Annotated in this window: 52 protein-coding genes and 3 pseudogenes (1 of these 55 only partly in view); 21 read left to right on the top strand and 34 right to left on the bottom strand. The window is 60.1% G+C overall.

Translation table 11 applies throughout. The annotated features are described in order from the left end of the window. The 4 genes and pseudogenes from ACCC96_RS23850 to ACCC96_RS23835 all read right to left on the bottom strand — a co-directional run. Nucleotides 1-806 carry the 5' portion of a methyl-accepting chemotaxis protein gene (locus ACCC96_RS23850; protein ID WP_413697073.1) on the bottom strand. The gene continues 58 nt to the left of window position 1, outside the view, so the window shows 806 of its 864 coding nt (coding positions 1-806); the start codon lies at nt 804-806; its stop codon lies beyond the left edge, outside the window. After that, nucleotides 804-1,868, bottom strand: a pseudogene (locus tag ACCC96_RS23845) (HAMP domain-containing protein); the annotation flags it as partial. The gene ACCC96_RS23850 and the pseudogene ACCC96_RS23845, both read right to left, overlap by 3 nt. A gap of 147 nt (nt 1,869-2,015) precedes the next feature. Next, nucleotides 2,016-3,404, bottom strand: a complete 1,389-nt coding sequence (locus tag ACCC96_RS23840; RefSeq protein WP_413697071.1) for a PLP-dependent aminotransferase family protein — start codon at nt 3,402-3,404, stop codon at nt 2,016-2,018. A gap of 300 nt (nt 3,405-3,704) precedes the next feature. Continuing rightward, nucleotides 3,705-4,466, bottom strand: a complete 762-nt coding sequence (locus tag ACCC96_RS23835; RefSeq protein WP_413697070.1) for an SDR family oxidoreductase — start codon at nt 4,464-4,466, stop codon at nt 3,705-3,707. A 235-nt stretch (nt 4,467-4,701) separates the two neighbouring features. On the opposite strand from ACCC96_RS23835, the gene ACCC96_RS23830 reads away from it, so the two are divergent. Beyond that, nucleotides 4,702-5,706, top strand: a complete 1,005-nt coding sequence (locus ACCC96_RS23830; protein ID WP_413697069.1) for an NADP-dependent oxidoreductase — start codon at nt 4,702-4,704, stop codon at nt 5,704-5,706. A 69-nt stretch (nt 5,707-5,775) separates the two neighbouring features. On the opposite strand, the gene pyrF is transcribed toward ACCC96_RS23830, so the two are convergent. After that, nucleotides 5,776-6,474 carry an orotidine-5'-phosphate decarboxylase gene (pyrF, locus tag ACCC96_RS23825; RefSeq protein WP_167331181.1) on the bottom strand — a complete coding sequence of 233 codons (699 nt, stop codon included), beginning with the start codon at nt 6,472-6,474 and terminating at the stop codon, nt 5,776-5,778. Nucleotides 6,475-6,766: 292 nt separating this feature from the next. Here pyrF and ACCC96_RS23820 point away from each other — a divergent pair, with 292 nt between their 5' ends. The 3 genes from ACCC96_RS23820 (at nt 6,767) to xopAW (ending at nt 9,479) form a co-directional block, all read left to right on the top strand. After that, nucleotides 6,767-7,525, top strand: a complete 759-nt coding sequence (locus ACCC96_RS23820) for a response regulator (RefSeq protein ID WP_253416302.1) — start codon at nt 6,767-6,769, stop codon at nt 7,523-7,525. Continuing rightward, complete coding sequence (locus ACCC96_RS23815) at nt 7,525-8,466, top strand: sensor histidine kinase (protein ID WP_413697068.1); 942 nt, start codon at nt 7,525-7,527, stop codon at nt 8,464-8,466. Before ACCC96_RS23820 ends, ACCC96_RS23815 begins: the two co-directional genes overlap by 1 nt. A 143-nt stretch (nt 8,467-8,609) precedes the next feature. After that, nucleotides 8,610-9,479 (top strand): XopAW family type III secretion system calcium-binding effector, encoded by an 870-nt coding sequence (gene xopAW / locus ACCC96_RS23810; protein WP_413697067.1) that lies wholly within the window; start codon nt 8,610-8,612, stop codon nt 9,477-9,479. 38 nt (nt 9,480-9,517) lie between these two features. On the opposite strand, the gene ACCC96_RS23805 is transcribed toward xopAW, so the two are convergent. The 10 genes from ACCC96_RS23805 to ACCC96_RS23760 all read right to left on the bottom strand — a co-directional run bounded on the left by ACCC96_RS23805 (nt 9,518) and on the right by ACCC96_RS23760 (nt 18,168). After that, entirely contained in the window at nt 9,518-10,573 is a 1,056-nt protein-coding gene (locus tag ACCC96_RS23805; protein WP_018926272.1) for an AI-2E family transporter, read from the bottom strand. Nucleotides 10,574-10,642: 69 nt separating this feature from the next. Then, on the bottom strand, nt 10,643-11,449 hold the full coding sequence (locus ACCC96_RS23800; RefSeq protein ID WP_413697066.1) for a DUF4892 domain-containing protein: 807 nt from the start codon (nt 11,447-11,449) through the stop codon (nt 10,643-10,645). An 8-nt stretch (nt 11,450-11,457) separates the two neighbouring features. Then, nucleotides 11,458-12,117 carry a glutathione S-transferase family protein gene (locus tag ACCC96_RS23795; protein ID WP_413697065.1) on the bottom strand — a complete coding sequence of 220 codons (660 nt, stop codon included), beginning with the start codon at nt 12,115-12,117 and terminating at the stop codon, nt 11,458-11,460. A gap of 50 nt (nt 12,118-12,167) precedes the next feature. After that, nucleotides 12,168-13,022 (bottom strand): alpha/beta hydrolase, encoded by an 855-nt coding sequence (locus ACCC96_RS23790; RefSeq protein WP_096480906.1) that lies wholly within the window; start codon nt 13,020-13,022, stop codon nt 12,168-12,170. After that, nucleotides 13,019-13,825: an alpha/beta fold hydrolase gene (locus ACCC96_RS23785; protein WP_258672757.1), complete on the bottom strand. Its 807-nt coding sequence runs from the start codon at nt 13,823-13,825 to the stop codon at nt 13,019-13,021. The genes ACCC96_RS23790 and ACCC96_RS23785 overlap by 4 nt, the downstream gene beginning before the upstream one ends. Nucleotides 13,826-13,976: 151 nt before the next feature. Further along, nucleotides 13,977-14,420: a hotdog fold thioesterase gene (locus tag ACCC96_RS23780; protein WP_258672754.1), complete on the bottom strand. Its 444-nt coding sequence runs from the start codon at nt 14,418-14,420 to the stop codon at nt 13,977-13,979. Between the two features lie 32 nt (nt 14,421-14,452). Then, nucleotides 14,453-16,120 carry an AMP-binding protein gene (locus tag ACCC96_RS23775; RefSeq protein ID WP_413697064.1) on the bottom strand — a complete coding sequence of 556 codons (1,668 nt, stop codon included), beginning with the start codon at nt 16,118-16,120 and terminating at the stop codon, nt 14,453-14,455. A gap of 193 nt (nt 16,121-16,313) precedes the next feature. After that, entirely contained in the window at nt 16,314-16,766 is a 453-nt protein-coding gene (gene sixA / locus ACCC96_RS23770; RefSeq protein ID WP_258672750.1) for a phosphohistidine phosphatase SixA, read from the bottom strand. Further along, entirely contained in the window at nt 16,763-17,110 is a 348-nt protein-coding gene (locus ACCC96_RS23765) for a DUF4389 domain-containing protein (protein ID WP_007937595.1), read from the bottom strand. The genes sixA and ACCC96_RS23765 overlap by 4 nt, the downstream gene beginning before the upstream one ends. A 35-nt stretch (nt 17,111-17,145) precedes the next feature. After that, a complete protein-coding gene (locus ACCC96_RS23760) occupies nt 17,146-18,168 on the bottom strand; it encodes an NAD(P)H-dependent glycerol-3-phosphate dehydrogenase (protein WP_007937592.1) in 1,023 nt (340 codons plus the stop codon). 196 nt (nt 18,169-18,364) lie between these two features. Between ACCC96_RS23760 and ACCC96_RS23755 the strand changes: the two genes are divergently transcribed. From ACCC96_RS23755 to ACCC96_RS23730, 6 genes are all read left to right on the top strand, one after another. Next, entirely contained in the window at nt 18,365-20,482 is a 2,118-nt protein-coding gene (locus ACCC96_RS23755; RefSeq protein ID WP_413697063.1) for a TonB-dependent receptor plug domain-containing protein, read from the top strand. Between the two features lies 1 nt (nt 20,483). Next, nucleotides 20,484-21,416, top strand: a complete 933-nt coding sequence (locus ACCC96_RS23750) for an ABC transporter substrate-binding protein (RefSeq protein ID WP_413697062.1) — start codon at nt 20,484-20,486, stop codon at nt 21,414-21,416. Then, the gene (locus tag ACCC96_RS23745; protein ID WP_413697061.1) at nt 21,413-23,314 is read left to right on the top strand and encodes an ATP-binding protein; all 1,902 of its coding nucleotides are present in this window, start codon (nt 21,413-21,415) and stop codon (nt 23,312-23,314) included. The genes ACCC96_RS23750 and ACCC96_RS23745 overlap by 4 nt, the downstream gene beginning before the upstream one ends. Nucleotides 23,315-23,559: 245 nt before the next feature. Continuing rightward, nucleotides 23,560-24,075 carry a 3-hydroxyacyl-[acyl-carrier-protein] dehydratase FabA gene (fabA, locus tag ACCC96_RS23740; protein ID WP_258672743.1) on the top strand — a complete coding sequence of 172 codons (516 nt, stop codon included), beginning with the start codon at nt 23,560-23,562 and terminating at the stop codon, nt 24,073-24,075. Between the two features lie 11 nt (nt 24,076-24,086). After that, entirely contained in the window at nt 24,087-25,307 is a 1,221-nt protein-coding gene (gene fabB, locus ACCC96_RS23735) for a beta-ketoacyl-ACP synthase I (RefSeq protein WP_019650386.1), read from the top strand. A 278-nt stretch (nt 25,308-25,585) separates the two neighbouring features. Further along, the gene (locus tag ACCC96_RS23730) at nt 25,586-25,774 is read left to right on the top strand and encodes a hypothetical protein (RefSeq protein WP_018926287.1); all 189 of its coding nucleotides are present in this window, start codon (nt 25,586-25,588) and stop codon (nt 25,772-25,774) included. Nucleotides 25,775-25,840: 66 nt separating this feature from the next. On the opposite strand, the gene ACCC96_RS23725 is transcribed toward ACCC96_RS23730, so the two are convergent. The 8 genes and pseudogenes from ACCC96_RS23725 to ACCC96_RS23690 all read right to left on the bottom strand — a co-directional run bounded on the left by ACCC96_RS23725 (nt 25,841) and on the right by ACCC96_RS23690 (nt 34,647). Continuing rightward, complete coding sequence (locus ACCC96_RS23725; RefSeq protein ID WP_018926288.1) at nt 25,841-26,383, bottom strand: DUF2058 domain-containing protein; 543 nt, start codon at nt 26,381-26,383, stop codon at nt 25,841-25,843. Between the two features lie 25 nt (nt 26,384-26,408). Further along, entirely contained in the window at nt 26,409-27,242 is an 834-nt protein-coding gene (mazG, locus tag ACCC96_RS23720; RefSeq protein ID WP_018926289.1) for a nucleoside triphosphate pyrophosphohydrolase, read from the bottom strand. A gap of 41 nt (nt 27,243-27,283) precedes the next feature. Further along, nucleotides 27,284-29,527: a GTP diphosphokinase gene (relA, locus tag ACCC96_RS23715; RefSeq protein WP_019650383.1), complete on the bottom strand. Its 2,244-nt coding sequence runs from the start codon at nt 29,525-29,527 to the stop codon at nt 27,284-27,286. A 121-nt stretch (nt 29,528-29,648) separates the two neighbouring features. Continuing rightward, nucleotides 29,649-31,001: a 23S rRNA (uracil(1939)-C(5))-methyltransferase RlmD gene (gene rlmD, locus ACCC96_RS23710; protein WP_019650382.1), complete on the bottom strand. Its 1,353-nt coding sequence runs from the start codon at nt 30,999-31,001 to the stop codon at nt 29,649-29,651. Beyond that, on the bottom strand, nt 31,001-31,903 hold the full coding sequence (cysM, locus tag ACCC96_RS23705; protein ID WP_018926292.1) for a cysteine synthase CysM: 903 nt from the start codon (nt 31,901-31,903) through the stop codon (nt 31,001-31,003). Before cysM ends, rlmD begins: the two co-directional genes overlap by 1 nt. A 108-nt stretch (nt 31,904-32,011) precedes the next feature. Further along, complete coding sequence (locus ACCC96_RS23700) at nt 32,012-33,034, bottom strand: PDDEXK nuclease domain-containing protein (protein ID WP_413697060.1); 1,023 nt, start codon at nt 33,032-33,034, stop codon at nt 32,012-32,014. 160 nt (nt 33,035-33,194) lie between these two features. Further along, nucleotides 33,195-33,914, bottom strand: a pseudogene (locus tag ACCC96_RS23695) (sensor histidine kinase); the annotation flags it as partial. A gap of 13 nt (nt 33,915-33,927) precedes the next feature. Continuing rightward, a complete protein-coding gene (locus ACCC96_RS23690) occupies nt 33,928-34,647 on the bottom strand; it encodes a response regulator transcription factor (RefSeq protein WP_413697059.1) in 720 nt (239 codons plus the stop codon). A gap of 215 nt (nt 34,648-34,862) precedes the next feature. Between ACCC96_RS23690 and ACCC96_RS23685 the strand changes: the two genes are divergently transcribed. Both ACCC96_RS23685 and ACCC96_RS23680 read left to right on the top strand, forming a co-directional pair. Next, on the top strand, nt 34,863-37,613 hold the full coding sequence (locus tag ACCC96_RS23685; protein ID WP_413697058.1) for a response regulator: 2,751 nt from the start codon (nt 34,863-34,865) through the stop codon (nt 37,611-37,613). A 63-nt stretch (nt 37,614-37,676) separates the two neighbouring features. Continuing rightward, on the top strand, nt 37,677-38,666 hold the full coding sequence (locus tag ACCC96_RS23680; protein WP_413697057.1) for a 2-hydroxyacid dehydrogenase: 990 nt from the start codon (nt 37,677-37,679) through the stop codon (nt 38,664-38,666). 5 nt (nt 38,667-38,671) lie between these two features. Here ACCC96_RS23680 and ACCC96_RS23675 read toward each other — a convergent pair whose 3' ends face one another. After that, nucleotides 38,672-39,067, bottom strand: coding sequence for a hypothetical protein (locus ACCC96_RS23675; protein WP_413697056.1), 396 nt, complete (start codon nt 39,065-39,067; stop codon nt 38,672-38,674). Nucleotides 39,068-39,201: 134 nt separating this feature from the next. Here ACCC96_RS23675 and ACCC96_RS23670 point away from each other — a divergent pair, with 134 nt between their 5' ends. Beyond that, a complete protein-coding gene (locus ACCC96_RS23670) occupies nt 39,202-39,636 on the top strand; it encodes a hypothetical protein (RefSeq protein ID WP_413697055.1) in 435 nt (144 codons plus the stop codon). After that, entirely contained in the window at nt 39,636-40,040 is a 405-nt protein-coding gene (locus ACCC96_RS23665) for an META domain-containing protein (protein ID WP_413697054.1), read from the top strand. Before ACCC96_RS23670 ends, ACCC96_RS23665 begins: the two co-directional genes overlap by 1 nt. A 112-nt stretch (nt 40,041-40,152) precedes the next feature. Here the strand turns inward: ACCC96_RS23665 and ACCC96_RS23660 are convergent, their stop codons facing one another. Next, complete coding sequence (locus ACCC96_RS23660; protein WP_413697053.1) at nt 40,153-40,620, bottom strand: TlpA family protein disulfide reductase; 468 nt, start codon at nt 40,618-40,620, stop codon at nt 40,153-40,155. Nucleotides 40,621-40,734: 114 nt separating this feature from the next. Here ACCC96_RS23660 and arsC point away from each other — a divergent pair, with 114 nt between their 5' ends. The 3 genes from arsC to ACCC96_RS23645 are packed head-to-tail and all read left to right on the top strand — an operon-like array spanning nt 40,735 to nt 42,108. After that, nucleotides 40,735-41,088: an arsenate reductase (glutaredoxin) gene (gene arsC / locus ACCC96_RS23655; protein WP_018926301.1), complete on the top strand. Its 354-nt coding sequence runs from the start codon at nt 40,735-40,737 to the stop codon at nt 41,086-41,088. Continuing rightward, on the top strand, nt 41,085-41,690 hold the full coding sequence (gene wrbA, locus ACCC96_RS23650; protein WP_018926302.1) for an NAD(P)H:quinone oxidoreductase: 606 nt from the start codon (nt 41,085-41,087) through the stop codon (nt 41,688-41,690). Before arsC ends, wrbA begins: the two co-directional genes overlap by 4 nt. Next, nucleotides 41,683-42,108 (top strand): DUF2069 domain-containing protein, encoded by a 426-nt coding sequence (locus ACCC96_RS23645; RefSeq protein WP_413697052.1) that lies wholly within the window; start codon nt 41,683-41,685, stop codon nt 42,106-42,108. Before wrbA ends, ACCC96_RS23645 begins: the two co-directional genes overlap by 8 nt. A gap of 44 nt (nt 42,109-42,152) precedes the next feature. Here the strand turns inward: ACCC96_RS23645 and ACCC96_RS23640 are convergent, their stop codons facing one another. Further along, the gene (locus tag ACCC96_RS23640) at nt 42,153-42,827 is read right to left on the bottom strand and encodes a DNA-3-methyladenine glycosylase I (RefSeq protein ID WP_007937540.1); all 675 of its coding nucleotides are present in this window, start codon (nt 42,825-42,827) and stop codon (nt 42,153-42,155) included. Nucleotides 42,828-42,997: 170 nt separating this feature from the next. Then, complete coding sequence (gene ttcA, locus ACCC96_RS23635) at nt 42,998-43,822, bottom strand: tRNA 2-thiocytidine(32) synthetase TtcA (protein WP_007937538.1); 825 nt, start codon at nt 43,820-43,822, stop codon at nt 42,998-43,000. A 431-nt stretch (nt 43,823-44,253) separates the two neighbouring features. Here ttcA and ACCC96_RS23630 point away from each other — a divergent pair, with 431 nt between their 5' ends. Together ACCC96_RS23630 and ACCC96_RS23625 are read left to right on the top strand one after the other, a co-directional pair. Continuing rightward, nucleotides 44,254-44,856, top strand: a complete 603-nt coding sequence (locus ACCC96_RS23630) for a Yip1 family protein (protein WP_019581231.1) — start codon at nt 44,254-44,256, stop codon at nt 44,854-44,856. Nucleotides 44,857-45,005: 149 nt separating this feature from the next. After that, nucleotides 45,006-45,500, top strand: a complete 495-nt coding sequence (locus ACCC96_RS23625; protein ID WP_007937535.1) for a SprT family zinc-dependent metalloprotease — start codon at nt 45,006-45,008, stop codon at nt 45,498-45,500. A gap of 24 nt (nt 45,501-45,524) precedes the next feature. Here ACCC96_RS23625 and ACCC96_RS23620 read toward each other — a convergent pair whose 3' ends face one another. Further along, complete coding sequence (locus ACCC96_RS23620; protein WP_413697051.1) at nt 45,525-46,706, bottom strand: CaiB/BaiF CoA transferase family protein; 1,182 nt, start codon at nt 46,704-46,706, stop codon at nt 45,525-45,527. Nucleotides 46,707-46,849: 143 nt separating this feature from the next. After that, nucleotides 46,850-48,184 (bottom strand): dicarboxylate/amino acid:cation symporter, encoded by a 1,335-nt coding sequence (locus tag ACCC96_RS23615; protein ID WP_019650372.1) that lies wholly within the window; start codon nt 48,182-48,184, stop codon nt 46,850-46,852. Nucleotides 48,185-48,522: 338 nt separating this feature from the next. Between ACCC96_RS23615 and ACCC96_RS23610 the strand changes: the two genes are divergently transcribed. Then, nucleotides 48,523-49,521, top strand: a complete 999-nt coding sequence (locus ACCC96_RS23610) for an AraC family transcriptional regulator (RefSeq protein ID WP_413697050.1) — start codon at nt 48,523-48,525, stop codon at nt 49,519-49,521. A gap of 216 nt (nt 49,522-49,737) precedes the next feature. Here the strand turns inward: ACCC96_RS23610 and ACCC96_RS23605 are convergent. The 5 genes and pseudogenes from ACCC96_RS23605 to ACCC96_RS23585 all read right to left on the bottom strand — a co-directional run bounded on the left by ACCC96_RS23605 (nt 49,738) and on the right by ACCC96_RS23585 (nt 55,622). Beyond that, nucleotides 49,738-49,945, bottom strand: a pseudogene (locus tag ACCC96_RS23605) (hypothetical protein). Between the two features lie 542 nt (nt 49,946-50,487). Continuing rightward, entirely contained in the window at nt 50,488-52,707 is a 2,220-nt protein-coding gene (locus ACCC96_RS23600) for a hypothetical protein (RefSeq protein ID WP_413697049.1), read from the bottom strand. A gap of 199 nt (nt 52,708-52,906) precedes the next feature. Beyond that, on the bottom strand, nt 52,907-54,253 hold the full coding sequence (locus ACCC96_RS23595) for an ATP-binding protein (RefSeq protein ID WP_413697048.1): 1,347 nt from the start codon (nt 54,251-54,253) through the stop codon (nt 52,907-52,909). After that, nucleotides 54,250-54,927 carry a response regulator gene (locus ACCC96_RS23590; RefSeq protein WP_007937523.1) on the bottom strand — a complete coding sequence of 226 codons (678 nt, stop codon included), beginning with the start codon at nt 54,925-54,927 and terminating at the stop codon, nt 54,250-54,252. The genes ACCC96_RS23595 and ACCC96_RS23590 overlap by 4 nt, the downstream gene beginning before the upstream one ends. Before the next feature lie 92 nt (nt 54,928-55,019). Then, complete coding sequence (locus ACCC96_RS23585; RefSeq protein ID WP_064616496.1) at nt 55,020-55,622, bottom strand: hypothetical protein; 603 nt, start codon at nt 55,620-55,622, stop codon at nt 55,020-55,022. A 147-nt stretch (nt 55,623-55,769) separates the two neighbouring features. On the opposite strand from ACCC96_RS23585, the gene ACCC96_RS23580 reads away from it, so the two are divergent. Then, a complete protein-coding gene (locus tag ACCC96_RS23580; RefSeq protein WP_413697047.1) occupies nt 55,770-56,561 on the top strand; it encodes a dienelactone hydrolase family protein in 792 nt (263 codons plus the stop codon). Nucleotides 56,562-56,745 lie beyond the last annotated feature (184 nt).

The following is a 56,745-nucleotide window of genomic DNA, read 5'->3' as shown; positions in this document are numbered from 1 at the left end:
ATACTCGACGCCGCATTGCCCTGCATCGCCAATGAAGACTGATCTGCACTGGCGCGAATGCTCGTGACACTGCGATTGATCTCCTCGGCCACCGAGCTCTGCTCCTCTGCAGCCGCCGCAATCTGCTGGTTCATCTGCTGAATCAGCGACACCGCCGCGGCAATACTCCCCAATGCACTTTCGGTCTGCAGCGCATCGCTCACCGCCAGCTTCACCAACTCGCCACTGCTCTGAATCTGCTGCACCGACGACTGCGCAGCTGAGCGCAAGGCACTGACCAGACGTTCGATTTCCTCGGTCGATTGCTGGGTTCGCCTGGCCAGCGCCCGGACCTCATCGGCCACCACCGCAAATCCCCTGCCCTGCTCGCCGGCCCGCGCCGCCTCGATGGCCGCATTGAGCGCCAACAGGTTGGTCTGCTCGGCAACGCTTTTGATCACGCTGAGCACCGTGCCGATGTTCTGGATTTCTGCACTGAGGCTTTCGATGCTGGAGCTGGCCGAGGTGGCCGAGTCCGCCAGTTGCTCGATCCGCGCCATGCTCTGACGCACCACCTGCTGACCGCTTTCGACCTTGCCGTCGGCAGTCTGCGCCGCCTGGGCGGCCTCCTCCGCGTTACGTGCGACGTCGTGCACCGTGGCGGTCATCTGGTTCATCGCTGTGGCGACCTGCTCGGTTTCTTCTTTCTGGCTGCTGACTTCAAGGTTGGTCTGCTCGGTCACCGCCGACAGCGATTGCGCAGAGCTTGCCAGCTGTTCGATACCGGCCTGCAAACCACTGACGATGTTGCTGAGCCCCGCGCCCATTTGCTGCATGGCTTGCATCAACTGGCCGATCTCGTCACGGCGGGTCACCTCAATCGTCGCACTCAAATCGCCCGCGGCGATCTGCTGGGCGACACGGATCACGCTGCGCAGCGGTGCGACGATCAACCGGGTAATCACCCACGCGGCAATCAGCCCGACCAGCAAGGCCAGTGCCGAGGAGCCGATGATCAACAGCGAGTTCTTTTTCAGCTCTGCCTGCATCGACCGGTCTTCGGCAACGTAAGCCTGATCCACCCGCTCTACCACTTGCGCGGCGCGCTGGTGGAGTTGCTCGGAGACAGTCTTTTCCTGCGCCAACAGGCCGGTGTACTCGGCGAGTTTTTCAGTGAAACTGCCGATATGACCGGACACTTCATTGAGGACCGTCTGGTAACCCTCATCCTTTACGGTAGCTTTCAACTGCTCGGCCTGGGCCAGCGCCTGGTCGGCTTGCTCGATCTTGCCCTGCCCGGCACTGTCGTCGCCCTTGCGGCTCTGATCCAGGCGTACGTGCGCTTCGTTCATGGCCTGCAACATCAGTCGCGAGACCTGGCTGACCTGATTCGCCTGCTCGATGAATTGCGCACCGTCCTTGCCCTCGGACTCCTTCAAGGCATAGGCGCCATCATCGCTAAGCCCGGACTGCAGCACATCCAGGTTATTGGCCACACTGGACACCGACCAACTGGCCATTTCCAGCGCCAGGTCCTTGGCCTGACTCAGCGAGACGAACTCGTCAAAGGCTTTGCGATAAGCCCCCAGAGACTGTTCGACGTCATTCATGACCGGCACGTTGGCTGCGGACTGAGCCTTGAGCTCGGTCGCCAGCGCGATCAACGCGTCCACCCCCGCGTGCAAGGCTTCCACGGTTTTCGGGTCGCCGCGCAAGACGTAGTCCTGCTCAAGCAGACGCACCTTGAGCAAACCGCTGTTGAGCGACGACATCTGCTTGAGCCCGTCGAAGCGATGACTGATGGTTTGCAGGGACCATACGCCAATGGCCGCCACCAGGGCTGTCAACAGCAGCACCAGTACAAACCCGACACCCAGTTTTTTCGCCATACCGAGGTTGGCAAAACGTCCTTGCACGGCCGAAATCATTGCGCTTAGTCCCCTGCCATTGTCTGTGGATGCAGATTCGCAACGGGCTTGTGCCAACACAAGTCTCTGGCGTCGGAATAATGGCCAAAAGCTACGCCAGCGTCGTTTTCAGAACGTTTGAGGTCGATCCCGAGCGGTAGCCTGAAAAAATGCCCGCGCGCGGGGATCACAGGCATAGGCAACGTTGATGCGCTGCCAGTCATGAGCCTGGCCGGTGGGGCTGAATGCCGTTGCGCAAGACAGCAGGATGCCGAAGCGTCGCGCCTGAACCTGCACCTGAACGGCGTCGGACTTACGCGATCGCGCCCAGATGAACAGGCCACCTGCGGGTTTGCCGAAAACCTCCCAGTCCGCGTCTTCAAGCACCTGCAAGGCCGCGTCTCTGTCGGTGCTTAAACGTTGGCGCTGACGCTGCACCAATTTGCGATAGGCACCACTGGCCAATAAAGAAGCCAGCACCGACTCGCAAAACCGTGAAGCGCCCATGCTGCTGATCATCTTGACCTCGGCCAGTCGCGAAATGACGTCGGCACCCGCCACGACAAAGCCGACCCGCAACGAACTGCTGAGGGTTTTGGAGTAGCTGCCGACGTAGATCACATTGTCATCGATACCCAGTGCCGCAAGACGCGTACCGGGACCGCTGTGCAAATCCGCATAGACATCGTCTTCGATCACCAGTACGCCATGGTTTTTGGCCAGTTGCAGAACCTGCCGAGCCACGCCCAAGGTCAAACTGCTGCCGGTGGGGTTGTGATAAAAGCTGTTGATGAACAAGCCACGGGGTTTGTACGTCAGCAACAGTGCCTGAAGTGCTTCGGTGTCGGGCCCGTGAGGCGTACGTGGGACTTCGATCATGCTGACCCCGTGCAGCCTGAGCAAATCGAACAGCATCGAATAACCGGGGTTCTCCACCACCACGCAATCGCCCGGTTTGAACAACGTGCGCACGATCAGGTCGAGCCCATGACTGGCACCTGCCGTGGTGAGGATTCGACTTTCATCCACCGCGATATCCAGCTGTTTCAGTCGTTTGAGGATCTGTTGGCGCAGGGCAAGCAGGCCCAGCGGTGTGCTGTAGTTGAACAAACCGGCCATATCGGTGCGGCTGACCTGGCGTATGGCATAGCTCAGGTCGTCAGTCTCACGCCAACTTTCGGGTAATCCACCGCAACCCAGCTTCAGATCGCCCGCGACGCCACTCTGCTGCTCAACCCCCTCGAACCAGGAAAAATCCCGTTGCCCGTGAGCGGCAAGCTTCGTTGCCGCGACAAAGAAACCCGCCCCGCTACGCGTCGCCAGCACACCTTGAGCCACTAACCGTTCACAGGCCTCGACGACACTGGATTGGCTGAGCAGATTGATCCGCGCGATTTGCCGCACGGAAGGCAAACGCGTCCCCGGCGACACCTCGCCACGATGGAGCCAGTCGGCCATCGCGTCGACGATTTGCTGCACGACCGGCACCAATGCCTGTCGATCGATTCTCAACTCCATGAGCAAGCAAACTCCTGTCTGTTTTGCGCAAAACAGTTAATCACAGGAGCGCTCGACAAGATGTGCGACAAAACCGCCAAAACCGTCGGTTCTAACCATTTGAAACACAATGCCCGGTGCTTTAACGGAACCGATGGCAGTGTGAGTAGTGCTGAGAAACCTGTGGCGAGGGAGCTTGCTCCCGCTGGGCTGCGCAGCGGCCCCAATAATCTGGCAACCATTGCCAATTTTTTTGAGTGCTGAGCACTCAAGCGGGAGCAAGCTCCCTCGCCACAAAAGCAGGTACATCGAAACGCCTGATTAAAACGCCGTAACCCCACCATCCACCGCCAGCGAATGACCGGTGGTGAACGCTGCGCCGTCGCTGCACAGGTACAGCACCGCGCTGGCAATCTCCTCGACCTTGCCGATACGCCCGACCGGGTGCATGGCATTGGCGAACTCGCCCTTCTTCGGGTCCGCTTCATAGGCACGACGGAACATGTCGGTGTCGATCACCGCCGGGCACACCGCATTCACGCGAATCTTTTTCTTGGCGTATTCGATGGCCGCCGATTTGGTCAGGCCGATCACCGCATGTTTCGAGGCGGCGTAGATGCTCATCTTCGGCGCAGCCCCCAGGCCGGCGACCGAAGCGGTATTGACGATCGCGCCGCCGCCCTGGGCCAGCAGCAACGGCAACTGGTACTTCATGCAGAGCCAGACACCTTTGACGTTGACGCCCATGATCGCGTCAAACTCATCGACCGTGCCCTCGGCCAGTTTGCCTTTCTCGATTTCGATGCCGGCATTGTTGAAGGCATAGTCGAGACGGCCGTAAGCATTCACTACCTCGTCCATCAGATTTTTTACATCACCTTCCACAGTGACATTGCAGCGCACGAAGGTCGCTTCACCGCCAGCAGCGCGAATCAGCGCCACAGTGCCTTCACCACCGGCCACGTCCAGATCGGCCACCACCACTTTCAAACCTTCGGCGGCGAACGCCAAAGCGGTTGCGCGGCCAATCCCATTGGCCGCGCCCGTCACAACGGCGACCTGGCCGGAAAACGTCATGCTCATTGTTATGTCCTCGAAGGCAAGAATGTGGGGATCGCGAGTTCCCAGTCTAGCCACAGGGGCCGATGCCACGGCAGCACTATCAGAAGGCCGGTTGGGCGCCCATGAGTGGCAGTGATGGAACTGCCGCCCTGACTATCACTGCACTGGATCGATGTGCATTCGCCGTGTCAGCCAACCTTGCAGCATCGTCAATGAAGGTCTATCAACAAGACTTCATTCACCTTGAGTGCCTGTCATGACTACCCAGACCAATCGCCAGTTCCTGCTCGCCAAACGTCCCGTGGGGCCAGCTACCCGCGAGACGTTCACCTATCAAGAAGTACCAGTCGGTGAGCCTGCGGCAGGTCAGATCCTGGTCAAAAACGAATACCTGTCCCTGGACCCGGCCATGCGCGGCTGGATGAACGAGGGCAAGTCCTACATCCCTCCGGTCGGCATTGGCGAAGTCATGCGCGCACTGGGCGTAGGCAAAGTCGTCGCCTCGAACAATCCGGGCTTTGCTGTCGGGGACTACGTCAACGGCGCCTTGGGTGTGCAGGATTACTTCCTTGGCGAGCCGCGAGGTTTCTACAAGGTCGATCCGAAACTGGCGCCGCTGCCGCGTTATTTATCCGCGCTGGGCATGACCGGAATGACCGCCTACTTCGCCCTGCTTGATGTCGGCGCGCCGAAAGCCGGTGACACCGTGGTGTTGTCGGGCGCGGCCGGTGCGGTGGGCAGCATCGCCGGGCAAATCGCCAAGATCAAAGGTTGCCGGGTGGTCGGCATCGCTGGCGGCGCGGACAAGTGCAAGTTCCTGATCGATGAGCTGGGTTTTGACGGTGCCATCGATTACAAGAACGAAGACGTGATCGCCGGCCTCAAGCGTGAATGCCCGAAAGGCGTCGACGTGTATTTCGATAACGTCGGCGGCGATATTCTCGACGCCGTGCTGAGCCGCCTGAACATGAAGGCACGAGTGGTGATTTGCGGTGCCATCAGCCAGTACAACAACAAGGAAGCGGTCAAAGGCCCGGCCAACTACCTGGCCTTGCTGGTCAACCGCGCGCGGATGGAAGGCTTCGTGGTGATGGATTACGCCGCACAGTTCGCCGCAGCCGGGCAGGAAATGGCCGGCTGGATGGCCAAGGGGCAGCTCAAGAGCAAGGAAGACATTGTCGAAGGACTGGAAACATTCCCGGAGACGCTGATGAAGTTGTTCAGCGGCGAGAATTTCGGGAAGTTGGTGTTGAAGGTTTAACTCAATATCTGAAAAGAGCACAAAACCCTGTGGGAGCGGGCAAGCCCGCTCCCACAGGGTCCGTGGCGCTTAAGCGATTTCTGCGACGACCGCCGCCAACGCCTTGGCCGGATCCGCCGCCTGGCTGATCGGACGGCCGATCACCAGGTAATCGGAACCGGCATCCAGCGCCTGACGCGGCGTCAGGATGCGGCGCTGATCGTCCAGGGCACTGCCCGCCGGACGAATCCCCGGGGTCACCAGTTGCAACGACGGGTGAGCGGCTTTCAGAGCCTGGGCTTCCTGGGCCGAGCAGACCAGACCATCCATCCCGGCTTTTTCCGCCAGCGCAGCCAGGCGCAGCACCTGCTCCTGCGGCTCGATGTCCAGGCCAATACCCGCCAGATCCTCACGCTCCATGCTGGTCAGCACGGTCACGCCGATCAACAGCGGTTTCGGGCCGCTGCGCTGATCGAGCACTTCGCGGCAGGCGGCCATCATGCGCAGGCCGCCGGAGCAGTGCACGTTGACCATCCATACGCCCATTTCCGCAGCCGCCTTGACGGCCATGGCGGTGGTGTTCGGAATGTCGTGGAACTTGAGGTCCAGGAACACTTCAAAGCCCTTGTCGCGCAAGGTGCCGACGATTTCCGAAGCGCAACTGGTAAACAGTTCTTTACCGACTTTGACCCGGCACAGTTTCGGGTCCAGTTGATCGGCCAGCTTCAGTGCGGCGTCACGGGTGGGGAAATCCAGGGCGACGATAATAGGCGTCTGGCAGGCGGACATGAGTGGGCTCTCAGGCAAGTCGAAATCGGCGCGCATTGTAGCGGAACCAGCGCCGCTGCGGGACCCGATGATCGGTAATTCGTCGTCGCGGCTCAGGCAAGCCTAGCTGCCGCGGCAATTGTGTCGAGCCCGATACACACACGACACGCCCACAACACCCTTCAACGCTACCCTCGTCAGCCGCAACAAGCCCTACAGCACTTCCCGCCTCACGGCCGGACGCCTATGCTGAAGCCACAACCTCGCAGCCTATCTTTGTGGTTGGCAGCCTACCTGGCAGATGAACGCACGCATGCACAACTCCCCAGCACCTCTGAACGACGATCAAAAAGCGCCGGCCGATGACAAACGCTGGAGCATTCGCGCCCTGATCGTCGACGATGACGTCCCGATCCGCGAATTGATGATCGACTACCTGGCCCGTTTCAATATCCACGCCAGCGGCGTCTCCGATGGCGCCGCCATGCGCCAGGCGCTGCAAGCCGAACATTTCGATGTGGTGGTGCTCGATCTGATGCTGCCGGGCGAAGATGGTTTGTCACTGTGCCGCTGGTTGCGCGCCGAATCGGACATCCCGATCCTGATGCTCACTGCCCGCTGCGAACCCACCGACCGGATCATCGGCCTGGAACTGGGCGCCGACGACTACATGGCCAAGCCGTTCGAGCCGCGGGAACTGGTCGCGCGGATTCAGACCATTCTGCGTCGGGTGCGCGACGACCGTACTGAACAGCGTGCGAATATTCGCTTCGACAACTGGCGATTGAACAGCGTATTGCGCCAGTTGATCGCCGCCGATGGCCTCGTGGTGCCGCTGTCCAACGCCGAATTCCGCTTGCTTTGGGTGTTCATCGAACGGCCGCGCCGGGTGCTCAGCCGCGAACAACTGCTGGACGCCGCGCGCGGTCGCTCGATCGAAGCGTTTGATCGCAGCATCGATCTGCTGGTGTCGCGCCTGCGCCAGAAACTGGGCGACGACCCGAAAGCCCCACAGTTGATCAAGACCGTTCGCGGTGAGGGTTATCTGTTCGACGCACGAGACATCGGCTGATGCGTGCGCGCTTCGATACGCTGTTCGGCCGCCTGTTCGGCGTGCTGTTGGTGGCGATCGTACTGGCGCATTTGCTGGCTTTTTTATGGTTCAAACATTACGGGCCGCTGGTGCCGCTGACCTTTCAGTTTGTCTCGCTGATCATCGCCGCCTGGTACGGCGCCAAGCTATTGACCCGCCCGATTCAGCGCCTGAGCGACGCCGCCGAGCGCCTGAGTGAAAATCTCGACAGTCCGCCGCTGGATGAGTCCGGCCCACGGGAAGCACGGCAAGCGGCGCACACTTTCAACCTGATGCAGAAACGCATTCTTGAACAAATACAACAACGCTCGCGCATGCTCGGTGCGGTGTCCCATGACCTGCGCACACCGCTGTCGCGGCTCAAGCTGAGGCTGGAACAGATCGACAACGAGAAGCTGCAAGGTCAGATGCGTCAAGACCTGGACGACATGATCGGCATGCTCGATTCCACCCTCACCTACCTGCACGAACAGCGCACCAGCGAGGCGCCACAATGGATGGACGTGCAGGCGCTGGTGGAGTCCCTGAGCGAAAACGCCCAAGACCAGGGCGCCGACGTCCAGGCCCGCGGCCATTGCGCCCCGCTGCAGGTTCAACCGATGGCTTTGCGCTCGTGCATCAACAACCTGCTGGACAACGCCTTGCGTTATGCCGGGGACGCGCTGATCACGCTTGAGGACAGTCGCGAACAACTAGTGATCCGGGTCATCGACCATGGTCCGGGTATCGCGGCGGATAAACGTGAAGCGGTGTTTGAACCGTTCTTTCGCCTGGAAGGTTCGCGTAATCGCAACTCCGGCGGCGTCGGCCTGGGCATGACCATCGCCCGGGAAGCCGCGGAGCGTTTGGGCGGACAGTTGAGCCTGGAAGAAACACCCGGCGGCGGTCTGACCGCCGTCATCCGCCTGCCTCGCGTCTAAGCCCGCTCCCACAGGATCGGGGGTCTAACTCGATAAGCTGTGTGTACCCATCGGTACAAATCCCACATACCCACGACAACTTGCCCCTTGAGGCTGCATAAACCGGTGTACCCACCGGTTTCCAATTCCAAGGAGTGAGCACAATGATCGGTAGTGTCAGCAGCTACACGAGCTACACGAGCTACACGAGCTACACCAGCACCAGCAATACCACCACCAACAGCGCCCGCAGCCAGCAATTCCAGAAAGAACTGCTCGCCAAACTCGACAACAACAGCGACGGTGCGGTGGATCAGGATGAGCTCAAGAGCGCCCTGTCGCAGAAATCCGACGATGGTCTGCTGGTCAGCCTGAGCAAGAACTTCAGCGACCTGGACAGCGACGAAAGCGGCAGCCTGAGCAGCGAAGAAATGGCCGCGATGGCCCCTCCGCCGCCACCGCCGCACGATCAGGCACCGAACACCGAGCTGGCCGATGCGCTGATCAGCGCTTTGGACACAGACGGCGACGGCGCCATCAACAGCGATGAGCTGAGCAATGGCCTGACCAGCGCCGGCAGCACGGCCGACAGCTCGAAAATCTTCTCGGCCCTGGACAAAAATGAAGACGGCACCGTCAGCCAGGACGAACTCGCCGCCAGCCTGACCCCGCCGCCACCGCCACCCCAGCAGATGTCCAGCGAAGAGCTGTTCAGCCAACTCGATACCGACAGTGATGGCAGTGTCACGGCCACGGAACTGAGCAGCGCGTTGCAGGCGAGCGACAGCACTTCATCGACCGCCACCGACACCAGCGCCGCGTTGCTCAAAGTACTCGATAGCGACAGCAGCGGTGGCGTCAGCAGCGATGAACTGAAAGCCGTCCTGCAAGCCGGCCGCGAGCAGAACTCCGACAGCTCCACCCATCAGTTCAACGTGACCGAAGCCCTGAACAAAATGATCGCCAACCTGAGCAAGCAGTATTCGCTCGACAACGTGGCGACCGTGGGCAAACACCTGAACGTGGCGACCTGAGTCAAAAAACTTCGCGGCCCTAAGACCCAACAAAAAACTTAGGGCCGGCGATCTTCAACCCGAGCCTGGCTCTTGCTCCAATCGGTCAACAGGCTGTAAGCCACTGCCAACAACGTCGGGCCGATGAACAGGCCGATAAACCCGAACGCAATCAACCCGCCAAACACCCCGAGCAGCACAATCACCAACGGTAAATTCCCGCCCCGGCTGATCAGGTACGGCTTAAGCACGTTGTCGACCCCGCTGATAATGAACGTGCCCCAGATCCCGAGGAACACCGCCATTCCGTACTCACCCTTCCAGGCCAGCCACGCCGTGGCCGGAATCCACACCAATGGCGGCCCCATCGGAATCAGGCTCAGCAAGAACGTCACGATCCCCAGCACCAGCGCCCCAGGCACACCGGCAATCAGGAAGCCGATCAACGCCAGCACCGCCTGCGCCGCCGCTGTGCCGATCACCCCGTTGACCACCCGTTGCACGGTGCCCGCCACCAGTTCGATGTAATACCCGGCGCGGTCGCCAATCAGCCGCTCCAGCAACCCATGGACAAACACCGCCAAACGCGGCCCGTCCCGGTAGAAAAAGAACACAAACACGATACTCAGCGTCAACTCGAGGATCCCGCCGCCAATCTGCGCACTGCGTGCCAGCAACCAGTTACCGACCTGACCCAGATAGGGCTTGATCGCCAGCATCATCGCCGCCCCCTGCTGATCGATGCTGTTCCAGATCCCTACCAGCCGCTCGCCGACCAAGGGAATACCGCCAACCCAGGCCGGCGCTTCAGGCAGACCATCGACCTGCACATCCTTGATGAACGCCGTGGCATCGCGCACGTGATCCGCCAGGTTGAACCCCAGCCACACCAGCGGCACCGCCACCAGCAGCATCCAGCCGAGCGTCAGTAACAGCGCCGCCAGGGATTCACGACCATTGAGCCAACGGGTCAACAGACGCATCAACGGCCAACTGGCAAACGCCAGCACCGCCCCCCAGAACAGCGCCGACCAGAACGGCGCCATTACCCATAAACTCGCGCCAAACAGCACCAGCAGCAGGATCTGCACCAACAGCCGATCGTTATTGACCATGTAAGATCCCGAAAAAAGTCAGTCCGCAAAGAGTAGGCAAATGCGCAGAACGCATTCGCCAAATGAAGCTTATCGCAACAGTTCGAAGTGCAGGCCAGCGCCTTCGACGCTGCCGGTTTCCATCCGCGCCGTGCGCACGCCCTGGCCGATCAGCGCCTGGCGCCAGGCTTCGGCGCTGGTTCCGGAAATGCTGACTCGCAGTGTGGTGTCCAGGTTCAGGCCTCGGGAAATCAAACGCAGCCAGGTGTCGTCAGGGTCGCCGTCGAGTTTGGGGAAATCGAGTTTCCCGGTGCTTTTGAGCTGGCGCAGCAACGTCGCGGATGTCGGCAGCAAATCACCCAACGGCGCCGAGGCATCGAACTGCTCAACGTGCAGATAAGCCCTGCGATTACCGCGAGTGATGCTGTAAAGCGCCACCAGGGTGTTGTCTTGAGGGGCCGCCAGGCGCAGCAGCAAATAAGCCTGCTGATTATCGGCGCCATAGAGCTTGGCGTTACCGAAGACTTCATTGGCCCACAGGCTGCTTTCCCCACAATCCCGGGCCTGACACCAGAACAACAGCTCGGCGCCCTGCTTTTGCAAGGCTTCGCGGGCGGCGGTGAAGGCATCGGTGGAGGAATGCTCCGGTGGCAATTCGTAGGTGACCGAGGTGGTTTGACCGCGAGCGGTGACCTGGCCGTCGAAACGCAATTGGCCGCTGATCTTGCGGATCGAACCCAGCGGGTAAATCCGCTCGAGTTCCACCGTCGGGCGATAGTCGACGATCTGCGCATCGGTCATGCGCGGCACGATAGGCAGGTCCTGACTGCCAGGAATGTCAGCAGCCAATAACCAGGGACTGAAACTGCACAGCGCCAGCAGAGTGAGTGAACGCATGGACAGGCTCATCGGATCAACATGGCCTGGGCACCCTTGATGACGCTGGCATCATCGATGCGCTCCGGCACCCGCAAACCGCGCTGCACCGCAGGGCGCGCCTCGAGGGCGGCCAGCCAGCGCTGCAAGGCCGGCAAGCCGTCCACCGAGACACCGGACCAGTCATGACCACGGACCCACGGAAAGGTCGCGATATCGGCAATGCTGTACTCGCCCGCCAGAAACTCCACGGCTTGCAGACGTGTGTCGAGCACTTCATACAAACGTCGGGTTTCATGTTGATAGCGGTCGATGGCGCCCTGGAGTTTTTCCGGGAAGTAGCGGAAAAACACGTTGGCCTGGCCCTGCATCGGGCCGATGCCGCCCATCTGGAACATCAGCCACTGCAACACCACCGAGCGCCCTTTCGGATCCTGGGGCAGCAGTTTGCCGGTCATCTCGGCGAGGTAAATCAGAATCGCACCAGACTCGAACACAGCGAAATCGCCGTTGGCGCGGTCGACAATCGCCGGAATCCGGCCATTGGGATTGATCTTGAGGAAGTCCTCGGACTTCTGTTCCTTTTTGTCGAAACTCAAGGCATGCACCGTGTAGGGCAGGCCGAGTTCCTCGAGCACGATAGAGACCTTGTGGCCATTCGGGGTCGCAGCGGTGTACAGATCTATCATGGTTGTCTCCCATTTCAACCCGCCCAGCCTCGACAGTTGCCCGACGCAAGTCAAGGAACGGCGAAGAACCGATTGAAACAGTCTGCGACAAGACCGGCACCGGGTTCGTCATTGAGGTGCAAGTGATGGCCGCCAGGCAACTGTTCATGGCTAAAGGGTAGACGTTCCAGCAACTCGGGATGTTTGGCGAGCATACCGTCAGCCGCAACCACCAAGTGTGCAGGACAACTGACGCGCTGGACGAAAGCCATCGCCTGCTCAGTGGTCAGACGCAGCGGCGACGGTAGCGTCAGGCGGTTGTCGGTGCGCCAGGTATAACCGCCCGGCACCGGCATCAAGCCGCGCTGGGCCAGCAGTTCGGCGGCTTCGCGACTGACCGCCACCAAGCCTTTCATGCGCGCTTCGATGGCCCGGTCGAGGGTGTTGTAGACCGGTTTGCGTTTTTCTCGCAGATCCAGCTGTGCTTGCAGGGCCATGCCCATGCGTTCGGCGGCGTTTTCGCCTTTGTCTGTAGGAGGAATGATGCCGTCGATCAACGCCAGGTGAGTCACCCGCTCCGGCAACGACCCGGCCAGCACCAGCGAGACGATCGCCCCCAGGGAATGCCCCAGCAGCGCAAAACGTTTCCATCCCAACTGCTCGGCCACTTGCAGCACGTCGTGGGCGTAGTCCCACAGCGCGTAACCGGCACCGTTCGGCCGATGCCCCGAGTGACCGTGCCCGGCCATGTCCAGCGCGATGATGCGCAAGCCGTTGAGCTTCGGCGCCAACCGGGCAAAGCTGTTGGCGTTGTCCAACCAGCCATGCAAGGCAATCACCGGCAAACCGTCCTCGGGACCGAACAGGTGCGCCGCCAACTCGATGTGCGGCAGGCTCAGGCGAACTTCTTCAACAACGCTGCTCATGCGCAATCCTGTTGGCGGCGACTGTCCCAACGACTGAACAGGTTCTTCAGCAGCGTGGCCGTGTCTTGTGGACGTTCGAGGGGAAACATGTGGCCACCGGGCAGGGTCAAGGACTCGCCCAGCGGCATGCGCCCGACGGATCGGGCGTGATGACGCATCACCACGCGGCTCTTGTGTCCGCGAACCACTGCCAGCGGCACTTTCAACTGCCGCGCGCGGCCAGGGCTGGTGTGCGGTACGCCGCGGTAGATGCTGATTTCCGTGGCAGGGTCGAAACGCAGGCGCAGCTTGTCGCCGACCTTTTGCAAACCATGTTGAAGATAGGCTTCGAAGCATTCCGGGTCGAAACCGCGAAACAGGGTTTTACCGGCGAAATACAGACGGGCCGCCTCCAGATCGGCGAACTCTTCCCGTCGCCCCAACGTGCGACCGGCCGGGGTCAGGCGATCGATAAAACCGAAGCGTTTGGCGGCACGGATTACCCATTGATCGGTGCGGGTCAGCACCGGTGAATCGAGCATGACCACGCCGCGATACAACTCAGGGCAACGCAACGCGGCGTGCAGGTGCAGCACGCCGCCGAAAGAGTGGCCGACGCCCCAGACCGGTTCCGGCTGTTGCTTGAGGTGATGAATCAGCTCATCCACCAGATTGTTCCAGTTATCGTCCGCCGGGAAACGCGGGTCATGGGCGTGCTGCTCCAGATGCGCCACCCGGTACTCCGGCGCCAGCGCCGCGAACAACTTGCTGTAGGTCCCCGAAGGAAAGCCATTGGCGTGGGCGAAAAATATCTGTTGCGACATACCGGCAGATCCATGTGCAAAAAACAGAGGTTGATTGTCCGTAAGACCGTGTCCTACAGCAATGACCATAACTGCCAGGAATGGTGGTAGGAGATGTCGCTAAAATCAAAAGATCGCAGCCTTCGGGGCACGATCTTTTGATCTTGCAGCTTCAACGCGCCGGCGGTTTCTCCCCCAACGGCACCACCGCCATGGTCAGCCGCGACACACAACTGGCCTTGCCCTCATCACTGGTCAAGCGAATATCCCAGACATGGGTGGTGCGCCCGATGTGAATCGCCTTGGCCACCGCCGTCACCCGCCCGCTGCGCAGACCGCGCAAATGGTTGGCATTGATTTCCAGGCCCACGCAATAAAACTTGCTGGCGTCTATGCACAGGAAACTGGCCATCGAGCCAACGGTTTCGGCCAGCACCACCGAAGCGCCGCCGTGCAGCAAGCCATAAGGCTGGTGCGTACGGTGGTCGATGACCATGCTCGCGGTCAGGGACTCGTCATCGAAGGCTTCGAAGCGAATATCCAGCACTTCGCCGATGGTGTTTTTCTGGATAGCGTTCAACTGCTCGACGTTGGGAGTGGTGCGCCACAGACTCATCGTTGCGTTCCTTTGTTGGAGTTGTTCGTGACTCAATCCTGCCACAGCACCGCCTCGCTGCGCGCGCTCCATTCTTCGAAGCGCGCACCGTAAGCTGCTTCAATCATGTTGCGCTTGATCTTCAGGGTCGGTGTCAGGAAGCCGTTTTCCACCGCCCAACTGTCCTTGACCACCACCAGCCGACGCAAGCGTTCATGCCTGTCGAGGACGCCGTTGACCTCCTCCAGCAGTTGTTCCAGGCTTGAATGCAAACCCGCCCTCGCCGTCCCGCTGGCGTCCTGCTGACCGACCGCCGACAACACGCACAACCCCAGTGGCGCGCTCAAGCCATCGCCGACCACGCACACTTGTTCGATCCGCGAATGCACCGCCAGACGATTCTCGATCGGCGCCGGGGCCACGTACTTGCCTTTGCTGGTCTTGAAGATTTCCTTCAGCCGCCCGGTCAGGCGCAGATTGCCCTCGGCGTCTTCCTCGCCCTTGTCACCGGTGCGCAGGAAGCCGTCCTCGGTGAGGGTTTCGGCGGTTTTCAAAGGCTCCTTGAAATAGCCGAGCATGGTCGCGCCGCTGCGCACCAGCACTTCACCTGATGGCTCAACCCGTACTTCGACCTCCGGGCATGGCTTGCCGATCCAGCCGGGGTTGTTTTGGCCGGGCAGGCCGATGTGGGAGTAACCGCAGCTTTCGGTCATGCCGTACACCTCCAGCACGTCCAGCCCCAGTTTTCGGTACCAGAGCAGCAAGGTCTGCGGCACTGGTGCCGCGCCGGATAAGGCGATGCGTAAAGCGTCCAGCCCCAGCCCGGCGAGGACTCTGTGCCCTACCCGTTTACCGATGAAAGGCAGGCCGAGCAGGAAGTCGAGGCGTTTTGCCGGGATCTTGCCGTACACGCCCATCTGGAATTTGGTCCAGATGCGTGGCACGCCGAACAGCGCGGTCGGTCGGGCACGCTGCAAATCGGTGAGGAAGGTGTCGAGGCTCTCGGCGAAAAACACCGTTTGCCCGGTGTAGATCGCTGCCAACTCGACAAACATCCGTTCGGCGACATGGCACAGCGGCAGGTAGGACAGCAGGCGATCCGACTCATTCAGGCCGAACAACCGGGTGCCATGGGTGGTGGCAAATCCCAGCGTGCCGAAACTGTGCATCACGCCTTTGGGCTGGCCCGTGGTGCCGGAGGTGTAAATGATGGTCGCCAGTTGATCGGCGGCGGGTTTGGGGTCGTCCTGAATCGGTGAGCTGCGTTGCAGGTCGGCCCAGCTGAAATCGAAAGTGCCCACCGGGCACAGCGGCAGGCTGATGGTCGGCAGGTCAGGCCTAATCCCGACGGACATGCCCGGCCAGTCATCCAGCTTGCCGATGAACGCCAGTGCAGCTTCAGAATGATCGAGCACCTGAGCCACGGATTCGGCGGTCAGATTGGGGTACAGCGGCACCGAGACATGCCCGGCCATCCAGATCGCCAGGTCGGCGATGATCCAGTGGGCACAGTTTTTCGAGATCAATGCGATGTGGCTGCCTTGCGGCAATTCGCGAGCCCGCAGCCAGTGGGCGGCACAGCGCGCCTGGTGACCGACGTCGGCCCAAGTCAGCGTCTCGACCTGGCCGCCCCCTGTCGGCTGAACCAGAAAGCGCTGGCGCGGATGACGGGCTTCGCGCTCGTAGAAGACGTCCAGTGGCAAACGAAAAGCAGCAGACATGCGACTTGCTCCCTTTTTTGGTCTGGAGCAAGCGTAGTCAACCAAGCAAGTGCTTGGTTAACTATTTGCGGGTGGAGCGAAGATCAACAGATCGCAGCCTTCGGCAGCTCCTACGGAATATGTGTCCGTCCGATGTTTCACGGGTGTACGTGATTCCCCTGTAGGAGTTGCCGCAGGCTGCGATCTGTTGCTTTTATGGGGTTTTGATGCCGTTGAGCTTCATCGCCCCGACCAGCAGTTCTTCGCCCTCAAGCTCCGCCAGCCCGGCGGTGCCGACTCGCTCCGGGTCTTGCACGTGACCATGCTGCAGATAGCCCAGCAGGTTACCGACCAGCGGGTTGTGGCTGACCAGTAGCGCGTGATCCACGGAAACCAACTGCTCCGCCACCGCTTGCGGATTATTGTCGGGCGTCAGCCATTCGACGGTGCGAATCTCCGGTGCAAAACCCAGCTCCTTACGCACCAGCATTGCGGTCTCCTGCGCTCGCAGGTAAGGGCTGGCATAAATGGCAGTCAGGTGTTTGCCCTTCAATTTCGCCGCGATGCGCTTCACCTCTTTGCGCCCCTTATCGGTCAGGGCCCGCTCGGAGTCCGGGCGGGTACCGTGAGGTTCGGCTTCACCATGACGCAATACCCAGAGTTTCATAGTTTCGGTTCCTCATCTCGGGCCGGATGCGGCGCCGGCGCCACAACGTGCGGGGCTTCACCTTCCGGTGTACGCGGCGCTGGCCAGTCGGCGAACGGCCAGGGCTTCTGGTCGCTGTGAAAGCTGCCGAAACGACCGATCTGCGCCAGAAACTGGCTCAGGCTGTCGCCGAAATTCATCAGGCTGGCGCTCGGTGCGCCATATATCAAACGATAGATCAGCTGCACCAGCACCACCGCGCCGAGGATCAATTGCGCCACTTGCCAGACCAGCACATAGACAATCATCCACAGCACCCGCAGCAGGATGGATTCGTACTTGCCTTCTACTTTCGGATCGTTCATGTCTGTCTCGCTCCCTGCTCGTATCGGTTAAGTGCTTAGAAACCACTGGGGGAAATAAAGTCCACGTCGGTTTTCGGTTCGCCACGCATCAACAACCCAATCACCTGATCCAGCGTGCGCCCTTCGAACAGGATCGCGTGCAATCCGGCGACCAGCGGCATATACACGCCGACCTCCTGAGCCTTGGCCTTGAGCACCTTGAGGGTGTTCACGCCTTCGGCCACTTCGCCCAGACGCGTCACCGCGTCCTCCAGGCTCAAGCCCTGGCCAAGGGCAAAACCGACCTGGTAGTTGCGGCTTTTCGGCGATGAGCAGGTGACGATCAAGTCGCCGACGCCCGCCAACCCCAGGAACGTCATCGGGTTCGCGCCCTGGTTCACCGCGAAGCGGGTCATTTCCGCCAGCGCCCGGGTGATCAGCATGCTCTTGGTGTTCTCGCCCATGCCCAACGCCACCGCCATGCCGGCGATGATGGCGTAGACGTTTTTCAGCGCCCCGCCCAGCTCCACGCCAAAGCGGTCGGCGCTGGCGTACACGCGAAAGGTCCGGCCATGCAGCGCGGCCTGGACCTGCTGGCAAAGGTCTTCGTCTTCGCTGGCGACCACCGTGGCGGTCAGCGCGTGTTCGGCGATTTCACGGGCCAGGTTCGGCCCCGACAGCACGCCGATGCGCGCTTGCGGGGCGATGTCTTCAAGAATCTGGCTCATCAGCTTGAACGTATGGGCTTCGATGCCTTTGGTCAGGCTCACCAGCATTTTGCCGCTCAAAAGCTGAGCGTAAGGCGCCAGCACCGAGCGCAGTGCGCTGGAGGGCAGCGCGACGAAGCACAGGTCGCAGGCCTCCAGCGTGGCTTGCAGGTCTGTGACCGCCTCCACCGCCGCAAGAATCTTGATGCCTTTGAGGTAACGCGGGTTCTCGCGATCGACCCGAATGGCCTCCGCCTGCTCGGGGTCACGCATCCACAGACGGACCTGATGCCCGTTCTCGGCCAGCAGATTAGCCACGGCGGTACCAAAACTTCCGCCTCCCAGGACCGCAATTGGGCGCTGTTCAGTCATATGCAATCCGTTAATCCATACCAGTGGCGATGCCCGCATTATACGGAGCGGCCCAGTGGCGGCCAGCCCCGACATCAATTACCGGCACTTGTAGGAAGAAGACCAAGAAAACCGAGGAAAATGCCCACAACGTGACTGGAAAAGTCATTGCGCTCGGTTAACATGCGCGCCAATTAATCGCTATCAAGGCCGTGCCGTGTCTTTTGGCTCTCCCTCTCCTCGCTCGCCACTGGTGCTGGCGCTGTTTTTCAGCTCGCCTTTGCTGGCCGACGACCTGTTCCTGGACAACGATCCGTTGCCGCAAGTGCTCACCGCGACGCGCCTGAAGCAGTCGCCGGCGGCCGTGCCGGGCAGCATGACGGTGATCGACAGCGAACTGATCAACGCCAGCGGCGCGCGGGACATCAGCGAGTTGCTGCGGCTGGTGCCGGGGATGATGGTCGGCAATATCAGCGGCAACCAGGCAGCGGTGAACTACCACGGCACCAACGCCAGCGAAGCGCGGCGCATGCAAGTGCTGATCGACGGCCGCTCGGTGTACCGCGCGGGCCTGGCCACGGTGGACTGGAGTGATATTCCGGTGGCCATGGAAGACATCGAGCGCATCGAGGTTTTCCGTGGCCCGAATACCGTCAGCTACGGCGCCAACGCGCTGATGGCGGTGGTCAATATCATCACCCGCAAACCGGCCGACAGCCACGGCACGCGGCTGAAAATCACCCGAGGCCAACGCGGCATCAACGATTTCTACGCCAGCCAGGGCATGGGTTGGGACAGTGGCGATGTGCGCCTGTCACTGTCCGGCCAACAAGACGATGGGTTCGACTCGGACCGCACCGGCGCCGATTATCGCGACAACCGTCGCTTGAATCGCTTCAGCCTCGCCGTCAGCCAGACGCTCAATGAGAATCAGAGCATCGATTGGCAACTGAACGCCAAGGACGGGACCAACCAGCGGCCCTATACCTACCGCCCGGTGTTCTCTGGAATTACCGCCGCTGGGAACAATTCCGACGTCATCGCCAAGGACTACGCCGGCTCGCTGCGCTGGAACCTGGACATCAATCCTGATCACAGCCTTTATATTCAAGGCTCGGCGCAACACTGGGATCGTCAGCAGACTTGGCGTGCCTGCGATGCCGAGATCTCGTTCAGCCCGGAGCTGACCCAACTTTGGCAGCTCAATCCCAATTACACCGAACGCCTGGCGCGCAACATCGCTCGATTCACCGGCGCGCCCCCCGGTACAGCGGCAGAACAAGACCTGGCCAATCAGGTTCTGGCGCAATGGCGAAACGGCGCGAACAAAACGCTGTGCGGCGACATCGACCAGAGTGCCCGAGAGTCGCGCTACGACCTCGAACTGCAAGACACCCTCAGCCTGTCCGACACGCTGCGGCTGGTCAGCGGCATGAACTATCGTTACGACCGGGCCGATTCCGAGACCTACTTCAATGGCACGCTCGACGACACCACCTGGCGGGCGTTCGGCCAACTCGAGTGGCGCGCCACCGAGCACTGGTTGCTGCAAGGCGGGGCGATGTTCGAAGACACGCAATTGACCGGCAGTTCACTGACCCCGCGGGTGGCGGTCAACTATCTGATCAACCCGCGCCACGGTTTGCGCGCGGTGTATTCAGAGGCCGTCCGCTCGCCGGACATGTTCGAGAACAGCGTCAACTGGAGTTACCAGGTGACCAACTTGCAACCCAGTGCCTATGGCCAGACCAGCGCCCGCTATTTCGTCAGGACCCGTGGCCCGGGTAACCTCGAACAGGAACGCATGCGCTCCCGGGAATTGGGCTACAACGGCTACTTCACAGACTGGGGGCTGACGGTCGATGTAAAGCTGTTCTACGACGAAATCAACGGCATGATCAGCGAACCGCTGCGCAACAATCAGTACATTGCCAGCAACTCGAACAGCTCACGATTCTCGGGGACGGAAACCCAACTGGACTGGCGCGTCAGCAGCACCGATCGTCTGCGCCTGACGTACGCCTATGTCGATGCCGAGGCGAGCAACCCGCTGGATGCACAACAAACGGCGCGCAACAGCGGTTCCGCCGGTTGGCTGCGCAACTGGGGCCAGGGCTGGAACAGTGCGCTCTTCTACTATGGCGCCGACGCCCTCAACGGTTACCGCTTCGAACGGGTCGACACCCGCATCGCCAAACGCATCGGCCTGGGCAAGGCCAATCTGGAGCTGGCCGGGATCCTCCAGCAACGCCTCGACAATCAGCCCACCACTTTCGTCGACAACAACTACGACGAACGCCGAGTGCTCTACTTCAGCGCGGAGCTGGAGTTTTAAGATGCCGTATTGCCTGCCACGGAAGACGCCAACCCTTGGCCGCCTGCTGGCCGGGCTGTGCCTGGTGTTTGCCGGGCTGCTGTGCAATCTGCCGGCCCGGGCCGCCGACATTCTGCTGACCGGCGCCGACGACAGCCCTGGCGTGCAGTCTTTCGTCCAGGCCCTGAGCGAGTTGCGCCCCACCGACAGCGTGCGTTTCCAGCCGGTCGCCAGCTTGCCGGCACCCGGCCAACTGCCTGCGGGCACCCGCCTGATTCTGCTCGACTTGCAAAGCCTCGACTGGCGCCTGCAAGACGCCCAAGGCCCGGCAACGCTGGTGCTGCGCATCAGCCGTCTGCAAGCCCACCAACGCTTTGGCGATGTTTCGCCACCGCACCTGAGCCTGCTCTGGAGCGATCCGCCGCTGGGTCGACAATTGCGCCTGACCCGACTCGTCCTGCCCGAGGCTCGACGGGTCGGCGTGCTTTTCGACAGCCACAGCGAATTCCTGCTGAAGGAACTGCATCAGGCTGCCCTGCCCCTGGGCCTTGAGGTGGTCACCGAGCGTTGGGACAACACCAATGACAGTCGCCCGTTGCAGGCCCTGCTGAAAAACAGCGATGTGCTGCTGGGCCTGGATGATCCTGATCTGTACAACCCCAAAACCGTGAAAAACCTGCTGCTCAGCAGCTATGCACGGCAGCTGCCGCTGATCGGCCCCAATGCCGCCTTCGTCAGGGCGGGCAGCCTCGCCAGCACCTACAGCGACCAGAGCGATTGGCTGAAGATTCTCGACGAACTGCTCGACCGCCCCTCCAGCACCTGGCCGCGCACCCTTTATCCGCAGCACTTCAAGGTCTTGAGCAACCCGCAAGTGGCTCGTTCATTAAGCATTGAACCGATGAATGAAGCCTCTGTCGCAACACAGCTGGCCGAAGGAGAACATCGCCCATGACCTTCCATAGCGGTTGGGACATCAATACCCGTACCCAGATCATCAGCCTCGGCCCGGCGCTGCTGCTGACGTTGCTGCTGATCAGTTTCTTCACCTTCGTGCGAATCCAGGACCTGCGCCAGGAACTCAACCACACCGGTCAACTGATCGCCAACCAACTGGCGCCGGCCACCGAATACGGGGTGATCTCGGGTAATAACGACGTGCTCGAGAGTTTGCTCAAAGCCACCCTGGCCACGCCCAATGTGCGTTTTCTGGAGGTTCAGGACCGCACCAACCGGGTTCTGGTGTACGTCGAACAACCGTCGGAAACCCACAATCGTTCGCACCAGGTCGAAGTGTTCCAGGCACCGGTGCGGCTGCAACGCATCGCGCTCAACAATGACTTCTTCCAGAACAGCCGCACCGCCCCCACGAAGCCGGGAGAGGATTACCTGGGCCGGGTGATCGTCGGTCTGTCCAATGACGCCTTCAACCAGCGCCAGCAGGAAATCCTGTTCAAGGCCGGGATCCTGGCCCTGTTCGCCCTGCTGTTTACCTTTCTGCTGGCTCGGCGTCTGGCCAGCAGCCTGTCGCAACCGATCCACGACATCGGCAATGCGGTCAAGGCGATCCAGAAAGGCGACTACAAAACGCCCCTGCCGATTGTCGATGACGCCGAACTGGGCGCCCTGTCGCAACACATCAACAACCTTGCCCAGGGCCTTGAACAAGCCAGCCGCGAACAGCATCAGGCCATGGCGCAATTGATCCAGACCCGAGAGGAAGCGGAAAAGGCCAACAACGCCAAATCCGATTTCCTGGCGATGATGAGCCATGAGCTGCGCACGCCGATGAATGGCGTGCTGGGCATGCTGCAACTGCTGGAAACCACCGCGATGACCGAGGAACAGATCGAGTACGCCGCGCTGGCTTCTGAATCGACTGAACACCTGCTCAAAGTGATCAACGACATTCTCGACTTCTCGCGCATCGAACGCTCGGAACTGGAGCTGGAGCACATTGCATTCAACCTCGCGGACCTGATCACCAGTTGCGCCCAGTCGTTCCAGCACAGCGCAGTGCAACGCGGGCTTGACCTGCAACTGCAGATCCCCGAGGACATGCGCGCCCTGCAGGTTCAGGGCGACCCGACGCGGATCCGGCAGATCCTGGTCAACCTGGTCGGCAATGCGCTGAAATTCACCGAACGGGGCCGCGTCACGATCGAACCGCAGTGGCAGTCGCTGGATCACGAATTGTTGTGGTTCACCTGCACCGTGCGTGACAGCGGGATCGGCATCCCGGCCGAAAGCCTGGAATTGATGTTCAATGCGTTCCAGCAGGCCGACAGTACTATTTCAAGACGTTACGGTGGCACCGGGCTGGGGTTGCCGATTGCCCGCACCCTGGCAGAACGAATGGGCGGCACCTTGCGTGCTCAGAGCGAAGAAGGCGTCGGCTCGGTGTTCACCCTGGAAATTCCTTTGGCGCGGTATAAGCAGTCGTTGCCGGTGCTGACGCCGCGAGTACATACCGGCAATGGCCACGGCGAAGGTCGCAATGTGTTGCTGGTGGAAGACAACCCGGTCAACCGCACCGTCGTCGAAGCAATGTTGCGCAGCCTGGGCTTTACTGTCAGCGTCGTCACCGATGGCGCACAAGCGGTGCGCAGCGCCGAGAGCCTGATTTTCGAAGCGATTCTGATGGATTGCCGACTGCCGGTCATTGACGGCTACGAGGCCACCCGACAGATTCGCCAACTGCCCGGCTGCGCTGACGTGCCGATCATTGCCCTGACGGCCAACGCCTTGCAGGGCGATCGTGAAGCCTGTTTGTCCGCGGGAATGAACGATTACCTGGCCAAGCCCTTTAAACGCACTGATCTGCAGCAAATTCTGCAGCGTTGGGTGCAGTAGTGCAGGCCTTTCGACGATCTGCGACTGGCGTGAAAGACGAAAGTGCGGCAGTCTTAGGCACCCGAACAGGCCCTAAAAGGGGCTTGAATAATAATTTCAGTGCACAAGTGTACATTCATGTCCTTGGTGCTGTGACTTTCACTACAACGCAATAGTCTATGAGTAGGCTGCTGACTCGAGGCATGAACGCTTCGATCGGCCGGGAAGATTCGCCCCCCTGCCGCATGGACTATTGAGGAGCTCGCATGACCAAACAAAACGCCTTTACTCGGGAAGACCTGCTGCGCTGCAGTCGTGGTGAGCTGTTCGGCCCGGGTAACGCGCAACTGCCCGCCCCGAACATGCTGATGGTCGATCGCATCACCCTGATCTCCGAAGAGGGTGGCAAGTACGGCAAAGGTGAATTGGTCGCCGAGCTGGATATCACTCCTGACCTGTGGTTCTTCGGCTGCCATTTCGAAGGTGATCCGGTGATGCCGGGCTGCCTGGGCCTCGATGCCATGTGGCAACTGGTCGGTTTCTTCCTCGGCTGGCAAGGCCTGCCGGGCCGCGGTCGCGCCCTGGGTTCGGGCGAAGTGAAATTCTTCGGTCAGGTACTGCCGACCGCCAAGAAAGTCACCTATAACATCCATATCAAACGCGTCCTCAAAGGCAAACTGAACATGGCCATCGCCGACGGTTCCGTGACCGTTGACGGCCGCGAAATTTATACCGCCGAAGGCCTTCGGGTCGGCGTTTTCACCTCCACTGACAACTTCTAAGGGTTATCCGCATGCGCCGCGTCGTTATCACTGGTCTGGGCATCGTTTCGTGCCTGGGCAATGACAAAGAGACCGTCTCCGCTAACCTGCGTGCAAGCCGCCCTGGCATCCGGTTCAACCCGGAATATGCCGAAATGGGTCTGCGTAGCCAGGTTTCCGGCTCCATTGACCTTCCCCTCGAAGAGCTGATTGATCGCAAGATCTATCGCTTCGTCGGCCACGCGGCGGCTTACGCCTACCTGGCCATGAAAGATGCCATCGCAGACTCCGGTCTGACCGAAGAGCAAGTCTCCAACCCGCGTACTGGCCTGATCGCCGGTTCCGGTGGCGCCTCCACGCTGAACCAGATGGAAGCGCTGGACATCCTGCGCGAGAAAGGCGTCAAGCGCGTCGGCCCATACCGCGTAACGCGGACCATGAGCAGCACTGTTTCCGCTTGCCTGGCCACCCCGTTCAAGATCAAGGGCCTGAACTACTCCATCGCTTCTGCCTGCGCCACCAGTGCTCACTGCATCGGTACCGCCATGGAACAGATCCAGATGGGCAAGCAGGACATCGTATTCGCCGGCGGCGGTGAAGAAGAGCACTGGAGCCAGTCGTTCCTGTTCGACGCCATGGGCGCCCTGTCCAGCCAGTACAACGAAACCCCGGATAAAGCTTCCCGTGCCTACGACGCCAAGCGTGACGGTTTCGTCATCGCCGGCGGTGGCGGCATGGTCGTGGTCGAAGAGCTGGAACACGCTCTGGCCCGCGGCGCGAAGATCTACGCGGAAATCGTTGGCTACGGCGCGACCTCCGACGGCTACGACATGGTCGCCCCAAGCGGCGAAGGCGCCATCCGCTGCATGCAGATGGCCATGTCCACCGTTGACGCACCGATCGACTACCTGAACACCCACGGCACCTCGACTCCGGTCGGCGACGTGATGGAAATGAAAGGTGTGCGTGAAGTGTTCGGCGACAAGGCTCCGGCCATCAGCTCCACCAAGAGCCTGTCGGGTCACTCCCTGGGCGCCGCCGGCGTTCACGAAGCGATCTACTGCATGCTGATGATGGAAGGCAACTTCATGGCGGGTTCCGCCAACATCGACGAACTGGACCCGGAAGTGGCAGACATGCCAATCCTGACCAAGACTCGCGAAGACGCCACCATCAACACCGTGATGAGCAACAGCTTCGGCTTCGGTGGCACCAACGCCACGCTGGTACTGAAGCGCTGGCAGGGTAAGTAATACCCCGCCTACGCCACACATAAAAACGCCCCGACTGGTTCGGGGCGTTTTTTTTGGCCAGGTTTTATGTACGGCCGAACGGCCCTGAAAGCATGAAACATTTGTCATGAAACTCAACAGCCTGCGACTGAATGTCGCGTATATCGCGGGCTGCAGCACTTTCTTCGATTTTGCAAAAGTCCGTTACCGATTTCAGTCGTTTACTTAGCCAGCTAACAAAACTTATAACAAAGGCCTGCACACGCCTTGCTGCAGATAACAGAGATTGGAGCTAGCAGATGACTGTAAAAGTAACTGAACGCGACGATTCACATATGTCCCATGAAGGCATCGCCGCCGGTATCCGCATCTGGGATGTACATCAACAAGATCTGCTGGTCGGGATGTTTCACTCCGAGACCGAAGCCCACCAATACAAGGCCGAACTGGAATCACTGGAGCAGCAACGCGAAGCGCGTTCTGCATAACCACTGCATTGAAAATGACAAACCCCGCCATGAGCGGGGTTTGTCGTTGTTGCAGCTGCTAACGGTTTACCACATCAGATCGTCAGGAATCTGGTAGGCCGCGTACGGATCGTCTTCGGTGCTGACTTCTTCTGTCTTCACATTCAGCTGCACGATGCGCTGTGGGTCGCGCTCCTGGATCTTCAGGGCCGCTTCACGCGGGATCACTTCGTAACCGCCGGCGTGGTGCACGATCGCCAGGGAACCGCTGCTGAGCTTGTTGCGCATCAGGGTGTTGACGGAGATGCGCTTGACCTTCTTGTCGTCGACGAAGTTGTAGTAGTCCTCGGTGTTCAGCTTGGGCAGGCGCGAGACTTCGATCAATTGCTTGACCTGGGCGGCTCGGGCCTTCTGCTCGGCCTTCTCCTGCTGCTGACGGTTGAGCTCCTGGTCGCGCTTGACCTTCTCGGCCATGGCTTCCTGAGCCGCACGCTGCTGGGAGTCATCGAGTTCGATCTGGCCTTTGTGGGCCAGACGCTGTTGTTTCTGTTTTTCTTTGCCGACCTGTTTGGCCTGCTTTTGGTTGACCAGCCCTGCTTTGAGCAACTGGTCGCGAAGGGAAAGGCTCATGGTGCTTACTCACTTAGGCAACAGCTCAGCCGCAGCTGGGCAAATTCTTTTCCTGACGTTTGGCTTCGCCCCACAAGGCGTCCAACTCTTCGAGGGTGCAATCTTCTATGGGACGGTGGGTGTCGCGCAATGCCTGTTCGATAAATCGGAAGCGTCTTTCAAATTTTGTGTTCGCGCCACGCAGTGCGGTTTCCGGATCGACCTTGAGGTGACGCGCCAGATTGACCACGGAAAACAGCAAGTCGCCGACTTCATCGGCAATCGCCGCCGAGTCATTGTCGGCCATGGCTTCGAGCACTTCATCGAGCTCTTCGCGAACCTTGTCGAGCACCGGCAAGGCGTCCGGCCAATCGAAACCGACCTGCCCTGCGCGCTTCTGCAGTTTTGCCGAACGGGACAACGCCGGCAGTGCCGCGGGTACGTCATCGAGCAAGGACAACTGCTCCGGCGCCGAAGACTTCTCGGCGCGTTCTTCGGCCTTGATCTCTTCCCAGCGTTGCTTGACCTGCTCTTCATTCAGACGCGGGACGTCCAGCGGCGCGTACAGATCACCGGTGGGAAATACGTGAGGATGACGGCGGATCAACTTGCGCGTGATGCTGTCGACCACGCCAGCGAATTCGAAGCGCCCTTCTTCCCGAGCCAGTTGGCTGTAATAAACCACCTGGAACAACAAGTCGCCCAACTCACCCTGCAAGTGATCGAAATCGCCGCGCTCAATAGCATCGGCAACTTCGTAGGCTTCCTCCAGGGTGTGCGGGACGATGGTGGCGTAGGTTTGCTTGATGTCCCACGGACAGCCGTACTGCGGGTCGCGCAGACGGTTCATCAGGTGCAGCAGGTCTTCAAGTGAATACATCTTTTATCAATCTCTACACCATCAATTTCCGTGAAGGTTTCTCACGGTGTGCGGTTACGGCGGGTTTCGATGATGTTCGGCAACTGGGAGATCCGCCCCAGCAACCGCCCCAGCGCATCCAGCCCCGGAATCTCGATGGTCAGGGACATCAACGCAGTGTTGTCCTCTTTGTTCGAGCGGGTGTTGACCGCCAGCACGTTGATCCGCTCGTTGAGCAGCACCTGCGACACGTCACGCAGCAGACCGGAACGGTCGTAAGCGCGAATGATGATGTCCACCGGATAGGTGAGCACCGGCACCGGGCCCCAGCTGACCTGGATGATCCGCTCCGGCTCGCGCCCGGCCAGTTGCAGCACCGAGGCGCAGTCCTGACGGTGGATGCTCACGCCACGGCCCTGGGTGATGTAACCAACGATGGCGTCCCCCGGCAACGGCTGGCAGCAGCCGGCCATCTGGGTCATCAGGTTGCCGACACCCTGGATCTGGATATCGCCGCGCTTGCCCGGTTTATAGCCGGTGGCTTTGCGCGGGATCAGCTCCAACTGTTCGTTGCCGCGTTCCGGCTCGACCAGTTGCTGCGCCAGGTTCACCAGTTGCGCCAGGCGCAAATCGCCTGCGCCCAAGGCAGCGAACATGTCCTCGGCGGTTTTCATGTTGGCCTTTTCAGCCAGCTTGTCGAAATCCACCTGCGGCAGGCCGAGGCGATTGAGTTCGCGCTCGAGCAAGGTTTTACCGGCCGCAACGTTCTGATCGCGGGCTTGCAGCTTGAACCAGTGAACGATCTTCGCCCGCGCCCGTGACGTGGTGATGTAGCCCAGGTTCGGGTTCAGCCAGTCGCGGCTCGGGGTGCCGTGCTTGCTGGTGATGATCTCGACCTGTTCACCGGTTTGCAGGCTGTAGTTGAGCGGCACGATGCGCCCGTTGATCTTGGCGCCGCGGCAGTTGTGACCGATTTCGGTGTGCACGCGGTAAGCGAAGTCCAGCGGTGTCGCGCCCTTCGGCAAGTCGATGGCATGACCGTCGGGAGTGAAGATATAAACCCGGTCCGGCTCGATATCGACCCGCAGCTGTTCGGCAAGGCCGCCGATATCGCCCAGCTCTTCGTGCCACTCGAGAACCTGACGCAGCCAGGAGATTTTCTCTTCATAGTGGTTCGAGCCGGACTTGACGTCGGTGCCCTTGTAACGCCAGTGCGCGCAAACCCCCAGCTCGGCTTCTTCGTGCATGGCGTGGGTGCGGATCTGCACTTCCAGCACCTTGCCTTCAGGGCCGATCACCGCAGTGTGCAGCGAGCGGTAGCCATTCTCTTTAGGGTTGGCGATGTAGTCGTCGAACTCTTTCGGGATGTGCCGCCACAGGGTGTGGACGATGCCAAGCGCGGTGTAGCAGTCGCGCATTTCCGGCACCAGCACGCGAACGGCGCGCACGTCGTAGATCTGGCTGAACTCCAGACCCTTGCGCTGCATTTTGCGCCAGATCGAATAGATGTGTTTGGCCCGGCCGCTGATGTCGGCATCGACGCCGGTGGCCTGCAACTCGTTCTTGAGCTGGGTCATCACATCGCTGATGAAGCGCTCGCGATCCAGCCGTCGCTCGTGGAGCAACTTGGCGATCTGCTTGTACTGGTCGGGCTCCAGGTAACGGAAGGACAAGTCCTCCAGTTCCCACTTGATATGACCGATACCGAGGCGGTGAGCCAGCGGCGCATAGATGTCGAAGACTTCACGGGCGACGCGGTTACGCTTCTCGTCGTCGGCGGTTTTCACCGCGCGGATCGCGCAGGTGCGTTCGGCCAGTTTGATCAGCGCGACGCGCACGTCGTCGACCATGGCCACGAGCATCTTGCGCAGGTTTTCCACCTGGCCCTGGGTGCCCATCACCATGGATTTACGCGGACTCAGACTGTCACTGATCGCCGCCATGCGTTGCACGCCGTCAATCAGTTTGGCGACCACCGGGCCGAAGCGCTGGCTGACCGCCGGCAACTGGATCTGGCCTTCGCGCACGCCGCGGTACAAGACTGCCGCGACCAACGAATCCTGATCGAGTTTGAGGTCGGCGAGAATCTCGGCGATCTCAAGGCCGGTGCGGAAACTCGAGGTCCCTTCGGACCACAGGTTTTTCGCCGCATTGGCTTGTTGTTCGGCCTCGCGAGCGAACTCGCAGGCTTCTTTCAAGGCTTCGCGATCCAGTGCCGTATCGATACTGACCGCGTGATCGAGCCAAGCCTCGAGATTGATACTGCCGTCAGTGTTGATCGGCTGGTGTGCTCTCACCTGTACCATCTTGCTTTACCTTCCCTACGACGCAGATTCAATGCGTCAAATCGCTGACCTTCATTGTCCGGGCGCCCCGCCGGGCTGATGCGTGGCGGCACGGACGGTCAGTCGGACCAGACGAGCCATCCTAGCTCGCTTCAAATAACGCCATGGCCTCGACATGCGCCGTTTGAGGAAACATATCGAGAATCCCGGCACGTTTTAACCGGTAGCCCTGCTTGATCAATTCGACCGTGTCGCGCGCCAGAGTTGCAGGGTTGCACGACACATAAACCAATCGTTCGGCACCCAGGGATGCAAGCTTGCGCACCACCTCGAAAGCACCGTCGCGAGGTGGGTCCAAGAGTACCGCACAAAAGCCTTCGCTGGCCCATTCGGCATCAGCCAAAGGCTGGGATAAATCGGCCTGAAAAAATTTCGCGTTATGCAAATTATTACTAGCGGCGTTCGCGGCGGCTCGCTCGACCATGGCCTGCACACCTTCCACCGCCACCACTTCACGAACGGTCCTGGCCAGCGGCAAGGCAAAGTTGCCCAACCCGCAGAACAGATCCAGAACCCGCTCATCGGCTTTCGGCGCCAACCATTCCAGCGCCTGAGCGATCATCGCTTCGTTGACCCCGGCGTTGACCTGGATGAAATCTCCGGGCCGATACGCCAGGTTCAAGTCCCACTGTTCAAGGCGATAGCCCAGGGACTGATCGGCCTCGACCGGTTGCGGCTCGCCATCGCCATGCAGCCACAACTGGGCCGAATGGAACGCGCAGAATTCCTTGAGGATCGTCATATCGGCTTCGGACAACGGCGCCATGTGCCGCAGCAATACCGCCAATGACGAACCGCTGAACAATTCCACATGCCCCAGTGCCTGAGGTTTGCTCAAGCGCCGCAGCATGTCCGGCAAGCGGGTCATGATCGGCTGCAAGGGCTGTACCAGCACCAGGCATTCGTTGATGGCGACGATGTCCTGGCTGCCGGCGGCGCGGAAACCGACTTCGAGTTTTTTCGCCTTCATGTCCCAACGCACCGCCACCCGGGCACGACGCCGGTAGCCGAACTCCGGACCGCTCAATGGCGCAGCCCACTCTTCGGGTTCGACGCCGGCAACCCGCGACAATTGCTCGGCGAGCATGCGCTGTTTCAGGGCGAGTTGTTCGTTGTGGGGCAGATGCTGCACGCTGCAACCACCGCAGCGACCGGCATGGGCGCACGGTGCCGGGCGGCGCAATTGGCTGGCCTGGAACACCCGCTCGGTACGCGCCTCGACCACTTTACCGTGGGCACCCAAGACCCGCGCCTCGACTTCTTCACCGGCCAAGGCGCCGATGACGAACCAGGTGCGACCTTCAAAAAACGCGATACCGCGACCGTCATTAGCCAGGCGCTCGATGGTCAAGCGCTGCTTTTTGCCGGTCGGGACTTGCGGGGCCTTGCTACCGCCCGTGGGCTGGAAGCGCAGGCCTCTCTCTTGCTTGGCCATTAGTTGGGTGCGTCGAAAATGCCGGTCGACAAGTAACGGTCGCCACGGTCACAGATGATCGCGACAATCACCGCGTTTTCAACTTCTTTGGACAGGCGCAGCATCGCCGCCACGGCACCGCCCGAAGACACGCCGCAGAAAATGCCTTCTTCGCGCGCCAGACGACGGGTCACGTCCTCGGCCTCGCTTTGCGCCATGTCGACGATCCGGTCCACGCGATCAGCCTGATAAATCTTTGGCAGGTATTCCTGCGGCCAGCGGCGGATGCCCGGAATTGCCGAGCCTTCCATGGGTTGCAGACCGATGATCTGCACGTTCTCGTTCTGTTCTTTCAGGTAGCGCGAGACACCCATGATGGTGCCGGTGGTGCCCATCGAGCTGACGAAATGGGTGATGGTGCCCTGGGTCTGACGCCAGATTTCCGGACCGGTGGTGGTGTAGTGCGCCTCGGGGTTGTCACCGTTGGCGAACTGATCGAGCACCTTGCCACGGCCTTCGGCTTCCATTCGCTGGGCGAGGTCGCGCGCGCCTTCCATGCCTTCTTCCTGGCTGACCAGAATCAGCTCGGCACCATAGGCCGTCATCGCGGCTTTACGCTCGGCGCTGGAGTTGTCCGGCATGATCAGGATCATCTTGTAACCCTTGATCGCGGCGGCCATGGCCAGGGCGATCCCGGTGTTGCCCGAGGTCGCTTCGATCAGCGTATCGCCGACGTGGATCTGCCCGCGCAATTCGGCGCGGGTGATCATCGACAGCGCCGGACGATCCTTGACCGAACCCGCCGGGTTGTTCCCTTCGAGCTTGAGCAAAAGCGTGTTGCTGGTGACGCCAGGCAGGCGCTGCAAACGGACCAGCGGAGTGTTGCCGACGCAATCGGCGATGGTTGGGTACTGCAAGGTCATGGCGTATTCGCAATCCGGACTGCGGGGGCGCCTATCATACCGGCAAACGTGCGCAGGCCATATCACGCAAAGTAAGGGGCTTATGGCTTATGGGAATAAGGGGCTGGATCAGTACTCTTCACCTTGCGCGACATTCAATGCATAGAACTCATGCAACTTGGCCTGCAACAACTGTTTGTCCGGTAGCTGCACCTGGTATTCAGCGATCAGCGCTGGCGACAGGCTGCGGTTAAGGGCGTACTCGACCACCTCATCATCCTTGCTGGCACACAGCAACACACCAATGGCCGGGTTTTCGTGGGGTTTGCGCTCCTTGCGATCCAGCGCTTCCAAATAGAAGTTCAGCTTGCCCAAATACTCCGGCTTAAAACGACCGACCTTAAGCTCAATGGCTACAAGACAATTAAGGCCACGGTGGAAGAACAGCAGATCCAGGGAAAAATCACACCCCCCCACTTGAAGCGGATACTCGGAACCGACAAAGCAGAAATCGCGGCCGAGCTCGCTCAGGAATTCTTTGAGGCGCGCCATCAACCCTTTATGCAGATCAGTTTCAGCATGGCTACCCGGCAGGTCGAGAAACTCGAGCATGTAGGCGTCGCGGAATATCTCAAGCGCTGCCGGGTGGGCTTGTCTCAGCACTGCTGAGATTTTTGCTGGTTGGGTCACGCTTCGTTCAAACAGTGCGGTTTTGAACTGACGCTCCAGTTCGCGCTTCGACCATTTTTCCTGAACTGCCAAACGCACGTAGAACTCCCGCTCTTCCGGCCGTTTACTCTGGCTGAAAATGATCAGGTTGTGCGACCAGGACAATTGTCGCACCAGTGGTGCGACTTTCTCTTCAGCGTGATAAGTCTCATAGAACTGGCGCATGCGAAACAAGTTCGACCGCGTAAACCCGCGCAACCCCGGTTGAGTCTGAGCCAGATGCTCAGCCAGTTGGCTGACCACAGAATCGCCCCACTCAGCCTGTTCCAGCTTGCGACTGATGTAAGCACCCACCTGCCAATACAGCTCGATCAACTGGGTATTCACCGCCTGCATGGCCTGCTGTTTGGCATTTTGAATCAGCGCAAGCACTTCATTGAAACGGTCGTCGGCTGCGTTGCCGGGGACGCTGGATGCATTCATGCCGAACTCCTGGAGGACGAGGAAAAACGCGAGTCTATTCCGTCAAGTCAGGCTTAAGGTGTCGGCGATACCCTTTAGGAAAGGTCGTACAAAATAACGGGAACGCTCCGGCAAAATCAGAACGGTGGTGGATAGGAAGGTATCTTTGCGGATCTCTCTTCTACGAAGGCAACACACATCCCGTAGGCGCAAGGCTTGCCCGCGATGGCGACGACACGGTTAAAACGTCATGTGCTAACAACCGCATATTCAGCCGCAACCCAGTCTCAGTGTTCTCAGCCCACAAACTCCCGCCCTGGCGATGCACTGCATTCCTCGCAATGCTCAACCCCAACCCGAATCCACCCTCCCCCGGTAGCGAACCCTCGAGCCGAATGAAGGGAGTGAAGATCCGTTCAAGATCCGTGTCAGCCACCCCGCCACCTTCATCCTCCAGCCACAGGTGCCAAAAGTCGCCATCGCGCCCGCCATCGAGCATCACGACACCGCCCTTCGGTGAATGACGAATGGCATTGCGCAGAATGTTTTCCAGCGCCTGGGCCAGGGTATTGAGATGGCCGCGCACCCAGCAGGAGGCACCCACCGCACAGTGCAATTGACTCGCCGGCCAGCCGCTTTCATAACAGGCGTTTTCCGTGAGCATTTCCCACAAGGCCTGGACCTGGATCGCTTCATCGGGCAACGGCGTGCGCTCGGTGTCGAGCCAGGCCAGTTGCAAGGCATCCTCGACCAGACGCAGCATGCCGTCGACTTCCCGGCCAATGCGTTCGCGCAATTGCCCCAGGCTCTGCTCGCTTTCGCAGGCCACCCGTAACCGGCTGAGTGGCGTGCGCAATTCGTGGGACAGATCGCACAGCAGTTGCTGTTGCAGGGCCACCGTGCGGCGCGGCACGTCAGACGTCATCAACCGCACTCAATACGTACCCTTTGCCCCAAACCGTACGCACTTCCCGCTCGGTGTAACCGATAGCCTTGAGCTTGCGGCGAATCTGGCTGATGTGCATGTCGAGGCTGCGGTCATGGGGCGCATAACCGCGCTGCAATACCTGCTGATAAAGGAACGCCTTGCTCAACACTTCATCGCCGTTGCGGTTCAGCGTGTCCAGCAGGCGGTACTCGCTGCGGGTCAGGCCGGCCGCGGATTCGCCTAAAAAGACCTCGCCCAGTTCATCGTCAAAACGCAGGCTGTCCAGCGCCGGGGCAAGCGGTGCCGGAGCCGGCCGACGGTCGAACGCCACCCGCCGCAGGATCGCTTCGATGCGCACCCGTAACTCCCCCATGCTGAAAGGCTTGGGCAGATAATCGTCGGCCCCGAGGCGAAAACCACTGATGCGATCCGCCTCGGCACCCAGCGCCGACATCAGCACCACCGGTGTGGAATGGCTCTGGCGCAATTGAGTCAGCACCGCCAGGCCATCGAGCCCCGGCAACAGAATATCCATCAACACCACATCGAAGGCCTGCTGGCGCGCAATCGCCAGGCCTTCCTGCCCGTTCTGGCACCAGGTCACCTGAAAACCGCAGCGCCCCAGATGCTCATGAACATAAGCACCGAGCACCGGATCGTCTTCGATAGAGAGGATGCGAGGATGGCCAACAGCGATGGGAGTCATGAGTATCTGCAAATAATTCTCAATTGCTGATTATTCAAGATTGCCTCGCCAGGGGCAACCCAAGGTTTGTCTCCCAGGACCAAAGCATTGAACTGACCGACGAATGACGACATCAATTTTACGAAGATTGCCCGCATGCAAATCGCTACACTGCGCAGGTGGCGCGTGCCGGACGCATGTGCAGGTCAATAAACAGCTGGATGCAGGAGAGATGCGTGCTCAAGAAACTGGGAATTAAAGGCCGCGTGCTGTTACTGACCCTGTTGCCGACCACCCTGATGGCGTTGGTCCTGGGCGGCTATTTCACCTGGATGCAGCAATCGGACCTGCAAGCCCAACTCATGCAACGCGGCGAAATGATCGCCGAACAGCTGGCACCGTTGGTGGCCCCGGCCATGAGTCACAAAGACAACGAGCTTCTGGAGCGCATCGCCACCCAGTCCCTGGAGCAGACCGACGTGCGCGCGGTGACCTTCCTCGCCCCCGACCGCACGCCGCTGGCCCATGCCGGCCCGACCATGCTCAATCAGGCGCCCCTGGGCAACGGTTCACAGTTGCTGCGCCGCAGTGGCAATGACGCTACGCGTTACCTGCTGCCGGTGTTCGGCAAACACCGCAACCTGGCCGGCGACCTGATCCCCGATGAAGCCGACCGCCTGCTGGGCTGGGTCGAACTCGAACTGTCCCACAACGGCATGCTGCTGCGCGGTTACCGCAGTCTGTTCGCCAGCCTGCTGCTGATCGGCGGAGGCCTGGCCGGTGCGGCGCTGCTGGCGTTGCGCATGGGCCGGACCATCAACCGGCCATTGAGCCAGATCAAACAAGCCGTGGCGCAACTCAAGGACGGTCATCTGGAAACCCGCCTGCCGCCCCTCGGCAGCCAGGAACTGGATGAATTGGCGTCCGGCATCAACCGCATGGCCGGGACCCTGCAGAACGCTCAGGAAGAATTGCAAAACAGCGTCGACCAGGCCACCGAAGACGTGCGTCAGAATCTGGAAACCATCGAAATCCAGAACATCGAGCTGGACCTGGCGCGCAAGGAAGCCCTGGAGGCGAGCCGGATCAAATCCGAGTTCCTGGCCAACATGAGCCATGAAATCCGCACGCCGCTCAACGGCATTCTCGGCTTCACGCATCTGCTGCAGAAAAGCGAACTGACGCCGCGCCAGCTCGATTACCTGGGCACCATCGAAAAGTCCGCCGACAGCCTGTTGGGGATCATCAACGAGATTCTCGATTTCTCGAAAATCGAGGCCGGCAAACTGGTGCTCGACCATATTCCGTTCAACCTGCGCGACCTGCTGCAAGACACCTTGAACATCCTCGCCCCGGCCGCCCACGCCAAAGAGCTTGAGCTGGTGAGCCTGGTTTATCGCGATACGCCGCTGTCGCTGGTGGGCGATCCGCTGCGACTCAAGCAGATCCTCACCAACCTTGTGAGCAACGCGATCAAGTTCACCCGCGAAGGCACCATCGTCGCCCGGGCGATGCTCGAAGAAGAGCATGAAGACAGCGTGCAACTGCGCATCAGCATTCAGGACACCGGCATCGGTCTGTCGAACCAGGACGTGCGCGCCCTGTTCCAGGCCTTCAGCCAGGCCGATAACTCGTTGTCCCGACAACCCGGCGGCACCGGCCTCGGATTGGTGATTTCCAAACGGTTGATCGAACAAATGGGCGGCGAGATCGGCGTCGACAGCACGCCGGGCGAAGGCTCGGAATTCTGGATCAGCCTGAGCCTGCCCAAAACCCGCGACGACGCCGAAGACCTGCCCGGCCCACCGCTGCTCGGGCAGCGGGTGGCCGTCCTGGAAAACCATGAACTGGCCCGTCAGGCATTGCAGCATCAACTGGAAGACTGCGGCCTGGCCGTCACGCCGTTCAATACCCTGGAAAGCCTGGCTAATGGCGTGACCGGCGCCCACCAGACCGATCAGGCAATCGGCCTGGCGGTGCTCGGCATCACCAGCAACGACATGCCGCCGGAGCGCCTCAACCAGCACATCTGGGACCTTGAACACCTGGGCTGCAGAGTGCTGGTGCTGTGCCCGACCACCGAACTGACGCTGTTCCATCTCTCGGTGCCCAACCCCCACAGCCAGCTCCAGTCCAAACCCGCCTGCACCCGCAAGCTGCGTCGGGCCCTGTCTGATCTGGTCAACCCGCGCCAGCAGCGCAGCGACCCCGCCGAGCCGGTTTCCAGCCGCGCGCCGAAGGTCCTTTGCGTGGACGACAACCCGGCCAACCTGCTGCTGGTGCAAACCCTGCTCGAAGACATGGGCGCCAAGGTGCTCGCGGTAGAAAGCGGTTACGCCGCGGTCAAGGCCGTACAGAACGAGACTTTCGATCTGGTGTTGATGGACGTGCAAATGCCCGGCATGGATGGGCGCCAAAGCACCGAAGCCATTCGCCAATGGGAAAGCGAGCGGCATTGCACGCCACTGCCGGTCGTGGCCCTCACCGCCCATGCGATGGCCAATGAAAAACGCGCATTGCTGCAAAGCGGCATGGACGACTACCTGACCAAACCCATCAGCGAACGGCAACTGGCGCAAGTGGTGTTGAAATGGACGGGCCTGGCGCTGCGCAATCAGGGTCCGGAGCGTAATAGCGATAACAACAGCGGTCACGAATTGCAGGTGCTCGATCACGAAGAAGGCCTGCGCCTGGCGGCCGGCAAGGCCGATTTGGCGGCGGACATGCTGGCCATGCTGCTGGCCTCCCTGGAAGCCGATCGCGAGGCCATCCGCGTGGCCCGTGAAGCCAACGACCAGAATGCCCTGATCGAGCGGGTCCATCGCCTGCACGGCGCAACCCGTTATTGCGGCGTCCCGCAACTGCGCGCCGCCTGCCAGCGCAGCGAAACCCTGCTCAAGCAACAGGACCCGAAAGCCCCCGTCGCGCTGGAAGAACTCGAACGCGCCATCAATCGCCTCGCGGCCCATGCACGCATCAATGCCTGATGCAGCGCAATAACGCAGGAGGCGTTGAGGGTTAAGGTAGGGTGAGACTTCCAGGAGGACAGCATGCGCACGATTCTTTTCAGCAGCCAGACCTACGACCGCGAGAGTTTTCTCGCCGCCGACCTGCCCGTCGGCATCGAACTGCATTTCCAGCCGGCACGACTGAGCCTCGACACGGCGGCGCTGGCCGAGCATCACGAGGTGGTCTGCGCCTTCATCAACGATGACCTCAGCGCCCCGGTGCTTGAACGCCTGTCAGCAGGCGGCACACGCCTGATCGCCCTGCGCTCGGCCGGTTACAACCATGTCGACCTCGCGGCGGCGAAGCGCCTGGGGCTGACGGTTGTGCGAGTCCCGGCCTACTCGCCCCACGCCGTGGCCGAACATGCGGTGGCGTTGATCCTGGCGCTCAACCGCCGTCTGCACCGCGCCTACAACCGTACCCGCGAGGGCGATTTCAGTCTGCACGGGTTGACCGGTTTCGACCTGGTGAACAAGACCGTCGGCGTGGTCGGCACCGGGCAAATCGGCGCGACCTTCGCGAAAATCATGCACGGCTTCGGCTGCCAATTGCTGGCCTATGACCCCTATCCGAACCCACAGGTCGAAGCCCTCGGCGCGCGCTATCTGAGCTTGCCGCAACTGCTGGCCGAGTCGCAGATCATCAGCCTGCATTGCCCGCTCAACGAGCAGAGCAAACATTTGATCAACCGCGAGTCACTGGCGCACATGCAGCCCGGCGCGATGTTGATCAACACCGGGCGTGGAGGTCTGGTGGACACGCCGGCGCTGATCGATGCGTTGAAAGACGGTCAATTGGGGTATCTGGGGCTGGATGTCTATGAAGAGGAGGCGCAGTTGTTCTTCGAGGACCGCTCCGACCTGCCACTGCAAGACGATGTGCTGGCGCGCCTGCTGACCTTTCCGAACGTGATCATCACCGCACACCAGGCCTTTCTCACTCGCGAAGCCCTGGGCGCGATTGCCGCGACCACGTTGCAGAACATCGCGGCCTGGGCGGCCGGTTCGCCACAGAATCGGGTCGAGGGCTGAACGGCTCAGGCCTTGGACAAAAGGATCATCAACCCCAACCAGCCGAAACCCAACAAGCGCTGCCCCAGTGAATGCCCGCGACGCAGCAGGAACCAGACAAAAAACGGCGGCAGAAAGAAAATCATCAGTTTCAGCCAGAGTTCCACCGGACGCGCTCCATTGGGCAGCGGTGCGGGGATTTCGGCCTGGACTTCAGTCTTGCGTTTACGCCCGAACGCGGCCGGGGTCACCCGAGGCACACTCTCGTTGCTCGGCAAACGCCCGAAAGAAAGCGGGGCTTCCACAGGCGCTGCCGTCGAAGTGGCCGCTTGCACCGTTGCCGCAGGCGCACCGCAATGAATGCAAGCAGGCGCCGTGGAGCTGATGCGTTGCTTGCACTCGTAACATTCGATCAACGCCATTTCTGTTCCTTAGAGATGCAAAAGTGGCAGTTTGCCATGGATTAGCAGGTAATTTGAACCTGATCGAAGGTCACATGCCCACGCCATGCTGCGCTGATGCCCGTGCTAGCATATCGCGCATATTTGGAGGACCCATGGTCGAACACGATTTCCGCTACAGCCTGATGAACCCACAACACACCCTCACTGAATGCCGCGCCCTGGTGCCGGGGCGTTATCAAGTCACCGGCAACGGCGGTTCGATTCGCAATAACGACGTGCTGGTAGTGACCCTCAAAGGCAGCAAGGACTTGTCCATGCGCCTGACTGTCGAAACGGTTCGCCACCTGATCAACCCACCGGGCCAATGGGTCGCGGTGGCCAGTGGTCCGGTGTTCGGCGAACTGGCGATCCATACCTGGAACGTCAACTGCGACAGCTGCGCCAAAGAGCTGAGCTTCGAGTTCGCGGTCGACGCCAAGCTGGGCAACAAGGCTGAAAAACCGGCCGCCACCGCACGGATTGCCGAACTGGGCTGGACCGCAGCCGGCGAAAAACACCTGTGCCCGAAGTGCCAGGAGCCTGCGTGATGAAACGCCTTGCTCTGACCACGATGGTCGGTGCCAGCCTGCTGGGCTGCGCCGCCGAGCCGGTAAAGTTGCAACAGAACCGCAGTTACATTCTGGAGTGGATCGGCGAACGTCCGCTGATGGACTATAGCCACCTGACCATCACGCTCGGTGACGACGGCCGGGCCTACGGTAACGGCGGCTGCAACCACTGGTTCGCGCCGTATTCCCTGGAAGGCGATAAACTCAGCTTCGGCAAGATCGGCAGCACCCGCAAACTCTGCGCGCCGGCATTGATGGAGCAGGAAAAACGCTTCCTGCAGGCGCTGGAAAACGTTCAGCGCTGGGACGTCTCACCGCTCGACCAGATGCGTTTCTGGCCGACCGAAGGCAAGCCATTGCGTTGGTGGCTTGAAGAGGGTTGATGCCCACTTCACGCTCTAAGATCAAAAGATCGCAGCCTTCGGCAGCTCCTACATGGATTGCCGAACACCTGTAGGAGCTGCCGAAGGCTGCGATCTTTTTCTTAACAACCACTCAATTCTTTGCCTGCAACGCCTCAAGCTTCGCCATCACCCCCGCCGCCGTCTGCTCGCCCATCAACTGTTCCCGCACTTTGCCCTTGTTGTCGATGATGTAAGTCACCGGCAGCGCTTCACTGCGTGGCAATTCGAAAAGGTCGGCCGGGTCCTGGGCCAATACAGTGAACTTGATCCCCAGTTTCTCGCTGGCGCTTTTCAGCTCTTCGCCCTGCACATTGTCGAAGTTGACCCCAAACACACCGATCTTCTTGCCCTTGAGCTGCTCGGCCAGCACGTTCAGCTCCGGGATCTCGGTACGGCACGGGCCGCACCATTCGGCCCAGTAATTGAGCACCAGCCATTGTTTGTCCAGACGTTCGGCGGCGATCTTGTGACCATTCTGGTCGATGCCATAGTCGTTGCCACAGCCCCCCAGCAATAACGCCCCCAAGATCGCCAATGCCGCTGCCAGTCGCCTTGTCATTTCTCAATCCTTGTCAAAAATAGAATGCACCTGCGACCCATCGCCTCCCAAGGTTCTGGATTACGCGCCGCACAGTTAGAATAGCCGCCACTTTACGCAAGAAGCGACCCGCACATGACCGATCTGACGCTTTATCACAACCCGCGCTGCTCGAAATCCCGCGGTGCGCTCGAACTCATCGAAGCCCGTGGCCTGACGCCAACGGTCGTCCGCTACCTGGAAACACCGCTGGACGCCGCGCAAATCCAGAGCCTGCTGAGCAAACTCGGCATCAGCGCCCGGCAATTGCTGCGCACCGGCGAGGACGAGTACAAAACCCTCAACCTGGCCGATAGCAGTTTGAGCGAGGCGCAATTGATCGCCGCCATCGCTGCACACCCGAAACTCATGGAGCGGCCGATTCTCGAAGTCGGCGACAAAGCCATCATCGGTCGTCCGCCGGAGAATGTGCTGGAGTTGTTGCCGTGAGCGCGCCGTACATTCTGGTGCTGTATTACAGCCGCAGCGGCTCGACCAATGAAATGGCCCGGCAGATTGCCCGTGGCGTCGAGCAGGCCGGCCTTGAAGCCAGGTTGCGCACGGTGCCGGCGATCTCCACTGAGTGCGAAGCCGTGGCGCCGGATATTCCCGATGAAGGCGCGCTGTACGCCAGCCTCGACGATTTGAAGAACTGCGCCGGCCTGGCCCTGGGCAGCCCGACCCGCTTCGGCAACATGGCGGCGCCGCTCAAGTACTTCCTCGACGGCACCAGCAACCTGTGGCTGACCGGCGCCCTGGTGGGAAAACCGGCCGGGGTCTTCACCTCGACCGCCAGCCTGCACGGCGGCCAGGAAACCACTCTGCTGTCGATGATGCTGCCGTTGCTGCACCACGGCATGTTGATCACCGGCCTGCCTTACAGCGAATCGGCGCTGCTGGAAACCCGCGGCGGCGGCACGCCTTACGGCGCCAGTCATCACGCCGGCGCCGACGGTAAAAGCGGTTTGAACGAACATGAAGTCGCTCTGTGCCGTGCCTTGGGCCTTCGCCTGGCGAAGACTGCGCAGAAACTGGAGAGCCATCGTGGCTAAGAAGCCTAAGGTCTTGCCTGCCATCGAATGGCTCGAACCGCGTGTACGAACGATGCGCGTCATCAGCCTGCTGTGCTTTTTCGGCCTGGCGGGGCTGCTTTGCGCCTACTACCTGGTGTTCGCCGACCTGCATGGCGCGCGGCCGTGGGTGATTCTGCTGATCGAACTGGTGCCGCTGCTGTTGCTGGCACCGGGGATGATCGTCGGCAGTGCCCGTGGGCATTCGTGGATGTGTTTTGTGGTGAACCTGTATTTCATCAAGGGCGCATTGGCCGCCTATGACCCGAACCGGCAGCTGTTCGGTTTGCTGGAGATGGGTGCGAGCCTGGCGGTGTTCTGCTCGGCGTTGCTGTATGTGCGGTGGCGGTATCAGTTGAACCGCAAGTTGGCGGGAGAAGGCGAGATTTCCGTCGCCTGATCTGACGCCTTCGCGGGCAAGCCCGCGAAGGCCGCAACCCGGTCTCAATGATTGACGGTATACGCCAGCATCATCGAAATCTGGCTCATCGGCCGTCCACCGCTCTCTTCATGCCACTGGTTGAACGCATTCTGCACCGTGGCCAGGTCGCGCAAACTGCTCGGCACCTTGTCGATGATCTGCTGTGCATTCAGCGCTGCCACCACGTCGTAGCTCGGCACGAAGGTGTCCTTGCCGACCATCCGCAAGAATCGCGGCGCGGATAACCCGCCCAACTGATGGCCGTGTTTTTTCAGGTAGGTCCACAAGCCGACGATATCGGTTACCGGCCAGTCGGCGATCAACGCACCGAAACTACCCTTCTCATGGGCCACGTCCAGAATGAACTGCGCATTGCGCGGCACGCTCTTGAGCTTGCCCAGGTGGCGGATGATTCGCGCGTCCTGCATCAAGCGCTCCAGATGTTCAGCGCTCATCAGCACGACTTTTTCCGGGTCGAACTTGAAGAACACTTCTTCGAACGCCGGCCACTTGGCATCCACCAGGCTGTGCTTGAGCCCGGCACGGAATACCCGCAACGCCATGGTCGAGAGGTAGCGGTCGTCACTGATCTTGCGCAATTGCGCCGGGGTCTTGGGAACCGGCAGATGGGCTTCCAGTTCAGCCGCCGAACCAAAGCGGTTCAGACAGTATTCGTGCAGCCACTTGTAATCGCGCATGCCCTCTCCTATGGGATGAAACGGATCTATGGGAGCCCCGTGGTGAGGGGGCTTGCCCCCGTTTGAGTGCGTAGCACTCACAAAATCTTTGGTGCATCCGCAATTTGGGCCGCTTCGCAGCCTAACGGGGGGCAAGCCCCCTCACCACAGGCTCGCTCCCACAATTTTGTTCAGAGGTTCACTACGTTGACGAACCGCGATGCGGCGCTTTCGTCGATACGCAGGTTGGTGAAGTCGAACAGGTTGCGGTCCGCCAGTTGCGACGGGATCACGTTCTGCAGGCTGCGGAAAATGCTCTCGGTGCGGCCCGGGGTCTTGCGTTCCCACTCCTGCAGCATCTCTTTAACCACCTGGCGTTGCAGGTTTTCCTGGGAGCCGCAGAGGTTGCACGGGATGATCGGGAATTGCTTGAGGTCCGAGTAGGCCTGAATGTCTTTTTCGTTGCAGTAGGCCAGCGGGCGAATCACCACGTTGCGCCCGTCGTCGGCGCGCAGCTTTGGCGGCATGGCCTTGAGCGAACCGTTGAAGAACATGTTCAGGAAGAACGTCTCGACGATGTCGTCACGGTGGTGACCGAGGGCCATTTTGGTCGCGCCGATTTCGTCGGCAAAGGTGTACAGCGTGCCGCGACGCAGGCGCGAGCACAGCGAGCAAGTGGTCTTGCCTTCCGGGATCAGCTCCTTGACCACCGAGTAGGTATCTTTCTCGACGATGTGGTACTCGATGCCCAGTTCTTTGAGGTAAGCCGGCAGCACGTGTTCGGGGAAGCCTGGCTGCTTCTGGTCCATGTTCACGGCGACGATCTCGAACTTGATCGGGGCGACTTTCTGCAAATGCATCAGCACATCGAGCATGGTGTAGCTGTCCTTGCCACCGGACAGGCAGACCATGACCTTGTCGCCGTCTTCAATCATGTTGAAATCGGCAACAGCCTCACCGGCCTGGCGGCGAAGGCGCTTTTGCAGTTTGTTCTGGTTGACCGTAAGAGTGCCCATGACGCGAAATCCGTGAGGTGTGACGAAAGGCCGGCATTTTACGCAAAAACCCTGACGGGGCGAAGCCTGCACTTATATGACTTGAGCATACCCCTGTGGCGAGGGAGCTTGCTCCCGCTCGGCTGCGCAGCAGTCGCAAAACCTGCCGCCGCGGTTTGCCTGACACAACAGGGTGGACTGTTTTGGGGCCGCTTCGCGCCCCAGCGGGAGCAAGCTCCCTCGCCACAGGTTCCATTCGGCACAGACCTTGCGGCGATTAACAAGATTGTTTACAGCGCGATTTGCTCTAAAGCCCTCGCACTATTGCAAGTAACTCCTTTCTATACTGCGACATAAGGTCGCACACGTATTCAGACCTGTTCTTACCTGGCCACTTTGGCCCGTAAGCGCTCCGCTGGGGGGCGATGGCAACAACAAGAGGAGTGACTGGCATGATCCATCACGTAGTGGGACTCTTTACCCACCCTGACCAGGAATGGAAAGAAATCCGTGGCGACGAGGAAGAAAGCATCAGCCACATGTACCTGACGCACACCTTGATTCTTGCGGCGATCCCCGCCATATCGGCGTTTATCGGCACCACGCAAGTCGGCTGGGTCATCGGCAATCGAGCACCGGTGATGCTGACCATGGAAAGCGCGCTCTGGATGACCATCATGTCATACCTGGCGATGCTCGGCGGTGTCGCGGTGATGGGCGCCTTCATTCACTGGATGGCCCGTACCTATGACGCCAACCCGAGCCTGGCGCGCTGTATCGCATTCGCCACGTACACCGCCACCCCACTGTTCATCGGCGGCTTGGCGGCGCTGTACCCGCACTTGTGGCTGGGGATGATCGTCGGCACCGCGGCTGTCTGCTACACGGTGTACCTGCTGTATGTAGGGCTACCAACGTTCATGAACATTCCATCGGACGAGGGCTTCCTGTTTTCGAGCTCGGTGCTCGCCGTAGGACTGGTGGTGCTGGTAGCCATCATGGCGTTTACCGTGATTGTCTGGGGCCTTGGCGTGGGACCGGTCTATACCAACTGACAAACAAGCGCCAACATAAAAAACACGTTCCGCCACTACAGGCCGCCGCAAGGCGGCCTTCTAATGCGAGCAACGACCATTCGGCACCTGAGCGATTCGCAAGCCCTCGGGGTTGCGGCATACTCGACATCCTTGGAGATCCATCAAGCATGCCCGAGCAACTCAATACCCGCGTCGAAGACTGTTTCCTGCAAGCCGAATCCTTTTTCAAACGACCTTTCAAACGCCCCGTGGTGAGCCTCAAGCTGCGCGGGCAAAAAGCCGGTGTCGCGCATTTGCACGAGAACCTGCTGCGCTTCAACCCGCAGCTGTACCGGGAAAACACCGAAGACTTCCTCAAGCAGACCGTGGCGCATGAAGTCGCGCACCTGATCGCCCATCAACTGTTCGGCGACCGCATCCAGCCCCACGGCGAAGAGTGGCAACTGATCATGCGCGGCGTCTACGAACTGCCGCCCAACCGCTGCCACACCTATGACGTCAAACGCCGCAGCGTGACCCGCTACATCTACAAATGCCCGTGCGCCGATAGCGATTTCCCGTTTTCGGCCCAGCGTCATAGCCTGGTGCGCCAGGGGCGGCGGTATTTGTGCCGGCGCTGTCGCAGTACGTTGGTGTTCAGTGGGGAGATGCGAGTCGAATAAGTTGAATTTCGGCCGGGACAGACGCTAGATAACTACCTTGGCCCGCCGCAGCGCTTCAATCCGCTCAACACTAAACCCCAACTCCCCCAACACCTCATCCGTATGCTGCCCCAGCCGGGCGCCAATGTGCCGCGGCTCAGGCAACCCTGCTGAAAACTTCAACGGGCAGGCCATCTGCGCCTGGGTCGAGCCATCGCCCCGCGGCACCTCAGTCACCAGTTCCCGCGCCTGCAACTGCGGGTGCCCGACCGCTTCGCCCAGACTCAACACCGGCTCGACACACGCATCGACCCCGGCAAACAGCTCACACAACCAGGCAAAGTCGTGTTTTTCGAATTCAATGTTCAGCGCATCCTTGAGCGCCCGTTGCCGAGCGGGGTCGGACGACAGTCCCTCGGCCGCCAGTTCCGGACGGCCCAACGTCGTGCACAGTTGCTGCATGAACCCCGGTTCCAGACTGCCCACCGACAACCAGCGGCCATCGCGCGACCGGTAGTAATCGTAGAAGCTGCCGCCGTTGAGCATCTGGTCTTCCCTGCCCGGCTCAACGCCGCAGGCCAGGTAGCCGGCACCGGCCATGGCGTTCAGGCTGAAGGCGCAGTCGGTCATGCTCACATCCAGATGCTGCCCCTGCCCGGTCTGCTGCCGCGCAATCACCGCCGCCAACAACCCGATCACCCCGTGCAACGAGCCGCCCGCGACATCTGCCACCTGCATGCCCAACGGCAACGGGCCGCTGTCGGCGCGACCGGTGTAGCTCGAAAGGCCCGCCAGCGCCAGGTAGTTGATGTCGTGGCCGGCGCGGTCCTTGTAAGGGCCGGTCTGGCCGTAGCCAGTGATCGACACATAAATCAACCGTGGATTGATCGCCTTCAAGGCTTCATACCCCAGGCCCAGCCGTTCCATCACGCCAGGGCGGAACTGCTCCAGCACAATGTCGTAGTCCGCAAGCAATTGCTTGATCACCTCCAGCGCCTCGGGCTGCTTGAGGTCCAGCGCCAGGCTGCGCTTGTTGCGATTGAGGTACGCGTGGCTGGCCGACACGCCCTGATCATGGGGCCCCAGCACCCGCAGCAAATCCATGCGGGTCGGCGATTCGATGCGCAGCACCTCGGCGCCCATGTCCGCCAGCAGCAACGAGGCAAACGGCCCCGGCAACAATGTCGAGAAATCCAGAACCTTGAGTGATGCCAGTGGACCGAGCATGAGCGTTCTCCAGTGCAGTCCCCCAAGCCTAGGCAGCCCGGGACATTGCAGCAATCACCTTATGTGCCAGTGACGCTGACCGTTACGCTCAAATCGCAGGCAACAAAAAACCCGCCGAAGCGGGTTTTTCATTACAACAAGGCTTACTTGGCGTTCGTCGGGGTTGCACCTTCGACGTGGCCCAAAACATCGTCTTTAGGCTCGTCGGCAATGCCGCGACCGCCCGAGGCCAGCTCGGATTGCAGCACGTCGGTGTCCAGTTCCTTGACCCACTTGGCCACAACAAGGGTGGCAACCGCGTTACCGATCAGGTTGGTCAGCGCACGGGCTTCGGACATGAAACGGTCGATACCGAGGATCAGCGCCAGGCCGGCAACCGGCAGGTGGCCAACAGCGGACAAGGTAGCAGCCAGTACGATGAAGCCACTACCGGTCACGCCAGCAGCGCCTTTGGAGGACAGCAGCAACACCACAAGCAGAGTGATCTGGTGAGTGATGTCCATGTGGGTGTCGGTGGCCTGAGCAATGAACACTGCCGCCATGGTCAGGTAGATCGCAGTACCGTCGAGGTTGAACGAGTAACCGGTCGGGATCACCAGACCTACTACGGATTTCTGCGCGCCCAGACGCTCCATTTTGATCAGCATACGTGGCAGCACCGACTCCGAAGAGGAAGTACCCAGCACGATCAGCAGCTCTTCACGGATGTAACGAATCACTTTCAGCACGCTGAAGCCGTGAGCGCGAGCAATACCGCCCAGCACGACCAGAATGAACAGCAGGCAGGTGATGTAGAAGCAGGCCATCAGTTGACCCAGCTGCACCAGCGAGCCAACACCATAAGCACCGATGGTGAACGCCATGGCACCGAAGGCACCGAGCGGCGCGAGCTTCATGATCATGTTGATGATGTTGAACATCACGTGGGCGAAGCGATCGATGAAGTCCAGGATCGGCTTGCCGTAGGCACCCAGGCGATGCAGGGCGAAACCGAAGATCACCGAGAACATCAGCACTTGCAGGATATCGCCCGTGGCGAACGCACCAAAGATGGTGGTCGGGATCACGTTCAGCAAGAAGCCAACGACGCTTTGATCCGCACCCGCAGCCACGTAGGTTGCGATTTTGGAGGCATCCAACGTGGTGACATCGATGTGCATGCCGTTACCCGGCTGCACGATGTTGACCACTACCAGACCGACCAGCAGGGCGATGGTCGAAACGATTTCGAAATACAGCAGCGCGTAACCGCCGGTCTTGCCAACCGACTTCATGTTCTGCATGCCCGCGATACCGCTGACGACGGTGCAGAAAATGATGGGAGCGATGATCATTTTGATCAGTTTGATGAACCCGTCACCCAACGGCTTGAGGGCTACACCGGTCTGCGGGTAGAAGTGACCGAGCAGGATGCCGATGGCGATGGCAACGATCACCTGGAAATACAGGGATTTGTACAGTGGCTGACGAGTCGTCATTGCAAAGTTCCTCAAGAGTGCCCGGTGACAACATCCATCTGTTGCCCAAGACACTTCAATTGCGAACCCTCCTGCACTGGAGGGATTTGTTTTGTCGAGCTGCGCAACGGCAGGCATCTGCTCGTTGTATCGCAAGGTGCGTGCCACATTCGCCAAAAAGCCTGCGAGCCTTTTGACATCAAGGGTTACAGGTTTCTTTTGGTCACCAACCGGTTACAACCATGTGGCGGATATCCGCCAACCCGCCTGACCTCGTCCTGCAATTTGGCGGATATCCGCCTTGTTCATCGTCGATGGGCACCGCTACCATCCATTGCTCAGTGGACGGACCTGCCCCCATGCGTGAACGCACCATCGCCAGCCATTTCGCCCGTGCCGCCCTCGGCGGCGCGCGCCGACGTGGCTACGACTATTCGAGCCTGCTGCAGCAACTGGGGATCAGCCCCGAGTTGCTTGAAGAACCACGCGCCCGAATCGCGCCTGAACAGTTCACCCGGTTGATCCAGGGATTGTGGCTGGCCCTGGACGACGAATACCTGGGCTTCGGACAGGCCCCGAGCAAACCCGGCAGCTTCGCGATGATGTGCCACGCGGTGATCCACTGCCGCACACTGGAGAAAGCGCTCAATCGCGGCCTGTTGTTTTACAGCCTGTTTCCCGGGGCGCCGCGCCTGACGCTGAATCGCGAAGGCGAGATGATTCGCCTGAGCCTCGACGATTCGCCGCTGTGGGACCCGGACCACTTCCTCAGCGAAAGCCTGCTGGTGATCTGGCATCGGTTCGGCAGCTGGCTGATCGGCCAGCGCATTCGTCTGGAGCACGCCACATTCAGCTACCCGAGGCCCGAGCACGGGGCCGAATACGACTTGCTGTTTTCCTGCCCGCTAACGTTCGATACTACTCAGAGTAGCCTGCTGTTCCACAGCCGCTACCTGAACATGCCGCTGTTGCAGGACGAACGAACCCTCAAGCACTTTCTCGAGCGCTCCCCCGCCGACCTGCTGTCACGCCCCGACGAAGGCGACAGCCTGAGCAGCCAGTTGCGGCGCCTGCTCAGCCGCGACAGCGCACGCTGGCCGGACCTGGAAGCGGTAGCGGCGCACCTGCACATCAGCCCGCAAACCTTGCGCCGGCATTTGCGTGAGGAAGGCACGAGTTTTCAGGAGTTGAAGGATCAGTTGCGCCGGGACATCGCGATTTATCACCTGGGGCGAGCGGATCTGTCGTTGCAACAGATTGCCGAGCAGTTGGGGTTTTCCGAGCCTTCGGCGTTTCACCGGGCGTTCAAGAAATGGACGGGGTTAACGCCGGGGGCTTATCGCGCGCAAGAGAATTGAGTTCTAGCGCTGATTTTTGGTGTACTCACCGCATAACTGTGCAGCTAGACAGGCTGTTGTGGCGAGGGAGCTTGCTCCCGCTCGGCTGCGAAGCAGTCGCAAAACCGGTTTATGCGGTGTGCCTGAAAACCTGCGGTTGCAGACTTTGGGGCCGCTTCGCAGCCCAGCGGGAGCAAGCTCCCTCGCCACAATAAGTGCTCTCACCACAGACTTTCGTCAGCCTTGTGGATCGAGGTTATCCAGCACTCGGTTGACGGCCAATTCACCGAGCATGACCACCGATTGAATCCCCAACATCATGTTGCGATGTTTTGAGGTAGTGGTCGAGGGTGCGGTCGGCGGCTTCGTGGAGTTTTTTGGAATCGAGGGATTCGTAGGGGGAAACGTCGTCGGGTGCTGGTGGATTAAGTGTTGGTTTGAACATGGATAAAGCCTCCTAGAGTCATGGAGCCGCCACTGTTCGCTGCGAGACGAAAGAAGGTGGCAGCTATACGCGGGTCGCAGACCGGGACTCTAGAACCGGCAGACCCGAAGGTCTCCCACGTACAGCCGCCATAACGTGAACGGAGGATGTTGTGCGTCTAGAGATACACGGGCTGGGAGACCCGATCGCTGATTGGTCAGCGACAAGGAAACGATATAGCCCACGCCCCAGGTGCACTAGCCGGCGGATTCTGGCGTAGTCGTAGGCAGCGGCGCAAGGATGTGTAGCCTGGGTGAGTGTCTGGAGATGTCGATTAAACATCACCGTTTAAAATCAAAAGATCGGCCAGGCGCCCACATCAAACCACCGGAAAATGAATCCGGAATGCCGCCCCGCCAATCGGCGAATTCCCGAGCGTCAACTTTGATAAATAAATGCGTCTCCTTAAGTTCCTCCTTAAGTTCCTCTCGCTTCAGTTAACGACGGATCAAGCCTGTCCAGCCTCCGATTCACCGCACGCATCTTCATGAATGAATACTCCTCTACTTCACTTCAATTCTGTCGACGTACATGTCATTTCTATTAGAAATAGTGAATGACTTTATTCTGCTGTTGCCCGGCGCATTGAAACTGACATAGGCGAATTGGTAGAGGGTTGTAAAAGTTAATGGCCTCGTACCAATGACATGGCCTCGTTCATTCATAAAAACGACTGCATTGTCTTCGTGCAACTGGTGCGAATCGAACATAAAGCTGACATGCGTGGCTAAACCCGGAAGGGTAATCTCAACCGTTCCTAGCATGTTCAGCGTGACGCTTCCGAGTAACGGCGTGTAGTTTCTGTCAGTGGTATGAATATTCGTCAAATGAACAGTTCCGCCCAGTGACTTTAGCGTTATCCCACTCGCAAACGTATGTGCCGAGCCGGGTTTGAAATCAATCAGGCGTGCACTGTCGAAGTCTTCATAGCCGGCATACGATCGAAGGCTGACGATGTAGTTAACGTCCTTGAAGACAACGGTATGACCGCCGACTGTTACATCGACCTTGACTGTTATTTCAGCATTATCGAATAACGCATCGAGCCATGGACGCGATATTGCTTGGATCAAACCGTTTGTCACATCCTGTGCTGTTATACGGTAGTTCTGCAATACCGTCAGCAGTGCATGATTTTTATCCTCGACCGTTACATTAATAACCTGCCCGATCTCTATAAATACCCATGGGAGAAGTCGGAAAGTAGCGTCGTTAACAAAATCATCGAGATTCAGTCTACCCGCCTGCGCTTGCTGAATTTCTGCTACCGGCAAACGGGGATCGCGGTCCTCAATCCGTAAAACAGTCACCAGCAACGACCCTGACCGGGCAATCTCCTTGCCGCCCCGAATCAGCGCCCAGCGAAACTCCAGTTGCTTCCCGTGCCGCGCCGCCAGAAAGGCCTGGGTCAGGGTGGTGTTCGTCCGCTTGTTTGCGTTGAAAGCCACCGCCGGAAATGGCGTGGCACCGGCCGGCGGGTTGATTTCAATCAACTGAGCCTTGTCCCCTGTCAGGGCGGCCAGGAACTCGATGCGCACAGTGACGCCGTTCAAATAGAGCAATAGGTCGATGGGACTGACGGCCCGTGCCAGTATCGGCGGGATTAACTTGATGACGCCTTCGCCAATGACCTGTGCGATGGCAGGTGTCGAGGTCGCGATGACCGTACTGCCCCGGATCTGTTGATACACCACCTTCACAGCGCTATTGGCGATGATCTTGCTATTGGGAATGCTCCACACAAATTGACTCGGTACTTGTGTGACAGCCGATGTTTCTTCGTGAGTTGCAACGACACTGCCATTCAATTCGGCGGTGAAAACCAGTTTGATCGAGTCACCTGCTTTCCAGATCGTGTCGATGAGGTGAATCAACGCTGACAACGGATTTCCGTTCAATTTGGCGCGGTCCACCGTGCTGGGATCGTCAATGTTCTCGGTCGGGATTTCTCGAAGGATGGCCGCCGAAAGATTAGTACGGCCAAGGTGAACATCGATCTGCTTGGTTGGCGACCGGTTGGAATTGCCCAACTGGTCAATAACGACGTAATCACACAGCGTGTTCGGGTTGTCACCCACTTTCTGGAAAGTGTCAGTGAACAGTTTTTTGATCACCGGCACCGAAGTGTCGGTGATCTCCCTCTCAATCGTCTCATCGCCTAACTGAAAGCGAATGCGGTCATAGGCTCGCCGGTTGGAATAGGTGAACCCGAACTCTACACCTTGCGCCGCGCGTGCGGCACTGACCCCATCCTTGATGACATCGGGCGGGATCACCAGATCCAGACCAGCAGGCGCTGGCTCACCGGGCGACCGCAGGTAATACAGCACATTCAGATCCCGGGAATCTTCGCTGCCGTTCCCACTGGGACGGACGACCTTGTAATGCAGTCGGTTGACGCCGTTGCGCAACCGGCCATGCGGTATGTATAGCCGCACGCGAAGTTGTTCCTCTCCGGGGGCAATGGTCTTGCCATCGACGGGAGTGAGATCGTCGTTTACATACAAGTCAACGCGGTCATCCACGGCCATTGCCCAAGAACGAAGCTGCAACTCCCTCCATGGTTCCACCAGACATTCCAGACCCCGTGACTGTCCGTCATAAATGGCTTTGGGAATACCGCCATGGGCGAGACCGACAGGCTTCACCGGGGATACCCAGCCCTGGATGATCACTGGAAAGAGTTCGAATAACTGATTCAACACGGATGACTGGATGTCCATCATGCACACCTGGAAAGTTTGATAAGCCCGAGCCCCTCCGGGATCCAAAGCCATCACACTCTTAACCTGGAAGATTTACTACTGTCAGAAATAACAGGTTGAAGGCGATTTAAGACGAACGGCTGGCGCTTGAGCGCTTATCTCGTGTAGGAGCTGTCGAGTGCAACGAGGCTGCGATCTTTTTGGCCAAGCCCCTACATCAAACCACCGGAAAATGAATCCGGAACGCCGCGCCGCCCATCGGCGAATCCCCCAGCGTCAACTTGGCGCTGTAGCTTTCGATGATGTCCTTGACCACCGCCAAGCCAATCCCCTGCCCCGGATGCTGGCGGTCCAGCCGCTCGCCGCGCTCGAGAATTCGCGCGCGCTGGTCCGGTGGTACGCCGGGGCCATCGTCTTCAATGCAAAGCTCAATCCCGCTGAGGGTTTCGCGCACGCTGATGCGCACTTCGCTCAAACACAGGCGATAGGCGTTTTCCAGCAGGTTGCCCATCATTTCCAGCAAGGCGCCCTGCTCGATCGGCACGTAGCACTGATCCGGCAGATCGAAGGCGACCCGCACGCGTTTGTCGCGGTAGACCTTGTCCAGGGTGTCGCAGAGGCTTTGCAGCACCGGGCGCAGGCGCACCTGATGGCGCACCAGGCCGCTTTTGCGCAGGCTGGCCCGTTGCAGTTGATAGCTGATCTGCTGGCTCATGCGTTCGATCTGGGTTTGCAGCACCCAGGCCTGATCGCGCTCTTGCGGCTTTTGCGCCATGTCTTCGCTGACCCCTTGCAGCACCGCCAGCGGGGTTTTCAGGCTGTGGGCCAGGTCGTCGAGAGAATCGCGATAACGGCTGCGCTGTTCACGCTCGCTGTGCAGCAAACGGTTGAGCGAGCCGGTCAGGCGCAGCAGTTCGCGCGGGTGTTGTTCGCTGAGGCTTTCGCGGGTGCCGCTTTCGATCTGGTCCAGCTCCTGGCTCAGCCGGCTCAACGCCTGCAAGCCCCAGGTCAGGCCGACCCAGAGCAAGACGAGCAACACCAGCAACGCGGCACCGAAGCCCAGGTAGAGGTTTTCCCGCAGGCCTTCGAGGGTGACTTCGTATTCGCGCACCGGTTGCAGCGCGACGATGCTGAACGCCGCGCTTTTGCCGCCGAGCAGCTTGACCTCGACGTCATAGACGAAAAACTCTTCACCATTGGCCTCGCGAATCCTCGCGAACTCGTTACCGCGCCCGTCGTAACGCGGCTTGTAGTTGATGTTTTCTTCCTGGGTGGCTTTCGAACGCCAGACCAGGTGACCTTCGCGGTCATAGATGTAGCCAAGCAAACGGCTGTCGGTGAGGTTGAAGCGTTCATCGGGCAACTGTGCCGGCATCTGCAAGCGGTTGTTATCCACCCGGGCGGCGGAGATCAGCGTGGTGACGTCCGACGCCAGGCGCTGCTCGATGGAGTCCTGCAATGCGAGGCTGAACGCACCCTGCATCGCCGGCAGTAACGCCAGCATGAACAACACCGCCAGGGTGGTGGCGGCGAGCATCAAGCGGACACGAAGGGAACGAATCAAGTGCAGCGCTCATTGAACAGGTAACCGAGGCCACGCACGGTATCGATCGGTTTGAACCCGGCCGGGCCTTCGAGTTTGCGGCGCAAGCGGCCGACCAGCACTTCGATCACATTCGGATCACGCTCGTCGTCATCCGGGTAGAGCTGCTCCATCAAGCGGTCCTTGGCCACCACTTGCTGGTGATGCCGCATCAGGTATTCGAGGATCCGGTATTCGTAGGCGGTCAGCGCCAGCGGCTGGTCATCGAGGGACGCCTGTTTACGATTGAGGTCCAGCAGCAAGGGACCGGCGACGATGGTCGACTGGGTGAACCCGCTGGAGCGGCGCAGCAAGGCATTGAGCCGGGCGTCCAGCTCTTCGAACTGGAACGGCTTGACCACGTAGTCGTCGGCACCGGCGGCGAGGCCTTCGACCTTGTCTTGCCAGTTGCCGCGCGCGGTGAGGATCAGGATCGGAAACGTCTTGCCCTGGGAGCGCAGGTGACGAATCAGGTCGAGCCCGCCCATGCCCGGCAGACCGAGGTCGATCACCGCCAGGTCATGGTTGAACTGCTCGGCCTGATGCAACGCATCGATGGCGTTGGCCACGGCCTCGACCACGTGGCCGCTGTCCGTCAAACGGGTTTGCAGGTGATGGCGCAACAGCGCTTCATCTTCGACAACCAGCAATTTCATAAGGCTCTCCGGGGCAAATCAACATCTCCAAAGGTCAGTCAAGCCCGCTCCCACAGGTTGCGAGGCTTAACTGACTGGCAACCAAACGCTGTTTAGAAAGCGTAGTTGGCGGACAGGTACGTCTGGGCGCTGCTGGTCAAGTCCAGCGAACCCTGTTTGCTACCGCCGCGCTCGCTCATCTCGGTGCTGGCGTTGCTACGCAGGTAACGGTAACCCAGCTCGACCGAGGTGTTTTGCGTAACTTGCTGCAACACGCCGAGCTGGCCGCCAATGGCGTAACCGATGTCGCTGTCGCGGCTGAAGCCTGGCGATTCCTGGGTCATTTTGGTCAAACCGGCCGTGGCACCGCCGAACAGTTTGGTGCTGCCACCCACTGGGTAAAACAGATCGTAGCTGCCCAGCAGGTTTTCCTGACGCAGTTTAATGCCATTATGCGAGCCCGACACGTTGTCATAAGTGGCGTAGTAGCGGCCCTGGCTGTCTTGCTGGCCCACACGCAAACCCCAGGTGTTGTCCTTGCCGATCACACCGTCGGCGTTCGGATGGTTGAGGTTGTCGTTCAGGGCACTGGATTTTTTAACCTTGTCGCTGGTCTGGCCAAAGGTCAGGCCGGCAAAATTGGTGGTGTCGGCGTGGGCGGCAACACTGGCGCCCATCACGGTGAAAGCCAGCAGCAGTTTTTTCAATGTAGTCATTGGGGAATTTCCTCATGCGCTATGTGCTTTTTGGGTACGGGGCAAGGTTACTGACCCCACCCTGTACGTCCCCTGAACGCACTCTGAACCTGAGCTGAATCAAATCGACTACGCTGTCTTGACGTTTGTTTGTACGGAGATTCAACCATGCGCGTGTTCCTCGCCCTTGTATTGCTGGCCGTGAGCGGGCTCAGCCAGGCCGCCATCAAGACCCAGGAAATCCCCTATCAAAGTGCCGATGGCACAAAACTGATCGGTTATTACGCCTACGACGACGCCATTAAAGGTCCGCGTCCGGGTGTGGTGGTGGTACATGAATGGTGGGGCCTCAACGACTACGCCAAGCGGCGCGCCCGCGATCTGGCCGGTCTGGGCTACAGCGCGCTGGCGATCGATATGTACGGCGACGGCAAGAATACCGAACACCCCAAGGACGCCATGGCGTTCATGCAAGCCGCGACGAAGGACAGCGCAGCAGCCAGCGCGCGGTTTCAGGCCGGGCTCGATTTGCTGAAGAAACAGCCACAGACCGATCCGGCCAAACTGGCGGCCATCGGTTATTGCTTCGGCGGCAAGGTGGTTCTGGATGCGGCACGGCAGGGCTTGCCGCTGGCGGGCGTGGTGAGTTTTCACGGTGCACTGGCGACCAATACGCCGGCGGCGCCTGGCAGCGTGAAAGCGAAAATCCTGGTGGAGCATGGCGCGCTGGACAGCATGGTCACGGCGGAAAACGTGACGGCGTTCAAGGCCGAAATGGACAAGGCCGGTGCCGACTATAAATTTGTCAGCCTTGAAGGCGCCAAGCATGGCTTCAGCAACCCTGATGCGGATCGTCTGAGCCATGGCGATCATGGCGGGCCGGACATTGGTTACAACAAGGCCGCTGATGAGAAATCGTGGGCGGACATGCAGGCGTTTTTCAAGAAGATCTTTGGCTGACACACCGACAGCATTGCTCCCTGTGGCGAGGGAGCTTGCTCCCGCTCGGCTGCGAAGCAGTCGTAAAGGCGGCAAACGCGTTGTACCTGACGAAATGCGGTTGCAGGTTTTGGGGCCGCTTCGCTGCCCAGCGGGAGCAAGCTCCCTCGCCACAGGGAGCAATGCTGTCGGTGTGTCAGCCAAA

The sequence above is a fragment of the Pseudomonas sp. Pseusp11 genome (assembly GCF_047304405.1).
In the GTDB taxonomy this organism is placed as follows: Bacteria; Pseudomonadota; Gammaproteobacteria; order Pseudomonadales; family Pseudomonadaceae; genus Aquipseudomonas.
Note: the sequence above shows the minus strand (reverse complement) of the source record. Positions and strands in the feature narration are given on the sequence as shown.

Excerpts from the sequence above, each read along its gene's own strand:
- ACCC96_RS23730 (WP_018926287.1), top strand. The coding sequence starts at position 25,586 with ATGACTGTAAAAGTAACTGAACGCGACGATTCACATATGTCCCATGAA.
- ACCC96_RS23750 (WP_413697062.1), top strand. The coding sequence starts at position 20,484 with ATGCCGTATTGCCTGCCACGGAAGACGCCAACCCTTGGCCGCCTGCTG.
- ACCC96_RS23785 (WP_258672757.1), bottom strand. The coding sequence starts at position 13,825 with ATGTCGCAACAGATATTTTTCGCCCACGCCAATGGCTTTCCTTCGGGG.
- pyrF (WP_167331181.1), bottom strand. The coding sequence starts at position 6,474 with ATGTCCGCCTGCCAGACGCCTATTATCGTCGCCCTGGATTTCCCCACC.
- ACCC96_RS23815 (WP_413697068.1), top strand. The coding sequence starts at position 7,525 with ATGCGTGCGCGCTTCGATACGCTGTTCGGCCGCCTGTTCGGCGTGCTG.
- sixA (WP_258672750.1), bottom strand. The coding sequence starts at position 16,766 with ATGAAACTCTGGGTATTGCGTCATGGTGAAGCCGAACCTCACGGTACC.
- ACCC96_RS23775 (WP_413697064.1), bottom strand. The coding sequence starts at position 16,120 with ATGTCTGCTGCTTTTCGTTTGCCACTGGACGTCTTCTACGAGCGCGAA.
- rlmD (WP_019650382.1), bottom strand. The coding sequence starts at position 31,001 with ATGGCCAAGCAAGAGAGAGGCCTGCGCTTCCAGCCCACGGGCGGTAGC.
- ACCC96_RS23820 (WP_253416302.1), top strand. The coding sequence starts at position 6,767 with ATGCACAACTCCCCAGCACCTCTGAACGACGATCAAAAAGCGCCGGCC.
- ACCC96_RS23625 (WP_007937535.1), top strand. The coding sequence starts at position 45,006 with ATGCCCGAGCAACTCAATACCCGCGTCGAAGACTGTTTCCTGCAAGCC.
- relA (WP_019650383.1), bottom strand. The coding sequence starts at position 29,527 with ATGGTACAGGTGAGAGCACACCAGCCGATCAACACTGACGGCAGTATC.
- ACCC96_RS23600 (WP_413697049.1), bottom strand. The coding sequence starts at position 52,707 with ATGGACATCCAGTCATCCGTGTTGAATCAGTTATTCGAACTCTTTCCA.
- arsC (WP_018926301.1), top strand. The coding sequence starts at position 40,735 with ATGACCGATCTGACGCTTTATCACAACCCGCGCTGCTCGAAATCCCGC.
- ACCC96_RS23680 (WP_413697057.1), top strand. The coding sequence starts at position 37,677 with ATGCGCACGATTCTTTTCAGCAGCCAGACCTACGACCGCGAGAGTTTT.
- cysM (WP_018926292.1), bottom strand. The coding sequence starts at position 31,903 with ATGACCTTGCAGTACCCAACCATCGCCGATTGCGTCGGCAACACTCCG.
- ACCC96_RS23830 (WP_413697069.1), top strand. The coding sequence starts at position 4,702 with ATGACTACCCAGACCAATCGCCAGTTCCTGCTCGCCAAACGTCCCGTG.
- ACCC96_RS23585 (WP_064616496.1), bottom strand. The coding sequence starts at position 55,622 with ATGACTACATTGAAAAAACTGCTGCTGGCTTTCACCGTGATGGGCGCC.
- ACCC96_RS23725 (WP_018926288.1), bottom strand. The coding sequence starts at position 26,383 with ATGAGCCTTTCCCTTCGCGACCAGTTGCTCAAAGCAGGGCTGGTCAAC.
- ACCC96_RS23765 (WP_007937595.1), bottom strand. The coding sequence starts at position 17,110 with ATGAACGATCCGAAAGTAGAAGGCAAGTACGAATCCATCCTGCTGCGG.
- ACCC96_RS23760 (WP_007937592.1), bottom strand. The coding sequence starts at position 18,168 with ATGACTGAACAGCGCCCAATTGCGGTCCTGGGAGGCGGAAGTTTTGGT.
- ACCC96_RS23745 (WP_413697061.1), top strand. The coding sequence starts at position 21,413 with ATGACCTTCCATAGCGGTTGGGACATCAATACCCGTACCCAGATCATC.
- ACCC96_RS23790 (WP_096480906.1), bottom strand. The coding sequence starts at position 13,022 with ATGAGCAGCGTTGTTGAAGAAGTTCGCCTGAGCCTGCCGCACATCGAG.
- ACCC96_RS23840 (WP_413697071.1), bottom strand. The coding sequence starts at position 3,404 with ATGGAGTTGAGAATCGATCGACAGGCATTGGTGCCGGTCGTGCAGCAA.
- mazG (WP_018926289.1), bottom strand. The coding sequence starts at position 27,242 with ATGTATTCACTTGAAGACCTGCTGCACCTGATGAACCGTCTGCGCGAC.
- ACCC96_RS23620 (WP_413697051.1), bottom strand. The coding sequence starts at position 46,706 with ATGCTCGGTCCACTGGCATCACTCAAGGTTCTGGATTTCTCGACATTG.
- ACCC96_RS23590 (WP_007937523.1), bottom strand. The coding sequence starts at position 54,927 with ATGAAATTGCTGGTTGTCGAAGATGAAGCGCTGTTGCGCCATCACCTG.
- ACCC96_RS23615 (WP_019650372.1), bottom strand. The coding sequence starts at position 48,184 with ATGACGACTCGTCAGCCACTGTACAAATCCCTGTATTTCCAGGTGATC.
- ACCC96_RS23690 (WP_413697059.1), bottom strand. The coding sequence starts at position 34,647 with ATGACTCCCATCGCTGTTGGCCATCCTCGCATCCTCTCTATCGAAGAC.
- ACCC96_RS23665 (WP_413697054.1), top strand. The coding sequence starts at position 39,636 with ATGAAACGCCTTGCTCTGACCACGATGGTCGGTGCCAGCCTGCTGGGC.
- ttcA (WP_007937538.1), bottom strand. The coding sequence starts at position 43,822 with ATGGGCACTCTTACGGTCAACCAGAACAAACTGCAAAAGCGCCTTCGC.
- ACCC96_RS23660 (WP_413697053.1), bottom strand. The coding sequence starts at position 40,620 with ATGACAAGGCGACTGGCAGCGGCATTGGCGATCTTGGGGGCGTTATTG.
- ACCC96_RS23675 (WP_413697056.1), bottom strand. The coding sequence starts at position 39,067 with ATGGCGTTGATCGAATGTTACGAGTGCAAGCAACGCATCAGCTCCACG.
- xopAW (WP_413697067.1), top strand. The coding sequence starts at position 8,610 with ATGATCGGTAGTGTCAGCAGCTACACGAGCTACACGAGCTACACGAGC.
- ACCC96_RS23630 (WP_019581231.1), top strand. The coding sequence starts at position 44,254 with ATGATCCATCACGTAGTGGGACTCTTTACCCACCCTGACCAGGAATGG.
- fabB (WP_019650386.1), top strand. The coding sequence starts at position 24,087 with ATGCGCCGCGTCGTTATCACTGGTCTGGGCATCGTTTCGTGCCTGGGC.
- ACCC96_RS23800 (WP_413697066.1), bottom strand. The coding sequence starts at position 11,449 with ATGCGTTCACTCACTCTGCTGGCGCTGTGCAGTTTCAGTCCCTGGTTA.
- ACCC96_RS23580 (WP_413697047.1), top strand. The coding sequence starts at position 55,770 with ATGCGCGTGTTCCTCGCCCTTGTATTGCTGGCCGTGAGCGGGCTCAGC.
- ACCC96_RS23670 (WP_413697055.1), top strand. The coding sequence starts at position 39,202 with ATGGTCGAACACGATTTCCGCTACAGCCTGATGAACCCACAACACACC.
- fabA (WP_258672743.1), top strand. The coding sequence starts at position 23,560 with ATGACCAAACAAAACGCCTTTACTCGGGAAGACCTGCTGCGCTGCAGT.
- ACCC96_RS23610 (WP_413697050.1), top strand. The coding sequence starts at position 48,523 with ATGCGTGAACGCACCATCGCCAGCCATTTCGCCCGTGCCGCCCTCGGC.
- ACCC96_RS23835 (WP_413697070.1), bottom strand. The coding sequence starts at position 4,466 with ATGAGCATGACGTTTTCCGGCCAGGTCGCCGTTGTGACGGGCGCGGCC.
- ACCC96_RS23780 (WP_258672754.1), bottom strand. The coding sequence starts at position 14,420 with ATGAGTCTGTGGCGCACCACTCCCAACGTCGAGCAGTTGAACGCTATC.
- ACCC96_RS23805 (WP_018926272.1), bottom strand. The coding sequence starts at position 10,573 with ATGGTCAATAACGATCGGCTGTTGGTGCAGATCCTGCTGCTGGTGCTG.
- ACCC96_RS23700 (WP_413697060.1), bottom strand. The coding sequence starts at position 33,034 with ATGAATGCATCCAGCGTCCCCGGCAACGCAGCCGACGACCGTTTCAAT.
- ACCC96_RS23640 (WP_007937540.1), bottom strand. The coding sequence starts at position 42,827 with ATGCGCGATTACAAGTGGCTGCACGAATACTGTCTGAACCGCTTTGGT.
- ACCC96_RS23795 (WP_413697065.1), bottom strand. The coding sequence starts at position 12,117 with ATGATAGATCTGTACACCGCTGCGACCCCGAATGGCCACAAGGTCTCT.